The 56,102-nt window shown below is 70.8% G+C and carries 53 protein-coding genes (2 of these 53 cut by a window edge); 27 read left to right on the top strand and 26 right to left on the bottom strand.

Annotated elements, in window-relative coordinates; translation table 11 throughout:
- Positions 1–148, bottom strand: the 5' end (the start) of a protein-coding gene (locus GXW71_RS01145) for a carboxymuconolactone decarboxylase family protein (RefSeq protein WP_211850539.1). The gene continues 230 nt to the left of window position 1, outside the view; 148 of the gene's 378 nt are visible here — the first part of the coding sequence; its start codon is at positions 146–148; the stop codon falls past the left edge of the window.
- Between the two features lie 112 nt (positions 149–260).
- Here GXW71_RS01145 and GXW71_RS01140 point away from each other — a divergent pair, with 112 nt between their 5' ends.
- The 5 genes from GXW71_RS01140 to GXW71_RS01120 are packed head-to-tail and all read left to right on the top strand — an operon-like array spanning position 261 to position 4,758.
- On the top strand, positions 261–1,277 hold the full coding sequence (locus GXW71_RS01140) for a Bug family tripartite tricarboxylate transporter substrate binding protein (RefSeq protein ID WP_211850538.1): 1,017 nt from the start codon (positions 261–263) through the stop codon (positions 1,275–1,277).
- Positions 1,278–1,285: 8 nt separating this feature from the next.
- Positions 1,286–2,173, top strand: coding sequence for an amidohydrolase family protein (locus tag GXW71_RS01135; RefSeq protein ID WP_211850537.1), 888 nt, complete (start codon positions 1,286–1,288; stop codon positions 2,171–2,173).
- Entirely contained in the window at positions 2,170–3,042 is an 873-nt protein-coding gene (locus GXW71_RS35370; protein ID WP_211850536.1) for an NAD(P)-dependent oxidoreductase, read from the top strand. The genes GXW71_RS01135 and GXW71_RS35370 overlap by 4 nt, the downstream gene beginning before the upstream one ends.
- Positions 3,039–4,007: a Gfo/Idh/MocA family protein gene (locus tag GXW71_RS01125; protein ID WP_211850535.1), complete on the top strand. Its 969-nt coding sequence runs from the start codon at positions 3,039–3,041 to the stop codon at positions 4,005–4,007. Before GXW71_RS35370 ends, GXW71_RS01125 begins: the two co-directional genes overlap by 4 nt.
- Positions 3,997–4,758 carry a GntR family transcriptional regulator gene (locus tag GXW71_RS01120; RefSeq protein WP_211850534.1) on the top strand — a complete coding sequence of 254 codons (762 nt, stop codon included), beginning with the start codon at positions 3,997–3,999 and terminating at the stop codon, positions 4,756–4,758. Before GXW71_RS01125 ends, GXW71_RS01120 begins: the two co-directional genes overlap by 11 nt.
- 21 nt (positions 4,759–4,779) lie before the next feature.
- Here GXW71_RS01120 and GXW71_RS01115 read toward each other — a convergent pair whose 3' ends face one another.
- The 9 genes from GXW71_RS01115 to GXW71_RS01075 are packed head-to-tail and all read right to left on the bottom strand — an operon-like array spanning position 4,780 to position 17,280.
- On the bottom strand, positions 4,780–6,111 hold the full coding sequence (locus GXW71_RS01115; protein WP_211850533.1) for an NAD(P)/FAD-dependent oxidoreductase: 1,332 nt from the start codon (positions 6,109–6,111) through the stop codon (positions 4,780–4,782).
- 21 nt (positions 6,112–6,132) lie between these two features.
- Positions 6,133–6,996, bottom strand: a complete 864-nt coding sequence (locus tag GXW71_RS01110) for an N-formylglutamate amidohydrolase (protein ID WP_211850532.1) — start codon at positions 6,994–6,996, stop codon at positions 6,133–6,135.
- Between the two features lie 17 nt (positions 6,997–7,013).
- Entirely contained in the window at positions 7,014–8,183 is a 1,170-nt protein-coding gene (locus tag GXW71_RS01105; RefSeq protein ID WP_211850531.1) for a mandelate racemase/muconate lactonizing enzyme family protein, read from the bottom strand.
- Positions 8,184–8,205: 22 nt separating this feature from the next.
- Complete coding sequence (locus tag GXW71_RS01100; protein ID WP_211850530.1) at positions 8,206–9,186, bottom strand: ABC transporter ATP-binding protein; 981 nt, start codon at positions 9,184–9,186, stop codon at positions 8,206–8,208.
- A complete protein-coding gene (locus GXW71_RS01095) occupies positions 9,183–11,036 on the bottom strand; it encodes a dipeptide/oligopeptide/nickel ABC transporter permease/ATP-binding protein (RefSeq protein WP_211850529.1) in 1,854 nt (617 codons plus the stop codon). Before GXW71_RS01095 ends, GXW71_RS01100 begins: the two co-directional genes overlap by 4 nt.
- Positions 11,036–11,989: an ABC transporter permease gene (locus GXW71_RS01090; RefSeq protein ID WP_246526175.1), complete on the bottom strand. Its 954-nt coding sequence runs from the start codon at positions 11,987–11,989 to the stop codon at positions 11,036–11,038. Before GXW71_RS01090 ends, GXW71_RS01095 begins: the two co-directional genes overlap by 1 nt.
- 4 nt (positions 11,990–11,993) lie before the next feature.
- Positions 11,994–13,523, bottom strand: a complete 1,530-nt coding sequence (locus tag GXW71_RS01085; RefSeq protein ID WP_211850528.1) for an ABC transporter substrate-binding protein — start codon at positions 13,521–13,523, stop codon at positions 11,994–11,996.
- Positions 13,524–13,561: 38 nt separating this feature from the next.
- On the bottom strand, positions 13,562–15,214 hold the full coding sequence (locus tag GXW71_RS01080; RefSeq protein WP_211850527.1) for a hydantoinase B/oxoprolinase family protein: 1,653 nt from the start codon (positions 15,212–15,214) through the stop codon (positions 13,562–13,564).
- Positions 15,211–17,280 carry a hydantoinase/oxoprolinase family protein gene (locus GXW71_RS01075; RefSeq protein WP_211850526.1) on the bottom strand — a complete coding sequence of 690 codons (2,070 nt, stop codon included), beginning with the start codon at positions 17,278–17,280 and terminating at the stop codon, positions 15,211–15,213. The genes GXW71_RS01080 and GXW71_RS01075 overlap by 4 nt, the downstream gene beginning before the upstream one ends.
- 135 nt (positions 17,281–17,415) lie before the next feature.
- On the opposite strand from GXW71_RS01075, the gene GXW71_RS01070 reads away from it, so the two are divergent.
- A complete protein-coding gene (locus tag GXW71_RS01070; protein ID WP_246526174.1) occupies positions 17,416–18,264 on the top strand; it encodes an IclR family transcriptional regulator in 849 nt (282 codons plus the stop codon).
- A 12-nt stretch (positions 18,265–18,276) separates the two neighbouring features.
- On the opposite strand, the gene GXW71_RS01065 is transcribed toward GXW71_RS01070, so the two are convergent.
- The 3 genes from GXW71_RS01065 to GXW71_RS01055 form a co-directional block, all read right to left on the bottom strand.
- Complete coding sequence (locus GXW71_RS01065) at positions 18,277–18,522, bottom strand: hypothetical protein (RefSeq protein ID WP_211850523.1); 246 nt, start codon at positions 18,520–18,522, stop codon at positions 18,277–18,279.
- Between the two features lie 74 nt (positions 18,523–18,596).
- Positions 18,597–19,067 carry a YrhA family protein gene (locus GXW71_RS01060; protein ID WP_211850521.1) on the bottom strand — a complete coding sequence of 157 codons (471 nt, stop codon included), beginning with the start codon at positions 19,065–19,067 and terminating at the stop codon, positions 18,597–18,599.
- Positions 19,068–19,070: 3 nt separating this feature from the next.
- Positions 19,071–19,859: an HNH endonuclease gene (locus tag GXW71_RS01055; protein WP_211850519.1), complete on the bottom strand. Its 789-nt coding sequence runs from the start codon at positions 19,857–19,859 to the stop codon at positions 19,071–19,073.
- A 253-nt stretch (positions 19,860–20,112) separates the two neighbouring features.
- Here GXW71_RS01055 and GXW71_RS01050 point away from each other — a divergent pair, with 253 nt between their 5' ends.
- Positions 20,113–20,928, top strand: a complete 816-nt coding sequence (locus GXW71_RS01050; protein WP_211850512.1) for a tetratricopeptide repeat protein — start codon at positions 20,113–20,115, stop codon at positions 20,926–20,928.
- Here GXW71_RS01050 and GXW71_RS01045 read toward each other — a convergent pair.
- The 8 genes from GXW71_RS01045 to GXW71_RS01010 all read right to left on the bottom strand — a co-directional run bounded on the left by GXW71_RS01045 (position 20,867) and on the right by GXW71_RS01010 (position 27,114).
- Positions 20,867–21,571, bottom strand: a complete 705-nt coding sequence (locus GXW71_RS01045; RefSeq protein ID WP_211850510.1) for a hypothetical protein — start codon at positions 21,569–21,571, stop codon at positions 20,867–20,869. The two genes, GXW71_RS01050 and GXW71_RS01045, sit on opposite strands and share 62 nt — an antisense overlap.
- Positions 21,571–22,863, bottom strand: coding sequence for a type II and III secretion system protein family protein (locus GXW71_RS01040; RefSeq protein ID WP_211850508.1), 1,293 nt, complete (start codon positions 22,861–22,863; stop codon positions 21,571–21,573). The genes GXW71_RS01045 and GXW71_RS01040 overlap by 1 nt, the downstream gene beginning before the upstream one ends.
- On the bottom strand, positions 22,863–24,941 hold the full coding sequence (gene sctV, locus GXW71_RS01035; protein ID WP_211850506.1) for a type III secretion system export apparatus subunit SctV: 2,079 nt from the start codon (positions 24,939–24,941) through the stop codon (positions 22,863–22,865). Before sctV ends, GXW71_RS01040 begins: the two co-directional genes overlap by 1 nt.
- Positions 24,941–25,261: a hypothetical protein gene (locus tag GXW71_RS01030; RefSeq protein ID WP_211850504.1), complete on the bottom strand. Its 321-nt coding sequence runs from the start codon at positions 25,259–25,261 to the stop codon at positions 24,941–24,943. The genes sctV and GXW71_RS01030 overlap by 1 nt, the downstream gene beginning before the upstream one ends.
- A gap of 6 nt (positions 25,262–25,267) precedes the next feature.
- Complete coding sequence (locus GXW71_RS01025) at positions 25,268–25,723, bottom strand: hypothetical protein (RefSeq protein ID WP_211850502.1); 456 nt, start codon at positions 25,721–25,723, stop codon at positions 25,268–25,270.
- Positions 25,724–25,739: 16 nt separating this feature from the next.
- The gene (locus GXW71_RS01020) at positions 25,740–26,621 is read right to left on the bottom strand and encodes a SctD/MshK family protein (RefSeq protein ID WP_211850500.1); all 882 of its coding nucleotides are present in this window, start codon (positions 26,619–26,621) and stop codon (positions 25,740–25,742) included.
- Between the two features lie 94 nt (positions 26,622–26,715).
- A complete protein-coding gene (locus tag GXW71_RS01015) occupies positions 26,716–26,895 on the bottom strand; it encodes a hypothetical protein (protein WP_211850498.1) in 180 nt (59 codons plus the stop codon).
- Between the two features lie 3 nt (positions 26,896–26,898).
- Positions 26,899–27,114, bottom strand: coding sequence for a hypothetical protein (locus tag GXW71_RS01010; protein WP_211850483.1), 216 nt, complete (start codon positions 27,112–27,114; stop codon positions 26,899–26,901).
- A 196-nt stretch (positions 27,115–27,310) separates the two neighbouring features.
- Here GXW71_RS01010 and GXW71_RS01005 point away from each other — a divergent pair, with 196 nt between their 5' ends.
- From GXW71_RS01005 to GXW71_RS00925, 17 genes are all read left to right on the top strand, one after another.
- Entirely contained in the window at positions 27,311–28,072 is a 762-nt protein-coding gene (locus GXW71_RS01005) for a hypothetical protein (protein WP_211850481.1), read from the top strand.
- Positions 28,069–28,503, top strand: coding sequence for a tetratricopeptide repeat protein (locus GXW71_RS01000; protein WP_211850479.1), 435 nt, complete (start codon positions 28,069–28,071; stop codon positions 28,501–28,503). Before GXW71_RS01005 ends, GXW71_RS01000 begins: the two co-directional genes overlap by 4 nt.
- Before the next feature lie 49 nt (positions 28,504–28,552).
- Positions 28,553–28,750 (top strand): hypothetical protein, encoded by a 198-nt coding sequence (locus tag GXW71_RS00995; RefSeq protein ID WP_211850477.1) that lies wholly within the window; start codon positions 28,553–28,555, stop codon positions 28,748–28,750.
- Positions 28,751–28,813: 63 nt separating this feature from the next.
- The gene (locus GXW71_RS00990) at positions 28,814–30,367 is read left to right on the top strand and encodes a hypothetical protein (protein WP_211850475.1); all 1,554 of its coding nucleotides are present in this window, start codon (positions 28,814–28,816) and stop codon (positions 30,365–30,367) included.
- Positions 30,368–30,393: 26 nt separating this feature from the next.
- The gene (locus GXW71_RS00985; protein ID WP_211850473.1) at positions 30,394–30,618 is read left to right on the top strand and encodes a hypothetical protein; all 225 of its coding nucleotides are present in this window, start codon (positions 30,394–30,396) and stop codon (positions 30,616–30,618) included.
- Between the two features lie 185 nt (positions 30,619–30,803).
- Entirely contained in the window at positions 30,804–31,196 is a 393-nt protein-coding gene (locus GXW71_RS00980) for a hypothetical protein (RefSeq protein ID WP_211850465.1), read from the top strand.
- Between the two features lie 5 nt (positions 31,197–31,201).
- The gene (sctJ, locus tag GXW71_RS00975) at positions 31,202–31,987 is read left to right on the top strand and encodes a type III secretion system inner membrane ring lipoprotein SctJ (protein WP_211850463.1); all 786 of its coding nucleotides are present in this window, start codon (positions 31,202–31,204) and stop codon (positions 31,985–31,987) included.
- Positions 31,987–32,517, top strand: coding sequence for a hypothetical protein (locus GXW71_RS00970; RefSeq protein WP_211850455.1), 531 nt, complete (start codon positions 31,987–31,989; stop codon positions 32,515–32,517). The genes sctJ and GXW71_RS00970 overlap by 1 nt, the downstream gene beginning before the upstream one ends.
- The gene (locus GXW71_RS00965; protein ID WP_211850447.1) at positions 32,514–33,050 is read left to right on the top strand and encodes a FliH/SctL family protein; all 537 of its coding nucleotides are present in this window, start codon (positions 32,514–32,516) and stop codon (positions 33,048–33,050) included. The genes GXW71_RS00970 and GXW71_RS00965 overlap by 4 nt, the downstream gene beginning before the upstream one ends.
- Entirely contained in the window at positions 33,047–34,342 is a 1,296-nt protein-coding gene (locus GXW71_RS00960; protein ID WP_211850440.1) for a FliI/YscN family ATPase, read from the top strand. Before GXW71_RS00965 ends, GXW71_RS00960 begins: the two co-directional genes overlap by 4 nt.
- Entirely contained in the window at positions 34,339–34,824 is a 486-nt protein-coding gene (locus GXW71_RS00955) for a hypothetical protein (RefSeq protein WP_211850438.1), read from the top strand. The genes GXW71_RS00960 and GXW71_RS00955 overlap by 4 nt, the downstream gene beginning before the upstream one ends.
- On the top strand, positions 34,812–35,792 hold the full coding sequence (gene sctQ / locus GXW71_RS00950; RefSeq protein WP_211850437.1) for a type III secretion system cytoplasmic ring protein SctQ: 981 nt from the start codon (positions 34,812–34,814) through the stop codon (positions 35,790–35,792). The genes GXW71_RS00955 and sctQ overlap by 13 nt, the downstream gene beginning before the upstream one ends.
- Positions 35,793–35,798: 6 nt before the next feature.
- On the top strand, positions 35,799–36,455 hold the full coding sequence (gene sctR, locus GXW71_RS00945; protein WP_211850436.1) for a type III secretion system export apparatus subunit SctR: 657 nt from the start codon (positions 35,799–35,801) through the stop codon (positions 36,453–36,455).
- Positions 36,456–36,459: 4 nt separating this feature from the next.
- Positions 36,460–36,729 carry a type III secretion system export apparatus subunit SctS gene (sctS, locus tag GXW71_RS00940; RefSeq protein ID WP_211850434.1) on the top strand — a complete coding sequence of 90 codons (270 nt, stop codon included), beginning with the start codon at positions 36,460–36,462 and terminating at the stop codon, positions 36,727–36,729.
- 6 nt (positions 36,730–36,735) lie between these two features.
- A complete protein-coding gene (gene sctT, locus GXW71_RS00935; protein WP_211850432.1) occupies positions 36,736–37,542 on the top strand; it encodes a type III secretion system export apparatus subunit SctT in 807 nt (268 codons plus the stop codon).
- A gap of 124 nt (positions 37,543–37,666) precedes the next feature.
- Entirely contained in the window at positions 37,667–38,719 is a 1,053-nt protein-coding gene (locus GXW71_RS00930) for an EscU/YscU/HrcU family type III secretion system export apparatus switch protein (RefSeq protein WP_211850430.1), read from the top strand.
- Positions 38,720–38,731: 12 nt separating this feature from the next.
- Positions 38,732–42,544 (top strand): hypothetical protein, encoded by a 3,813-nt coding sequence (locus tag GXW71_RS00925; RefSeq protein WP_211850428.1) that lies wholly within the window; start codon positions 38,732–38,734, stop codon positions 42,542–42,544.
- Positions 42,545–42,605: 61 nt separating this feature from the next.
- On the opposite strand, the gene GXW71_RS00920 is transcribed toward GXW71_RS00925, so the two are convergent.
- The 5 genes from GXW71_RS00920 to GXW71_RS00900 form a co-directional block, all read right to left on the bottom strand.
- On the bottom strand, positions 42,606–42,962 hold the full coding sequence (locus tag GXW71_RS00920; protein ID WP_211850426.1) for a hypothetical protein: 357 nt from the start codon (positions 42,960–42,962) through the stop codon (positions 42,606–42,608).
- A 4-nt stretch (positions 42,963–42,966) separates the two neighbouring features.
- Positions 42,967–46,179, bottom strand: coding sequence for a LysM peptidoglycan-binding domain-containing protein (locus tag GXW71_RS00915; RefSeq protein ID WP_211850424.1), 3,213 nt, complete (start codon positions 46,177–46,179; stop codon positions 42,967–42,969).
- Positions 46,180–46,372: 193 nt separating this feature from the next.
- Positions 46,373–47,182 carry a hypothetical protein gene (locus GXW71_RS00910; RefSeq protein ID WP_211850417.1) on the bottom strand — a complete coding sequence of 270 codons (810 nt, stop codon included), beginning with the start codon at positions 47,180–47,182 and terminating at the stop codon, positions 46,373–46,375.
- Positions 47,179–47,751 (bottom strand): transglycosylase SLT domain-containing protein, encoded by a 573-nt coding sequence (locus GXW71_RS00905; RefSeq protein WP_211850415.1) that lies wholly within the window; start codon positions 47,749–47,751, stop codon positions 47,179–47,181. Before GXW71_RS00905 ends, GXW71_RS00910 begins: the two co-directional genes overlap by 4 nt.
- A gap of 84 nt (positions 47,752–47,835) precedes the next feature.
- On the bottom strand, positions 47,836–48,498 hold the full coding sequence (locus GXW71_RS00900; protein WP_211850413.1) for an RNA polymerase sigma factor: 663 nt from the start codon (positions 48,496–48,498) through the stop codon (positions 47,836–47,838).
- Positions 48,499–48,700: 202 nt separating this feature from the next.
- On the opposite strand from GXW71_RS00900, the gene GXW71_RS00895 reads away from it, so the two are divergent.
- The 3 genes in view from GXW71_RS00895 to glgB are tightly spaced (each overlapping or abutting the next) and all read left to right on the top strand, a layout consistent with a single transcriptional unit that may run on beyond the window.
- On the top strand, positions 48,701–51,895 hold the full coding sequence (locus GXW71_RS00895; RefSeq protein ID WP_211850411.1) for a maltotransferase domain-containing protein: 3,195 nt from the start codon (positions 48,701–48,703) through the stop codon (positions 51,893–51,895).
- The gene (gene treS, locus GXW71_RS00890) at positions 51,892–55,197 is read left to right on the top strand and encodes a maltose alpha-D-glucosyltransferase (protein ID WP_211850409.1); all 3,306 of its coding nucleotides are present in this window, start codon (positions 51,892–51,894) and stop codon (positions 55,195–55,197) included. The genes GXW71_RS00895 and treS overlap by 4 nt, the downstream gene beginning before the upstream one ends.
- Positions 55,194–56,102: the beginning of a 1,4-alpha-glucan branching protein GlgB gene (gene glgB / locus GXW71_RS00885; protein ID WP_211850397.1), read on the top strand. 1,254 nt of this gene lie beyond the right edge of the window; 909 of the gene's 2,163 nt are visible here — the first part of the coding sequence; its start codon is at positions 55,194–55,196; its stop codon lies off the right edge, out of view. The genes treS and glgB overlap by 4 nt, the downstream gene beginning before the upstream one ends.

Below are 56,102 nucleotides of genomic sequence, written 5' to 3'. Positions count from 1 at the left end.
AAACATCGCCGTAGACATAAGCGTTGATGATATCCTGCAAGGGCGCGCCGAAATCACCGGCGGCCTGCATGCGGCCTTCGACCGCCGCTTCCCCGAACATCGCCTTGCGCAACGCCAGGCCGCGCTCGCGCAACTCGCTGACATCCATGGCTGGCAATCTCCCCTGGCCGGAACTGAGGTCCGGTCATTTATCTCGTTACTCAGGAATGGTGTGCGTTTCGTCGGCATTGCGCAATTCTCAAATGTCCGGATAATTGCGAATGAGGGTCGCGCTCGAACCGATCCCGCCACAGGGGAGATACGCCATGCGCTGGTTCGGCATCCGCGCCTTGCCATGCCTGTTGTCGTTGCTGCTGCTCGGCGCAGTGCTCCCAGCCGCGGCGCAGGATTATCCGACCCGCCCGCTGCGGATGATCGTGCCCTTCCCGGCCGGCGCCGGCCCCGACCAGGTGGCGCGCTTCATCGCCGAGTATTTCAAGGACGCCCTGGGTCAGCCGATCGTGGTGGAGAACCGGCCCGGCGCACTCGGCAGCATCGGTGCGCTCGAGATCGCGCGGGCGGCGCCGGACGGCTACACCATCGGCATCATCACCAACAGCACCCACGCCTCGAACGTCTCGATGTTCCGGCGCCTGGCCTATGATCCGGTGGCCGATTTCACACCGATCGGCCGCATCATCACCACCGCCATGGTGCTGCTGGTGCGGCCGGATTTCCCGGCCCGGGATCTCGCCGGCTTCCTGGACTATGCGCGCCGCCATCCCGGCCAGCTCTCCGCCGGCTATGGCTCCGGCGCATCGCAGATGTCGCTGGCGCGGCTCCGCAGCCTCGGCGGTGTGGAGGCGGTGCCGGTGCCCTATCGCGGCGTACCCATCGCGCTCACCGACGTCATCTCCGGCAACCTCGCCTTCTCGCTCGGTGACTACGCTGTGTCGCTCGCGCAGATGCAGGGCGGCACGCTCCGTGGCCTCGCCGTCACCGCTGCGGAGCGGAGCGACCTGATGCCCGACCTGCCGGCGATCGCGGAGGTACTGCCGGGTTTCGACGTGACCATCTGGTATGGGCTGACGGCGCCGGCGCGCACGCCCCGCCCGATTATCGACCGGCTCGCTGTGCTGACCGCCGAATTCCTCACCCGTCCCGCCACGCGCTCCCGCCTCAGCGAAATGGGTCTCAACCCGGCGCCGCAGCCCCCAGATGTCTTCGGCGACTTCATCCGCAGCGAGATCGTGAAGTGGACCGCCGCCGCCCGCGAGGCCGGCATCGAGCCGCAATAGGCAGCGCGATGGATCAGCCGATCATCGATGCGCACCATCATCTCTGGCGCCTGGATGCGGTGCCGTGGCTCTCCGGCCCGCCGGTGCCGCGCATCTTCGGCGACTACGGTCCGTTGCGGCGCGACCACGGGCCGGAGGAATTCATCACCACCTGCCGCGCCGAAGGCGTGATGCGCTCCGTCTACATCCAGATCAACGTCGCCCCGGCCGCGGAGGTGGCCGAGGTCGCCTGGGCGCAGTCGGTCGCCGATCGGCACGGCTTCCCGCATGGCATCGTGGGCTTCGCCGACCTCGCCGCGCCGGGGCTCGCAGCCGTGCTCGACGGCGAAGGCGCGCATGCCGGGTTGCGCGGTATCCGCCAGCAGCTCCATTGGCATGAGACGCCGCTCTATCGCTTCGCCGCACGCCCGGACGTGATGCGCGATCCGGCCTGGCGCCGCGGCCTGGCGGAGCTGGGCCGCCGCGGCCTTGCCTTCGAGCTGCAGGTCTTCGCGGGGCAGATGGCGGATGCGGCCGAGCTGGCGCGCGCGCATCCGGAGGTGACCTTCATCCTGCAGCACGCGGGCATGCTGGAGGATCGCAGCGCCGCCGGCTGGGCCGCCTGGCGCCAGGGCATGCGCGGGCTCGCCGCCTGCCCGAATGTGGTGTCGAAGCTCTCCGGCCTCGGCACCTTCACGCATATCTGCTCGGTGGAAGCTTGGCGCCCGGTGGTGCTGGGGACGCTCGACCTCTTCGGCCCCTCACGCTGCCTGTTCGGCAGCAACTGGCCGATCGAAACCCTCTGGACCAGCTATCCCGAGATCATCCGGGTCATGCGCGAATGCCTGATCGGGTTGACGCCGGCCGAGCGCGCCGCAGTGCTGCATGACACCGCCTTGCGGGTCTATCGGCTGTGACCACGGGCATCATCGGCCTGGGGCTGATGGGCATGGCGCTGGCCGAGCGGCTGCTCGACGCCGGCCAGCGCGTGGTCGGCCTCGATGTCGATCCGGCACGGGGCGCCGTGCTGGCGGCGAAGGGCGGCGCGATCGCCGACGACCTCGATATGGTCACGCGCAGCTGCGCGACGGTGCTGGTCGCTGTCTACGACGCGGGGCAGACGGAGCAGGTCCTACTCGGCCATGGCGGCATCGCCGACGCCAGGCGTTCGATCGACATCATCTGCATCACCACCTGCCCGCCGGACCAGATGGCGGACTTCGCTGCCCGCCTGACGGCAGCCGGCCATGGGCTTGTGGAATTCCCGATCTCCGGCACCAGCGCGCAGCTTCGCCGCGGCGAAGCCATCGGGCTGGTCGCCGGGGATGCCACGGCGCGGAAACGGACCGCGCCGCTGCTCGCGCTCCTCTGTCCAGAGCGCCTGGAATTCGGCCCGGCCGGCGACGCCGCACGCACCAAGCTCGCCATCAACCTGGTCCTGCAGTTGAACCGCGCGGCGCTGGCCGAAGGTCTGGCTTATGCGACTGCGCTCGGGCTCGATGCGGGCGCGTTCCTCGCCGCCCTCCAGCGGAGCGCCGCCGCCTCCCAGGTCATGGCGGGCAAGGGACCGAAGATGATCGCCCGCGACTACGCACCCGAATCCCACCTCGCCCAGACATTGAAGGATGCCGAGATGATCCTCCAGACGGCCCTCGTTGCCGGCCAGGCGCTGCCGCTGATGCTGGTGCAGCGCGCGCTGCTGCGGGATGCGATCACCACGGTTGGCGAAGCTGCCGATAGCGCCGCGATCATCGAGGCGATCCGTCCCTGTCAGGGGATGCCATGATCGAGGCCGCGATCTTCGGCCTCGGCCGTTGGGGCCGCAGCCTGGTCGAGGCCGCCGGGGGTGCGCTGCGCTTCACCCACGCGGTCGAACCCGATACCGCGGGCGCGCGAGGCTTCGCGGCGCGGCACGGGCTGGCGCTGCATGCGGGGGCTGAGGCGGTGCTGGCCGACCCGGCGATCCGCGCCGTGGTGCTGGCGACCCCGCATTCGCTGCACCATCAGCAGGTGCTGGCCGCCGCCGCGGCCGGCAAGGCGGTGTTCTGCGAGAAGCCACTCGCGCTGACTGCCGCCGATGCAAGGGCCATGCTGACCGCCTGCCGTGCCGCCGGTGTGCCGATGGCGGTCGGTCACAACCGGCGCTTCTGGCCGGCCATGCGCGCGCTGCGCGCGCTGATCGCCGATGGCGCGCTTGGCCAGCTCCTGCATGTCGAAGCGCATAACAGCAACCTCAATTCAGACGCGGTGACCGGCGGCTGGCGGCTGGCGCCCGGCGAATCGCCCGCTGGCGGCATGACCGGGGCGGGGCTGCACGCACTCGATGCCTGCATCGGGCTGTTCGGGCCGGTGCGGCGCGTCACGGCGCGCCTGCTCACGCATCCGCCGGCCCCGGCGCCGCGCGATTCGGTCTCCGTGCTGCTGGAATTCGCGAACGGCACCAGCGGGCTGATGGCGACCATCCGCGCCACGCCGCTGTTCCTGCGCGTGCACGCCTTCGGCACCCTCGCCTCCGCCGAGGTACTGGGCGAGACGGAGCTGGTGCTGCGGCGGGCCAGCGCGCCACCCGAGACACGCCGCTTCGCGCCCGAGGACGCGTTGCGGGCCGAGCTCGACGCCTTCGCCGCCCAGGTCGAGACGGGCGCGCCGCCCGCGATCGCAGAGCGCGACATCCTCGCGACCGTCCTTGGCTTCGAGGCCGTGGTAAGGTCGGTCGAGACCGGAACCACGATCGACTGCGATGCCCCGTGAGACGACCAAGCCCAGGACGAAGCCGGCGCCGCTCTATCGCGCGATGGCGGCCGCGCTGACCGAGGAGATCCGGCGCGGCGTGCATCCGCCCGGCCAGCTCCTACCGACCGAGGTCGAGCTCGGCCTGCGCTTCGCCGCCGGCCGCCACACGGTGCGGGAGGCGCTGCGCATCGTGACCGAGCAGGGCCTGATCATCCGCCGCGCCGGCCTCGGCTCGCTCGTCGTGGCGAGCGAGCCGCCGGCGCTGTTCACGCACAGCGTCACCTCCCTGTCGGAATGGCTCCGCTACCCGACCGAGACCTGGCGCGAGACCCAGCACAGCGAGGAGATCACCGCTGACCGCACCCTCGCCGCTCTGCTGAAATGCGAAGTGGGGCGGCGCTGGTTCCGCATCTCCTCCATCCGCCGCGGCAGCGGCGTCACGACGCCCCTCGCCTGGACCGAGATCTACGTGCTGCCGAAGTATGCCGCGGTGGCGAAGCGCCGCGACCACGGCCGCACGCCGGTGCACCAGCAGGTCGCGAAGATGTTCGGTGAGGCGATCGAGCAGGCGGAGCTCGACATCTTCGCGAGCCGCATCCCCGCCGCATTGGCCGAGAGCCTGGAAGCCGAGGCCGGGTCGCCGGCGCTGACCGTGGTGCGACGCTACTACGGCGCCCGCAACGGCTTGTTCGAGATCACCGTCACGACCCATCCCGAAGGCCGTTACACCTACAGCATGCAGATGAGCCGGGCTTCGCATCCGGCTTGAGCACGACGCGGAAGCGGCCTGCTACATCGGCCCCACCGGTCCCAGATCCGACCCGTCCACCAGCCGTGCATAGCGGAAGGGATGCGGGTCGACGAGTGGCGCGGCGCCGGTGACGAGATCGGCCGCCAGCCGGCCGGCCGCCGGGCCGATGCCGAAGCCATGCCCGCTGAAACCGGTGGCCAGGAAGAAGCCGGGCAGCGCCTCGACCGGGGAGATCACCGGGATCGCGTCCGGCGTGCAGTCGATCCAGCCGCCCCAGCTCTCCGCCGCCTGGATGCCGGCGAGTTGGGGATAGGCCTGGACCAGGCCCCGCAGCCCCTCCCGCACGACGCCCATGTCGGGTTCGGGGTCCAGAACACGCATCTTCTCGAAGGGCGAAACGCCGTCCATGGACCAGTTCCCTAGGGCTTCCGGTCCCGCGAAGAAGGACCGGCCCATGCGGATGGTCAGGCCGGCGGAGCGGCGCTTCATGAACATCGGCCAGAATTCGCGCGCGTAGCGCAGCCCCTGCGGCGTCAGCTCCAGCCGGCCGCGGCCGCGGATGGCGACGGTATAGCCGCCATCGACGCGGCGGCGGATGACGGCGCCGGGCATGGAAAGGCCGCCATCCGTCACCTCGGCCGCCGGCGTCGTGTAGAAAGCGGTCGAGCGTACGCCCGCCTGCGGCAGCTTGATGCCGTGGTGGCGGCAGAACATCGACGCCCAGGCGCCGCCGGCGCAGAGCACCGCCCCGGCGCGGATACGCCCCTTCTCGGTCACCACGGCGGAGACGGCCCCGCTGGTCGTCTCCAGCCCGCGCGCGGCGCAGGCCTGGTGGATGGTGGCGCCCGCCCGGCGCGCCGCTTCGGCCAATGCCGGTGCCGCCTTGGCGGGTTCGGCACGGCCATCACTCGGCGAATGCACGCCGCCGATCCATCGTCCGGTGGCGCCCGGCGTCATCGCCTGCGCCTCCTCCGCTGTGAGCAGGCGGCTGTGCACCTGATGGCCGCGCGCCATGTTGACCCAGGCCTCCCAGCCGGCGAGCTCGGCCGGATTCTCGGTGACATAGAGCAGACCGTTGCGGCGGAAGCCGAGATCGGCGCCGATCTCCGCATCCAGCGTCCCCCACATCTCGAGGCTGTGGCGGACCAGCGGCAATTCCCGCTCGTCGCGGTTCTGCTGCCGGCACCAGCCCCAATTGCGGCTCGATTGCTCGCAGGCGATGTGGCCCTTCTCGACCAGCGCCACCGAATGGCCTTGTCGCGCGAGATTGTAGGCGGCGGCGACACCGATAATGCCGCCGCCGATGACGACGACATCGGCTGTGGCGGGAAGCGTGGGATCGCTGGCGATGCGATCGACGGGCGGCGACATGCTTGCTTGGGTCCTTCCTGATCAGCCCCGCGCTGCCGCGCGATCGCGCGCGAAGCCGACGACCCGCTCCGCCAGCGTCGCCAGATGCGCCTGCACCTGCGGGAAATCCGGCCGCCGGATGCGCGTCGCGTCATCCATGTAGAGGCTGCGGTTCATCTCGATCTGCAGACTGTGGATGCCCTTGGCCGGATCGCCATGTTTGCGCACCGATTCCGCGCCGATGAAGTAGGTGTTGCGCGTGACCCTGTAGCCGAAGCCGCTCAGCACCTCCGCCACGAGATCGGTCAGAGCGGTGTCGCAGGTGGTGCCATTGCGATCGCCGAGATCGAAATCCGACCGGTGCTGCCCCGCATCGGGCCCGCTGGCGATGAGCGAGGTCATGCTGTGGCAGCTCAGGTGCCAAGCCGCGCCATGCGCGTCCCGGAAGTCCTTCAACAGCCGCGCGACCTCGTTGTGATACGGCCAGTAGTAGTGATCGAGCCGATGGCGGATTTCGGCCACTGTCGGCTTCGCGTCATAGATCGGCTTGGTGCCGGCGCAGACCGTGGGGATCAGGCCGACGCCTGTCTTGGTCTTGGGGGAAGGCTGCAGCGGCTCCGGCCAGGTCCCGTCCAGGCTGTCGGGATCGATGTCCAGCTCATGCCGGTTGGCGTCGATATAGGCGTTGGGGAAGAAGGCGTAGAGCCAGGTCGCGCCGGCGCCGACCACACCGGCGTAGGCCGCTTCGACATGGCTCGAGACGGAGCGCTGCAGGTCGGTCAGCGTAGCGATGCTGCGGAAGTCGCAGGGGTATTCGGTGCCGCTGCGCGGGATCTCGAACAGCACCGGCGCGGGGTCGGCGGGATCGCGTCGCGCGAAGACGCCGGGAAGGATGTCCATCTGCATGGTGGGCGGGATCCTGTTCAGGGGGTGTGGTGGATATCGGCGCGCAGGAAGGGCGCGACCCGCGCCTCCACCAGCTCGACGCCGAGGCCCGGGCGGTCGGGGACGGCGAGGCGGCCGTTCCGCACCTGCGGCTCCAGCGGCGCATCGACCAGGTCGAAGTGGTCCGGCACCCGGAACGGGTAGAGCTCCTGGATCAGGAAGTTCGGGATGCAGGCATCGAGCTGCAGCGCCGCCGCGGTCGCGACCGGACCCGCGCAGAGATGTGGCTGCACCCGCATGTTGTACATCTCGGCGATCGCCGCGATCTTCTTGGTCTCCATGATGCCGCCGACCGTGCCGATGTCCGGCTGCACGATGGCCGCCGCCCGCAGCTCGAACAGGCGACGGAAGCCGTAGCGGGTATAGAGCCGCTCGCCGGCTGCGATCGGCACATGGAGACCGTCGGCGACCAGCTTCATGGCGTCGGTGTCGAAAGGATCGACCGGCTCCTCCAGGAACATCAGGTCGAATTCCTGCAGCCGGCGGCCGAGGCGGAGGATCGCGTCGGTGGTCAGCTCCGCGCTCATGTCCACCATGATGTCGACCTTGGGACCGACCGCATCGCGCACCGCGCGCACGCGTTCGACGGCCAGATCCTCGAAGTCGCGATCGAACTCGCGGCGCGAGACATGGGCGAAGACGCCGTTCGGATGGTTCCGGATCGGTGTCGCCAGGGGATAGAACTTGATCGCGTCATAGCCGGCCTTGAGCGGGATCTCCGCCGCGCGCGCCGTCTCGGCCGGCGTCACCGCGCGGAAGGACCAGCCATTGGCGTAGCACCGCACATCGCGGCGATAGGCGCCGCCGAGGAGCTGGTAGACCGGCACGCCGAGTGCACGGCCCTTGATGTCCCAGAGCGCGGTCTCGATGGCGCTGATCGCGGCGTAGATGATCGGGCCGCCGCCCTTGGCCCAGAAGCTGTGGTCGTAGAGGTCGCTCCAGATCGGCTCGATCGCCGAGGCGTCGCGCCCGAGCACGAGCTTCTGCAGCATCTCCTCCAGCAGCGCCGCGGCGCCGGTCGCGCCGATGCCATAGGCGAGCGCGGCCTCGCCCAGCCCCGAGATCCCGTCATCGGTCCAGAGCCTGAGGATCAGCGGGCGGCGGCCATCCACCTCCGCCAGGTAGATCTGCGCACGGGTGATGTTCACGGCGTCTCCTCCCCCACCATTGTCATCCGAGCTCGGCAGCGCGCCGGCAGGCCAGGCGCCGGCCCGGCGCGCCCGGCATAGGCTCGAGCGGCGGCACCGCCTCCGCGCAGGCAGGCTGCGCGAGGCCGCAGCGGGTGCGGAAAACGCAGCCGGACGGTGGGTTGGCGATGCTCGGCACCTCGCCCGCCAGCGGCGCCACCGGGTTGCCGCGCCGACGCAGCGAGGGCGAAGCGGCGAGCAGCGCGCGAGTATAGGGGTGCAGGGGGGCATGGAAGACCTCAGAGGCCCTCCCCTCCTCCATCACCCGACCGAGATACATCACGACCACCCGGTCGCAGAGATGGCGCACCACATGCAGATCGTGGCTGATGAAGAGCAGCGCGAGACCGAGCTCCGCCCTGAGATCGGCCAGCAGATTGACCACCTGCGCCTGAATCGAAACGTCGAGCGCCGAGACCGGCTCATCCGCCACAATGAAATCCGGCCGCGTCGCCAGCGCCCGCGCGACTGCCAGGCGCTGGCGCTGGCCGCCGGAGAATTCATGCGGCAGCCGCCGCGCGTGATCCGGATCGAGCCCGACCTGATGCAGCAGCGCGGTGACGCGTTCTCCCGCCTCGGCTTTGCCGGCCAGGCCGTGGATCAGGATCCCGTCGGCGATCTGGGCGCCGACCGAACGCCGCGGATCGAGGCTGCCATAGGGATCCTGGAAGACCATCTGCATGCGCCGGCGGAGCGCCCGCAGCCGCGCTGCCGGCAACGCCGCCAGATCCTCGCCCTCGAAGATCACGCGGCCCGCGCTCGGCGGCATCAGGCGCAGCAGGATGCGGCCGAGCGTGCTCTTGCCGCAGCCGCTTTCACCGACGACACCGACCGCCTCGCCACCATGCACGGCGATATCGACGCCGCGCAGCGCCATCACCGGTGCGCCACGGCGGAACAGCCCGCCGCGGCGATGGAAGGCGCGGGTCAGGCCTTCACCGCGCAGGAGTGGCGCGGCGCTCATGCCAGTTCCTTCCAGCGCAGGCAGCGCGTCCTGCGGCCCGGCGCCGGCGCGACCAGCGCGGGGGGCGCGGTCCGGCAGGCCTCGATCGCGAAATCGCAGCGCGGGGCGAAGCGGCAGCCGGCGGGCATGGCCCAGGGCTGCGGCACCGCGCCGGGAATGGCGGAGAGGCGCTCGGCCTCGCCTTCCGGCATGCTGGCCATCAGCGCGGCGGTATAGGGGTGGCGCGGCGCGGCGAAGACCTCGGTGACCGGCCCTTCCTCCACCACCTCCCCGGCATACATCACCACCAGCCGGTCGGCGATCTCGGCCACCACGGCGAGGTTGTGGGTGACGAAGACCATGCCCATCGCACCCCCTGCCCGCTTCAGCGCGGCGAGCAGCGCCAGGATCTGCGCCTGCACCGTCACGTCGAGCGCAGTGGTCGGCTCGTCGGCCAGCAGCAGGCGCGGCTGGTTGGCCACCGCCGCCGCGATCATCACGCGCTGCCGCTGGCCGCCGGAAAGCTCGTGCGGATAGGCCCGGGCCGCGCGTTCCGGATCGGGCAACCCGACCTCGCGCAGCAGCGCGACGACCCGCGCTTGCACATCCTCCGTCGCGCCATGCGCATGCAGGCTCTCTGCCACCTGCACGCCGACACGGAGCAGTGGGTTGAGGCTGGCCGAGGGATCCTGGAAGACCATGGCAAGATCGTTGCCGCGCAGCCGGCGCAGCGCCTGCTCCGGCAGGCGCAGCAGATCGCGTGCGCGGCCGTCGTCATCGGTGAGCAGGATGCGGCCGGAGACGACGCGGAGCTCACCCGGCAGCAGGCCCATGATCGCAAGCGCGGTCATGGTCTTGCCGGAGCCGCTCTCGCCGACGATGGCCAGCGTTTCCCCGGGCGCCAGGGTGAAGCCGACATCGCGCACCAGCGGCGCCCCAGCGGGGCCGGGCAAGGCGACGGTCAGGCCCTCGACAGCCAGCAATCCGGGCACGGCGGATGCGGGCGAGGCCGGCGTGGGCAGCGCGGCGATGCGTCGCAGGAAACCCGGCCGCCCTTGCGTCCTGCCCCGCGGGTCCAGCACGTCCCGCAGACGGTCGCAGAACAGGTTCAGCACCAGCACGACACCGCTGAGCGCCAGGCACGGCCAGAGCAGCAACAGCGGCGCCTGTTCCATCGTCGCACGTGCGCCCCGGATCATCAGCCCCCAGGAGGGAGAGGGCGGCACCACGCCGAGGCCGAGGAAGGACAGCCCGCTCTCCAGCAGCAGCGCCGCGGCGATGGTCAACGAGAACTGCACGATCAGCGGCGGCGCGATATTGGGCAGCAGCGTGCGGATTAGGATGCGGCCGCTGCGCGCCCCCAGCGCCTGCTGCGCGGTGACGTAGTCGAGCGCGCGGGCCGAGAGCGTCTCGGCATAGGCCACGCGGGCGAAGCCGGGCGCGAAGAGGATGGCGAGCGAGAGGATCAGGGTCGTCGCCCCCGGCCCCAGCAGCGTGACCACCAGCAGCGCGAGCAGCAAGGGTGGGAAGCAGAGCACCACCTCTGCCACCCGCACCGTCAGCAGCTCCACCACGCCACGGAAGTAGCCGCCGAGGATACCGAGCAGCGTGCCGGCGACGGCGGCCAGCAAGGAGGCGGCGAAGGCGACGCTGAGCGACACCCTGGCCCCCCAGAGGATGCGCGACAGCACGTCCCGCCCATACTCGTCCTGTCCGAGCCAATGCGCGGCGGCGGGCGCGGCGAGCCGGCCCGCGATATCCTGCCGCACCGGATCCGGCAGCGGCAGCCATGGCGTGATCAGCGCAAGCAGCAGGATCCCTGCCAGCAGGCCGCCCGGCAGTGCCAGGCGCCGGAGCCCACCGTGCCCCATCAGCCGTGCCGCACCCGCGGGTCGATCACCGCATAGAGCAGGTCGACCACGAAATTCAGCAGCACGAACAACGCCGAGATGACGACGACGATGCCGAGCACCTCCGGGTAGTCCCGCGCCTCGACCGACCGCACCAGGTAACCGGAGAGGCCCGGCCAGTTGAACACGAACTCCACCAGCACCGTGCCGCCGAGCAGGGTGCCGAGATGGAGCGCGATCACCGTCACCACCGGCGTCAGCGCATTGCGCACCACATGCCGGCGGATGATCGCGGCGGGTGGCGTGCCGCGCGCCTGCGCGGCGCGGACATGCTCGCGCTGCAGCACCTCCAGCACCGAGGAGCGGGTGACGCGGAACACCACGGCGCTGAGCCCAACCGCGATGGTGCCGGCCGGCATCAGCAGCAGCCCGAGATGCCGCAGCGGGTCCTGGGCCAGCGGCACATAGCCGCCGGCCGGCACCAGCTTGAGCTGCTGGGCGAGCACCAGCACCGCCAGCGTGCCGACGACGAAGACAGGAACGGAGAGCGCCAGGGCGGCAACGGCCGAGAGCATCCGGTCCAGCAGCCCGCCCGCGCGTAGGGCCGCCACGGTGCCGAGCGGCAGGCCGAGCAGCACCGCGATCAGCCCCGCCGCCCCCACCAGCTCCAGCGTGCGCGGCAGGCGGAGCGCGATCTCCTCGGCGATCGGGTGCTCGTCCTGCAGGGAATAGCCGAAATCCCCCTGCAGCAGCCCGCCGAGATAGGTGGCGTATTGCTGCCAGAGTGGCTGGTTGAGGCCGAGCCGTTCCCGCAGCTCCTCCACCGCCGCAGGATCCGGCGCAATGCCGCCCTGGGAGAGCAACAGCTCCGCGGGGTCACCCGGGATCAGGTGGATCACCAGGAAGACGAGCGAGGCCACCAGCCAGACGAGGCCGATCGAGACCAGCAGGCGGCGGGCGGCGAAACCCAGCATCCGGTCAGGCGACCTCGGTCGTCTCAAAGGTCAGGCCGGAATAGAAGGTCAGGGCGCCCGGCAGGTTGCGGAAGCCCGTGACCTGGCGGCGCATGGCATAGCCCTGGCTGCGCCAGGTCAGGCCGACCAGCGGCACCTGCTCGATCGCGACCTGCTCCATCTCGCGATAGATGTCGCGGCGCTTGCCTTCGTCGAGCTCGGCGCGGCCGGCGGCCAGCAACTCGGTGATGCGGTCGATCTTGAGGCCGTGGCTGCGCACGTAGGAAGGGGCCAGGGAGCCGTCGATGAAATTGGCGATGCCGTCGGGGTCGTTGCTGTCGGCGGCCGTGCCCTGCACCGCGATATCGTACTGGCCGCGATTGCCCGCGGTCACCCGCGTCGCCCAGTCCGGCAGGTTGAGCTCGGCACGGATGCCGACGGCGGCGAGGTGCTGCTGCACCACCTCTGCCGTGTCCTTGTGCATGCCGTATTGCGCGGTCGACAGCAGCGAGCAGGAGAAGCCGTTCGGGTGCCCCGCCTCAGTCAGCAACCGCTTGGCCAGATCGGCGTCGTAGCGCCAGCCATCGTGGAATTCCCGGTTGTAGAAGGGGCTGGTTTCGGGAATGGGAAGCTGCATCAGCGGCGATCCGCGGCCGAAGAAGGCGGCCCGGACCAGCTCGTCCCGCTTGATCGCATGCGCCACCGCCTTGCGCACCCGCGCATCGTTGAAGGGCGGTCGGGTCGCATTGAAGAGCAGGAACATGAAGGCGCCGTCGACCGTCTCGAGCTTCAATGCAGCATCGGCCGCGATCGCGTCCATCGCCTGCCAGGGGACGTATTCGATCAGATCGACATCGCCGGCGCGCAGCGCCGCGACCCGTAGATTCTCATCGGCATAGGCGACGGCCCGGATGCCGCGCAGCTTGGGCAGGCCGGGGCGGTGGTAGCCGGCGAAGGGCTCCAGCTCCAGCGAGACGCCGCGTTCCTGCCGCTTCAGGATGAAGGGACCGGCGCCGATGGAGCTGCCGCGCGGCGAGTTCCGCGAGATGATCGGCATATGGTAGCTCGCCATCCAGATCGGCAGCGTCGCCACCGGCTGGCGGGTGTAGATGCGCACCGTGCGCTCATCGGGCGTATCCACCCGCGCGACACCCTGCATCTCCGCGCGGAAATAGGCCGTCGAGCGCTCGGCGGCGATCTGCTCGATGGTCCATTTCACATCCGCGGCGGTGACCTTCTCGCCGTTCTGGAAATTCGCGTCGCGCAGCCTGAACTCCCAGCCCTCGGTGCCGAGCCGGCTCCAGGATTCCGCGAGCTCGCCGCGCAGCGCGCCGTCCGGCCCGTAGGAGGTCAGGCCGCGATAGATCATCAGCTTGACGGTCGCCGCCGCGGTGCCGCTGTTCGCCCAGGGCTGAATGGTGGGCGGGAAGCTCGACAGCGCGAAGGTCAGCATGCCCGGCGTTGCCGCGCGGGCCCCCGGGGCACGCAAGAAGGGAAGCATCGCCGTAGCGGCGGTGCCGGCCAGGACGGCACGGCGGGAAATGGGCGGCCCCATGCGATCTTCTCCTGTTCTCGATCCCGGACGAGCGGCGGTCAGGCAGTGTGGCGGTAGACCTCTTTGGCGGTGGCGGCGTCGATCACGCCCTCGGCCAGGTCGCGGGCAATGGCGGCCGGATCGCGCTGTTCCGGCGGACCGTAGCCCCCGGCACCGGGGCTGACCACGGCGAACCACTGGCCCGCCTTCAGGACCGCGTTGTCGCGGTCGAACACCACCCCCGGGCCGCATTCGACCGCGCCATGCCCGCCGGCCCCGCCGCCGAGCAGCCCCCAGGAGCGGGAGGAGAGGCGCGAGACATCGACCCGCACCCGGCAATCCTCATCGGCGCGATAGACCCGGCGCAGCCCCATGCCGCCACGCCAGGTGCCGACCCCGCCCGAGCCTTCGACCAGCTCATAGCGCAGCAGGGTCAGGGGATATTCGATCTCCAGCGCCTCGACCGGCAGGTTGGAGGTGTTGGTGACATGCACATGCACGCCGTCCAGCCCATCCTTGGTCGCACGCGCGCCGCCACCGCCGCCCATGGTCTCGAGGTAGACCCAGATGGCGCCATCCTTCTTGCCCTCGCCGATGAAGGTCGCGACCGTGCAGACGGAGTTGGAGCAGGCGGTGACGCGGTCCGGCACCGCCTGGGCCAAGGCGCCGAGAATGAGGTCGGAGACGCGCTGGCAGGTCTGTACCCGGCCATTCACCGCCGCCGGATGCCGGCAGCGCAGCACCGTGCCTTCGCGTGCGGTGATGGTCAGCGGCCGCGCCAGCCCGGCATTGGGCAGGATGGTCGGGTCCACCACGGACTTCACCACGTAGTAGGCGGTGGCGAGCAGCGCGGTGTAGGTCATGTTCAGGCCGGCGCGGAGCTGGTCCGGCGATTCGAAATGCAGCGCCATGCTGTCGCCCTTGACCGTCACCGCGACGGACAAAGGCAGGGGCGTCGTCACCTCGGTGCTCTCGAACACATCCTCGAAGTGCCAGGTGCCGTCGGGAATGGCGGCAATGCCGGCACGCATCTTGCGCTCGGCATAGTCGAGCAGCGCAGCGCCGGCGGCGAGTACCGTCCCGGTCCCGTATTTGGCGCAGAGCGCCTGGAAGCGCTGCACGCCGACGCGGTTCGCCGCCATCTGCGCGCGCAGGTCGGACAGGCGTTCGCGCGGGACCTGGCAGTTCAGCAGGATGAGGTCGAGCACATCCTTCTGCAGCTCGCCGGCGCGATAGAGCCTGACCGGCGGGATGCGCAGCCCTTCCTGGTAAATATGGGCATGCCCGCGATCGGCGAAGTCCGAGTGATGCGCCAGGTTCACCGTCCAGGCGACGATGCGGCCATCGACGAAGATCGGCTCGGCGAGGACGATGTCGGGCAGGTGGGTACCGCCGCCCTCATAGGCGTCATTGCCGACGAAGACGTCGCCGGGCTGCATATCCTCCACCCGATGCAGGCGCAGCACATGCGGGACGATGCCGATGAAGCTGCCGAGATGGATCGGGATGTGCTCGGCCTGGCAGAGCGTATTGCCTGCGATGTCGAACAGCGCAGTCGAGCAGTCCCGCCGTTCCTTGATGTTGGTCGAGTAGGAGGCGCGGATCAGCGCTTCCCCGGTCTCCTCGACGATGGAGGAAAGGGCGGCACCGATCACCTCGACGGTGATCGGGTCGAGTACCGGCGCCTGCTGCGGCTTCGCGGCCTGGCTCATGCCGACACCTCCAGGATCAGGTTGAGCCAGGGATCGACACGGGCGGTCATGCCCGGCGGCACCACCGTGGTGGTGTCCATCTGTTCGACGATCGCCGGGCCGGCGAAGCGGTTGCCGGGCTGCAGCCCGTCACGGCTGTAGATCGGGGTCTGGACGAAGGCGCCGGCTTCGGGGAACCAGACATCGCGCTCGCCCATGATGGCGGCGGAGGCGTCCGGTCCGGCATCCGGGTAGGATCTGAGCTCCGCCTTGCGCACCAGCCCGGTCGCCTCCAGGCGGAGCGTGACGATCTGCACCGGCTCTTCCTCGGCGATGAAGCCGTAGCGCTGGCGATGCGCCTCGGCGAAGCCTTCGGCGAGCGTGGCGATGGTGGCTTCGGTCACCGGGCCTTCCGGCAGCGGCACCGGCAATTCGTAGTTCTGGCCGGCGTAGCGCATGTCGGCGGTGCGGGTCAGGCGGCGATCGGCGTCGGAGATGCCCTCGTGCACGAACCATTCCTCGGCCCGTAACGCCAGGCCGTCGAAGCTGGCGGCGACCTCGTCGACCGACGCGACTGTCGCCGGCAGCAGCCTGGTGGCCGCGAAATCGGCGCGCAGATCGGTCAGCAGCAGCCCCATGGCGCAGAGGATGCCGGGATTGCGCGGCACCAGCACCCGCGTCATGTCGAGTTCCTTGGCGAGGCGCGCCGCATGCAGCGGGCCGGCGCCGCCGAAGGCCATCAGCGTGTAGTCGCGTGGGTCATAGCCACGCTGCACAGAGATGACACGGATCGCGCGGGCCATATTGGCGGTGACGACGGAGAGGATCCCCTGCGCCGTCTCCATCAGCCCGAGACCGAGCTGGTCCGCCAGCCGGCCGATCGCCTGCTTCGCCAGATCCTGGCGCACGCGCATGCGTCCGCCGAGCAGGTATTCCGGGTTCAGCGTCTGCAACACCACATTGGCATCGGTGGTGGCAGGTTCGGTGTTGCCGCGATCGTAGCAGACCGGCCCGGGGTCGGCGCCGCAGCTCCGGGGGCCGACCTTCAGCAGCCCGCCGCTGTCGATATGGGCGATCGAGCCGCCGCCGGCGCCGACGGTGTGGATATCGAGCATCGGCGCCTTGATCGGATAGCCATGCACGATGGCTTCCGAGGTCAGCTTGCAGACCCCGCCATTCAGCAGCGCGACATCGGTCGAGGTGCCGCCCATGTCGAAGGTGATGAGGTCCGGAAAGCCCGCCAGGTTGCCGACCGCCTGCGCACCCACCACGCCGGTCGAAGGGCCGGAGAGCACGGCACGGACCGGCATCTCGGCCGCCGTGCCGAAGCCGATGACGCCACCATTGGACTGCGTCAGATGCGGCGTCGCACGCATGCCGATCGCCTGCAGCCGCGGTGTCAGGCGCTCGATGTAGTTGCGCATGATCGGGCCGAGATAGGCGTTCAGCACCACGGTCGAGAGCCGCTCGAACTCGCGGAATTCCGGCGCGATTTCGTGCCCCGCGCTGATGAAGGCGTCGGGCATCGCCTCGCGCAGGATGGCGACGGCGCGCTGCTCATGTTCGGGGCGGATGAAGCCGTAGAGGAAGGAGACGGCGATCGCCTTCACCCCTGCCGCCTTCAGGGCCTCCGCGGCGGCGCGCATCCGCGCCTCGTCCAGCGGGGTGTCGATCTCCCCGGTGTGGCGCACGCGCTCCGGCACTTCCATGCGCAGGTCGCGCGGCACCAGGGTGGGCGGCTTGTCCGCCTGCATGTCATAGAGGTCGGGGCGCTTCTGGCGGCCGATCTCCAGCAGGTCACGGAAGCCGTCGGTGGTGACGAGGCCGGTGCGCACGCCGCGATGCTGGATCAGCGCATTGGTCGCGACCGTGGTGCCATGGCCGAAATAGGCGACCGACGCCCCTGGCTCCGCCGCATCCGGCGCAACGCGGCGCATGCCTTCCTCGACCCCCTGGGCAATGCCGCGCGACGGATCATCCGGCGTGGATGGCACCTTCCAGACGTCGACCCGGCCTGCCTCTTCATCGAAGAGGCAGACATCGGTGAAGGTTCCACCCGAGTCCACGCCGACACGCCAACGCGCCATGCCGCTTCACTCCATTGGGATCGCCTGGGAGCATGGTTTGCCGAGCGGTACAGGCGAGCAAGCCCAAATTTCTCTATACGAGCATAATTCCGTAAGAATATCGTATATCGATAATATGCTGATCAGAAGGCGTACATGAGTGAGGAAAACGGACATGAAGGTCGCGCGAACGAGATGACCGAAGCGCCTGGCGTCCTGCATCGCGCGGCCTGTCTGCTGCGCATTCTCGCGGAGGGCGGTGTTTCCGGCATGCGCCTGACCGAGCTGGCCGAAGCCATCGCCCTGCCGCGACCGAGCGTGCATCGCGTGCTGCGCAGCATGGTCGAGGAAAGGCTGCTCGACTTCGATGCGCGCAGCAAACGCTACACCCTGGCCTTGGCCCTGTTCGAGCTGGCCGCCCGCGCCGGCAATCGGATGGGGTTGCGGCAGATCTGCCGCCCAGTGCTGCTGCGCCTGACTGAATCCCTCGGCGAGACGCTCTTCCTCTTGGTGCGCGATGGCTATGAGGCGGTCTGCATCGACCGCAGCACCGGCCCCTTCGCCATCCGCTCCTTCACCGGCGATATCGGCGGGCGCGTGCCGCTCGGCATCGGCCAGGGCGCCATGGTGATGCTCGCCTTTCTCCCGCAGGAGGAACAGGACGAGGTGATCCGCCATAACCTGCCGCGGCTGCGCGAACTCGACGGCACCGACGAGGCGACGCTGCGCGCTGAGCTGGCCCAGGTCCGGCGTGCCGGCCATTGCGGGCGGGCCTTCGGCATCATCCCCGGCCAGACCGGGCTCGCCGTGCCGATCCTCGACCGCGAAGGCCGGGCGGTCGCGGCGCTGAGCATCGGCAGCACGATCGAGCATCTGACGGCCGAACGCAGCGGCATCATCGCCACCCTGATGAAGGCGGAGGCCGCGGCGGTCGCGGCCCAAATCAACCCCTTCGATCCGGTGCTGCGGCGCGCCAGCGCGGCGATGGAGATCGCCGCCGGCTGAAGGACGCGGCCTTTAACGGCAACGCAATTCCCTGAGACGCGGCATGATGTGCTCGGCAAAGCGACGCATCTCCGGCTCGAAGGGTTGGAATTGCAGGAGCAGGGTCTCGATGCCCGCTTCATGGAACCGCGCGATGCGCTCCGCGACCTGGTCGTAGCTGCCGACGAGGCCGGCTGCGGTGCCGCCATTGGTGCCGACGCGCTCGGACTTCGCCATGGTCTTGCGCATCACCACGGCGGGATCCGTGTTCTCCTTCACATAGGCCTTGATGTCTACGGGATGGCGGAGGCGCAGGAATATCGGAAGGCGGGATGCAGCCCGTGGTCGCCCTCTCAGCTCTCGAAGGCGCGCTTCAAGACCCGAGTCAGCAGCGCATCGAAACCCGTGAAGCGCTCCGCTTCCGACAGCGAGCCCCGATCGAGAATCGCGAAGCTGCCATCCCGAGTATCGAGCGCAAAAAGCTCGTCGCCGCTCTCGCCGAGCAGCAGATGATGGCGCGGGCTATCCGCGCGGAAGATATGGTTCTGTTCCGGCAGGCCCAGCATGGTCACCCCACCACCCAAATTCCGCTGCCGCGTGGCGTAGAGGGTGGTGCCGTTGAAATCGAGGCCGTCGCAGACGCGAAGGAATGCGACGTAGCCTTCGGGCAGTGGCGCCCCAAGCGAACGAAGCGAGAAATCGGCGACCGTGGCGATCGCCTCCTCGGCGGCGGGCGGCGCGACATGCTCGCCCACCTCGCGCTGCTCCGCGTGAATGCGCTCCAACCACTCGGCCGCCTCGCGGTCCATCTCCAGCGCCTCCATGGCCTATTGACCATCCAGGGGCACGGCACCGCCACCCGGCCTGTCAGGCCATACAGTAGTCGGCTGCGACGGCATCGGCCACTCCACCTGGCGGGTATCGCCGGGCTCCATCCCCCGCGTCACCGCGTTCTGATGGTTGGTGACCAGCATATGGTCGGGATCGTTCCTGATCAGCACAAGATTGTCGAAGGCATTGGTGCCGCCATCGTCCAGCGGCTTGAGGTGATGCACCTGGTAGCCCTGCGGCACCCGGCCGCCCGCGACCCGCGTGATCTGCGCATCGGTCATCCCGGCGGCCCGCAGGTCGTCGGCATTGCGGGTCCCGAGATCCTGCAGGAAGTCCTTGCGGATGCCGCCGTCGAAGGCCTGGCGCAGCGCCGCGGTCTCCTCCGGCGCGCGCTTCGTATAGGAGAGCGGCTGCATCTCCCACCCCGGCAGTCGATAGCTGGTGCCACGGAGCGTCAGGGTCTCCGCCTCGGCGCCGCGCCCGGCCGCCCGGGCGCCGTCCACGGCCTCATCCGCATGGCGCGCGGCATCGGTGGCGCGATTCGCCGTGCGCCCAGTGTCGGCGATGGCATCGGCGGCCTCAACGCCGCGTTTGGCCCATTTGGCGCCGGTCGCGAGATTGCCGGCGACCGGGATCATGCTGGCGGCGGAGAGTGCCGCATTCGCCGCATCGCCTTCCGCCGCATACCAGAGGGCATTGGCGCCATCCGCCACCTCACCGACGACCGGCACCATGCCGGCGGCATCGAGCACCGTGTGCCCGATATCGGAGATCGACCATCCCATTGCGCAGGCCCTCCTCGATCGCGGGCGCAGTGTCGCGTCGTCGGATGGCGGCGATAAATGCCATCGGCATTGCAGTATGATGACGGCACGCAGCACGCTGCATCGGCAGCGAGCAAAGCAAGGACTATGCTGGTGTCCGGCCGATCGGCCGCCCGGTCACGTTCACTCGATGATGCGCCGTCGCGCGCGTTGCCCGGCCGATCATCCACCGCGACGCGTTCCGCTGCGCGCGGTTTGCGGCTAACACACGCGCATGCTGGCGATACGCATCACCCTCATCCCCTTCCTCCTCCTCGTCGGCTGTGCCGGCCAGCAGCAGGGCGGCTCCACCGACGCGGCGGCGATGCTGCGTCTCGGTGACCGCATGCGCTCGGGCGGCGACGAGGCCAGCGCCGCCGCTTTCTATGCCGGCGCCGCCGAGCAGAATCCGCGCAGCGCCGAGGCGCGCTTCCGCCTGGCCGCGACGCAGGCTGCGGTCGGCGCGCTCTCCGAGGCCGAAGCCTCCTACCGTGCCGGGCTTGCGCTGACGCCCGACAGCATCGATGGCCGCACCGGCCTCGCGGCGGTGCTGCTCCGGCGCGGTGACGCGGCTGGCGCGGAAGCCCTCCTCGCACCGCTCGCTGCCGGTTCCCAGGATCTACGGCTGCTGCGCGTCCATGGGGTTGCGCTCGACCGGCTCGGCCGGCCCGCGGAAGCAGCGGCTGCCTATCGGCGCGGCCTGGCGGTGGCGCCGCAGGATGCGGATCTGCGCGGCAATCTCGCGCTCTCGCTCGCGCTGGCGAATGATCCGGCGGCCATCGCGGAAGTGCGGCGCGTGCCGAGCTCGCCCGCCAATGAGGCGCGCCACCGGCGGCTGCTCGCCCTGGTGCTGCTGCTCGCCGGCGATCCGGCAGGCCCCGCCGAGGCGCAGCGCCTGCCGCCGCAGGAGCGGGAGGAGATCCTGCAGCGCGTCGCCGCCGCGCGGGCCGAGAGCGACCCGGCGCGGCGTGCCGCCGCCGTCGGGCTGGTCAGCGGAACAACCCTGCCGGCGCAGTCGGGTTCGGTGCCGGCGCGGGTGCCGCCGGGTTAGGCCCACCCTCCTCGTTCGGCTGGGCGGGCTCCCGCTCGTTCTCGCCGGTGCGGGCTTGCGGCGTGCGCGGTTGGCCGGGGCGCGGCTGGGCATCGCTCCGCGCCAGCCAGCGTTCGGCGGCGCGCGCGATCGGGCCGGCGGCGGTCGGCGCATGGGCGCGCCCCTGGATCAGGTCGTCGGGATTCTCCGCCTGCTGCAGCATCGCCGTGTCGAGCGCGCAGCCGGCCGGCAGCAGGTCGTCCCGCTCACGCCCCCCGGCGGCGCGGAACGTGTAGGGGACGGAGGCGTGGCGGCCGGGTTCCGCGGTGCCGAGGCAGGCATCCGCGATGCGCATCCGGCGCCGCAGCACCACCATAGCCTCGTCGCGCCCGAGCGCACCTTCCGCGTCGGCTCGCCAGGGCGCCTGCGGGCGGCCGGTCGCGGCGCGCAGGCTGACGGCGCGGCTCTCGGCGAGCGGGCCGGGCGGTACGATGAAGGCGACTTGACCGCGCAGCTGCGGCTCCGTCACCAGCGTCGCGCTGTCGCGCACGAAGGTGATGGTCTCCCGGTACTCGATGGTGCGATCGGAGAAGCCGCGGGCGCGGTCGTTCTCCGGATAATAGGTGCAGGCCGCGATGAGCGGCAGCAGGAGGAGGGTGCGCATCAGTCCACCACGAAGCCGACCAGCCCCTGCTCCCGGCGGAGTGCCGCACGCGCCGGCGCGATCGGGGTCGGGATCGCCGTGGGGTCGCGCACGGCCTGGGACAGGATCGGGGTGATCAGGATCACGAGTTCGGTCTCCGAACGCTGGAACCGGGTGGAGCGGAACAGGGCGCCAAGGATCGGGAGGCTGCCGATGCCGGGCAGGCGGTCCGTATTGTCCGACATGCGGCGCTGGAACAGGCCGGCGATCGCCAATGTCTGGCCGGAGCCGAGCTCCACCGTCGTCTCGGCGAAGCGCGTCGTGAAGGACGGCACGCGATAGCCCTGGATGGTGAGGCTGCCGGTATCGACCATCTCCGACACCTCCGGCCGCACCCTGAGGCCGATTCGGCCTTCGGGCAGGATGGTCGGGGTGAAATCCAGCATCACGCCGAAGCGCTTGTATTCGATGCCGACAATGCCTTCGCGCACCGGCACCGGGATCGGCACCTCGCCGCCCGCCAGGAAACGCGCCCGCTCGCCGCTGAAGGCGGTGAGCGTCGGCTCGGCCAACAGGCTCAGCACGCCCTCGCGCCGCAGCGCATCGACTAGCAGATCGACGCTGTTGCTGCCGTCGTTGAAGCCGCCGCCGATGCTGCCGAAGGCCTCGGCCGGGTTGAAGCCCTGCATGAAGCCGCCGGTCACCACGCGGAAGGCGAAGTTGCCGGGGTTAAGCAGCGCCTGCCAGTTCACGCCGAGGCGTTCGAGGTCGTTGCGCGACACCTCCGCGAAGCGCACGCGCAGCGCCACGTGCTGGCTGCCACCGAGCCTGGTGCGGTCGAGTGGCACCTGGCCTTCCGGCGAATAGGCACGGGCCGTCGCCTCCACCTCCATCGCCTCGCCGACGCTGCCGACCCGACCTTGCGTCATCAGCCGGTCGCCGACGAATTCCATGTCGACACCCGAGCGTCGGGTGGGAAGCGCGTTGCGGGCGGCGGCGGCGCTGCGCTCCACCCGCACCTGGAATTGCGCGACGACGCCCGAGCTGCCGTCGACGGCATGCAGAGAGGTCTGCCCGATGCGGCGGCCATAGACATAGACCACGCGGGGCGAGACGATCTGCACATCGGCCACCGCCTGGTCGGCGATGAAGACTTGGGTGATGTCGCGCGGCATGCGCAGGATGGTGCCTTCGCCGACACCGACATTGGTGGACCCACCGCTGACCGCGGCGCCCGTGCTGCCCTGGGCCAGGGCCGCTTCGGCTGAGAGCAGCATCGCCACCATGGCGATCGCGTGCAGCAGGCCGCGCATCAGGCGACCGCCCGTTCGGGCTGCGGGCCGCGGGCGCGGGCCGCCATGCCACCGGGGAGGTGGATCGTGCCGAGCGGCTGCACGGTGAAATCCGGCGACAGGTCCTGGTAGGAGATCACGGCGACGTCCGCTCCGTTGTTGGCCAGCAGGGTTCTCACGTGCCGCCGGATATCGAGCGAGCACAGCATCACCGGCGCCGGCCCGCGCGAGGCGGCGAGCTCCATGCGCAGGCGTTCGGCGAGCGCCGCGGTGACACCCTCCGGCAGGGCGAGGAAGGTGCCCGCCGGTGTGGTGCGCACCGCCGAGCGGATCGTCTCCTCGGCGTCCGCGTCCATCATGAAGGCGGCGATGATGCGGTTGTGGTCGGCATGGCGATGGCAGATCTGGCGCCGCAGCCCGGCCCGCACCGCTTCCGACAGGGCGGCGACATCCTGCTCGCGCTCGCCATGTTCCAGCAGGCTCTCGAGCAGGCCGCGCAGGTTGCGCACGGCGATGCCTTCCTCCAGCAGGCGGCGCAGCACCTCGGCGATGCGCTGCAGCGGCACCACGCGCAGCGTCTCGCGGATCAGGTCGCCATATTCGCTTTCCAGCCGCGCCAGCAGGGCGCGGGTCTCCTGGATGCCGACGAACTGCGCCGCCTGGGCGCGCAGCACGGCGGCGACACACATGGCCAGCGCCTGCTCGGGCACGGCGTGGCCGACACCGGATGCCGCGAGGCGCGAAGCGTCGGCGCGCGACGCCCAGAACCCCTGCTGGCCTGGCAGCGGCTCCGCCCGGATCAGCGCCACGCCCGCGAGCTCCGCATGTTCAGGGTCGTCCCGCAGCAGCACCGCATCCGGTGGCAACACGCCCTCCGCTACCGGCACGCCATCGATCTCAAGGCGGAAGCGCTCCCCCTCGAGCGCGTTGGACGCTATTGGCAGTACCGTCGGAACTGATACGCCGAGCGCGTCCGCGGCTTCGTTCACCGCTGCCGCCAGCGCGTCGCGCAGGCGCTCCCGCGGCAGCGCCGCGGCGAGGCCCGGCGAGAGCAGCAGGCGGATGCGCGACACCTCCGGCGTCACGATCGCGAGCGCCTCCTGCTCCGCCTTGGCGAGTGCGATCGCCGGCGCGCGCCCGGCGCGGCGCGCCAGCAGGGCGAAGCCTGCGGCCAGCGCGAGGAACAGCACCACCGGGAAGCCCGGCACCAGGCCGAGCAGCGCGGCCGCGGCGGCGGCGAGCCACAACGCGCGGGCGTCACCCATCACCTGGCCGACGATCTCGGCCCCCAGGCTATCCGTGCCATCGGCCTCGGCGGTGGCGACGCGGGTGACGACGATGCCGGCGGTGATCGCGACGAAAAGTGCCGGGATCTGCGCGACCAGGCCGTCGCCCACCGTCAGCACGGCGTAGGTCCTGCCCGCCGCGCCGATCGACATGCCGTGCTGCATGACCCCGACCGCCAGGCCCCCGATCAGGTTGACGACGATGATGACCAGGCCGGCTATGGCGTCGCCCTTCACGAACTTCATGGCACCGTCCATGGCGCCATAGAGCTGGCTTTCCCGCTCGAGCCCGCGGCGGCGGCGGCGCGCCTCCTGCTGGTCGATGTCGCCGGAGCGGAGATCGGCGTCGATCGCCATCTGCTTGCCGGGCAGCGCATCCAGGGTGAAGCGGGCCGCCACCTCGGCGACGCGCTCGGCGCCCTTGGTGATGACGACGAACTGCACCACGGTGATGATCAGGAAGATCACCAGCCCGACCACGACATTGCCGCCGACCACGAATTCACCGAAGGTCCGGACGATGTCGCCGGCATCGGCCTGCAGCAGCACGAGCCGCGTGGTCGCGATCGACAGCGCCAGGCGGAAGACCGTCATCACCAGGATGACCGCGGGCAGGGTCGAGAATTCGACCGGCGTCCGCAAATAGAAGGCGACCATCAGCAGCAGCACGGCGCCGCTGATCGAGATCGTCAGCAGCGCATCCACCGCGATGGTCGGCAGCGGCACCACCATCATCGCCACGGTGGCGAGCAGCAAAGCGGCGACGGCGAGGTCGGATCGGAAGGGCAGCCTGGCGAGGGTGCGGCCGAGCATCACGCCGCGTCCCGGACGGCGCGGAAGGCGGCCCGCGCCTCCTCGCGCCGGCCCAGCGCCAGCAGGGCGCGGGCGCGCAGGACTCGGTTGAGCGGCAGCGCGGCACCGGCCGGGTCCAGCGCCTCGGCGCGGTCCAGCACCTGCGTCGCCTGCTCTCCGAGGCCGCAGCCGATCAGCGCCAGCGCCAGGGTGCGCAGCAGCGGCGCGGAGGCGTGATCGCGCGCAGCCAGCATCAGCAGCACGGCGGCGCGGCGAAGCTGCCCCTGGCGCAGATAGACATAGCCCAGGCAGTGCAGCAGCTCGGCGATTTCGGTCCGCACGGCGGCTCAGCTCTCGACCATGGTGCCGCGCCGCTCGGCCAGATCGCGATGGCGATCGAGCTCGTGGCGCAGCGCCTCGGCCCCGAGGGCGGCCAGGACGTCGTCTTCCGATGCCGCCTCCAGCGTGCCGGCGGCGAGTTCCAGCAGGGTGACGATGCGGCCCGGAGTGAGCCGCCCGAGCGAGGCGGCGGTGGGTGCCACGTGGTCGAGCAGCGCGGCGGCAAGGCCGGAGGAATTGCGCGGCGTCCGTCCCGCACCCTCGCCGCCGGTGAGGAAGGCAAGCTCGGCGATCGCATCGGTGCCGATCCCGCCGGCATCACCGGCGGCATCCGCCGGCGGTTGGCGGGACCGCAGCGCGGCGATGCGCGCGGCGGCCGCGGGGATGGCGCCCTCGGCTGGCTCGCCGGCGACGCCGGCCGGCTGGGCCGGCGCCACCGCCTCGCCGCTGCCCGGCGTCCGCATGACTGGCGGCATCGCGTCAGAGGCCCGTCGTCACGGTGCGGTCCCCGCGCCGGAAGACCAGATGTTCAGCGGTGATGCCGTCGAGCACCCAGCCGCCGGGCAGCACCGCGCCTTCGCCGTAACGCTCGCCATCGGCGGCGATGACGAAGGGGATCGGCGCCAGGGAAACCGCGCGGACCGCGAGGCGGGGCAATTCCGCCGGGACCGCGGCGCCGAGGCGCACGAGCAGCGCGGGGCCGGCGCCATGCGCCCCGTCATACCAGGCGCGCAGCGCGGCCCAGCGGCGATCCTCGCCGGTCGGCAGTGCGCCCGCGACCAGTACCGCGCCGCCTTCGGCGCGCGCCGTGAGCGGCAGGCCCGCTTCGTCGAGCTTCGCCTGCAGCGCGGCGGCGGCAGCCATTGGGTCGGGCACCGCCGCGCGTGGCGCAGCCGCCGCGGGCGGTCCGGCGACGGCAGCCGACGGGCCGGGCTGCAACCAGGCGAAGCCAGCGATCAACGCCGCGATCGCACCGCCCGCCATCGCGGTCACGGGCCGGAGCCAAGTTCGCGACCGCACCGCGCGCGGCGGCCCCGCCACACGCAGCCGCGTGGCGCCGAGCACAATCTCTGCGCCCGCGGCGAGGCGCCGTTCGGCGCCCGCGGCGATGCGGCGCCCGGCGGCCATGATCTCCGCTCCCGCGGCCAGCCGCGCCTCGCCGTCGTGGCCAAGGGTCAGCAGCGCATGGCCAGGTCGCGCGCCGGGATCGGCGAACACCAGGTCGTCCTCCGGCGCGCCACCCAGCCGGAATGCGCCGGCCGGCAATGGCAGAACCGCACCAGCGTGCGGGCCGGACAGAATCTCGATGCGCCAGGGCGCCTTGTCGCCGGACGCGGTGTCAGGGGGGGCGTGTTCGCGCATGGATCGGATCCTCGCCGCGCCCGCCGGAAGGCCCTGTGGAAGGGGCCGGCGGGCGGGGCGAGAGGGGCCGGCGTGAAGCCGGCCCCGTCCCGGTTCAGTTCTGCGGACGCTGCTTGGCGGCGTCGAGTTCCGCCTTCTTCACCGTGGTGATCGCGGTGATCTCGGCGGCCTTGGCGATGGCCTGATCGAAGGCGGCCTGCATGTCGCCGATGGCGCCGGAGGCGTCGCCGCCACCGATGGCAGGGGCGGACGGGGCTGCGCTGATGCCAGACATGGGTCAAATGCTCCGTTTTGGTGGTTCGGCCAGGATGGGCGAAAGATCGAGGGCGGCGCGCCACGCGCCTAACAGCCGGCCGAGCCGCACCTGGTCCTCCGCGTCGGTCGCGGCTTCGAACAGCACGCGGCAGCGGGCTTCGCCCGCCGCCAGACGCGGCACGTGTCGGGCGGGATTGCCCTGCGTCGCCTGCGCGCTGTTCTGACCCCGACCGTGCATGGACAAGACCCGTCTCCACCGACCAACGCCGCGACGCCTCGTCACCGCGGGTGCCAATTTATTCGCGGCAGAATGGACCGGCGGTCAACCGCGACTGGGCAATATCAAGCTCACTCATTCGCCATCATGAAAGTGACATTTCTATTTAATATGCGTGTGCTTGGCGGGTCTGGACTTCTTTTCTACGGTGGCAAGCATGAATACGCTCACGCAACCTGCCGACCCCCGCGGCAACCGTGAGGCGAGCCAGAATATTCCGATCACGTTAACGCGATTACTTTCAGTATTTATCTTTGTGATTTTGCTGCCTGTTCCGACTCGGGCCGAGGAGCCCGCTCCGCCGGAACCCGCCGCGACGGAGGAGGCACTGCCGCCAGCGCTGCCCGAGAGCACCGCCAGCGCCGGCACCGAGCTCGAGTTCACCATCTCGGCGCCGGTCCCGCGCCCCGCCGTGCCATGGGAAGGGCGGCGCTTCGACTATGCCGTCGTCGACCAGGACCTGCGCGAGGTGCTGACCGAGTTCGGGCGCCGGGTCGGGCTTTCGGTCGCGATCAGCGACGCGGTGCGCGGCCGGGTGCGCGGCCGCCTGCCCGCGCTGCCGGCGCGCGGGCTGCTTGAGCAGCTCGCGGCGATGCACGGTTTCGACTGGTTCAGTGACGGCGCGACGCTGCACATCTCCGCCTCCTCGGAAGCCGTGTCGCGACTCGTCGAGCTCGGCCGCGTCAGCCCCCGCGCGCTCGGCGCGGCGCTCGGCAGCCTCGGCATCGTCGATGAGCGCTGGCCGATCCGCATCGCATCCGGTGGCCTCGGCCTCGCCATCCTGGCAGGCCCGCCGCGCTATGTCGCACTCATCGAGCAGACCCTCGCTGCCCTGGCACGGCGCGAGACACCGGCCGCGACCGTGGCGCCGGCCGGCTCCATTCGCATCTTCCGCGGCCGCACGGAGCGAGGCACATGAACCACATCCTTCCGCCGAACCGCGACCGCACCGTGCTGCTCTCGAGGAGCGATGCGCGGATGCTGGCCGAGATCGCGCTCGCCGCCGTGCAGCAGGGCCACGGCGAGCAGGCGCTGCCGATCCTCGACGCGCTCGACCACGAGACGCCCGATCACCCGATCGCCGCCGTCGGCCGCGCGCTGATGGCGTTGCATGCCGGCCGCGCCGACGACGCGGTGCGCATCCTCGAGCGAGAGGCGCTCGGTAAGCGCCATGGCCGCGTTCCCGTGCAGGGGCTGCTGCTGATGGCGCTCGCCGCAGGCGGCCGATACGCGGAAGCGGCACGGCAGCTCGACATCATCCTGGCAGGCCCCGACGGCGCATCGCGGCGGCTGGCCATGACCATAGGCACGGCGATCCGGCAGCGCGCCGGACAGCCGGTCCGCCCCTGAACGAGAGAGCAGGGGTCTTCGAGAGAGCAACGGAGAGGAGAGAGACACCATGGATCTCGGTTCGATCGCGGGAGCCGTCCTTGGCGGCGGTGGCGGCGGCGGCGGCATCGCCGGTTCGCTGTTCGAGGGCGTGCTGGGCGACCAGATGCTGCAGGGCATGACGCAGGTCGGCGGCTTCGTCATGCAGACCATCGCGCAGCCGATCCTGCAGGACATGCTGAGCGAGTTGGGGGCCGAGGACGAGTAAGGCGGCCTTCCCCACACCCTGAGAGAGCAGGGTTCTTCGAGAGAGAGCGCAAGGAGAGAGACGATGAATCTTGGTACCATCGCGGGCGGCCTGTTCGGCGGCCCGGTCGGGGCCGCCATCGGCGGTGCCCTGTTCGAGGGCCTGACCAAGCCGAATGCCAGCAGCTTCGATCTGCCCGCCTCCGCGTTCCGCGGACGGGATGGCGGCGACGTGACCATCAATGGGGACGTCAACATCAATGGCGGTGCCTGCGGCTGCGGCGAGGCGGGCGGCAATGAGAGCCCGGTGGAGCTCGCGACCAGCCTGCTGGAGATGGCGCAGCACGCGGAAGACCCGAAGCAGAAGGCCGACCTGATCAAGGCGGCGATCGAGCTGCTGGGCGGCGAGACCGGCGCCGAAGGCCCAGGCGGCGGCGAGGCGCCGTCGAGTGGCGGCTCTTGCGGCGGCAGCGACGCCGCGCATGGCGACGGCGATACCCAGGTGACCTCCTATGAAGGCGAGTCGCTGAAGAACCTGCTGAAGGCCTCGGGCGGCAAGGGCAGCATCGGCGAGGAAGACGGTGGCTATGGCGTCGCCGGCGGCAAGGCCGGCGCCGAGATCGATCCGGGCGAGCGCCTCACCTTCACGCCGCCGGCCGGTGCCGGTGAAGCGCAGGGCGCCACCGTGCTGCTCGGCGACATCTACAATGGCGGCCCCGACAAGGGCCGGCAGGAGACCGGGCGCATCATCGCCAAGGATGCGGACGGCAATGTCGTCGGCGTCTATGACGTGCAGGGCCAAGGCCCGAATCAGCCGGGCGAGCTCTCGGTCCGCATCGACAAGCCCTTCGCGACGCTGGAATTCGAGTCGGGCGGCAAGGGTTCCGACTTCACCGTGAAGGCGGTGCATGTCGATCACGCCGGCGACGGCGCCGCCACCCCGGCGCCATCAGCGCCGGATTGCGAGCCGCCGGCGGCGCCGGCCGATGGTTCCGGCGCACCGAAGACCTTCTCCGGCGACGACCTCCGCGAATGGCTCTCCGCCGAGGGCGGCACCGTCGAGGAAGGCAAGAACGGCTACTCGGTCGAGAATGGCGCTGATGGCACCGATGTCGTCAGCGGCGAGATCGACCGCGGCCAGAGCCTCACCTTCACCGTCCCGCCGGGACAGTCGGCCAATGGCGGTGGCGAGGTGACGCTCAACAACCTGTATCGCAATGGCCCGGATGGCGGGCATGTCGAGCAGGCCAAGGTCACCTTCTATGACGAGGACGGCCGTGTCGTGGACGAGAAGATCGTCCAGGGCACGCCGGATGGCTCGGTTTCGGTCGGCACCGACAAGCAATTCGCCCGCGTCGAGGTGCAGCCGATCGACGACGGCGCCGGCAATTCCTCCGACAACTCCGACTTCACGCTGGGGTCGGTGACGATGAACCCGGCCTCCGGCGGCGCTGAGCCGGCGGGCGGCAGCACCGGTGGGTCCGAAGGGCCGGATCAGGAGCTGCTGAGCCTGCTCGGCAAGATGCCGGGCATGATCATGGAGACCGTCGAGGATCCGGAGCAGCAGTCGCGTCTGCTCGACCTGGTGGCCAGCCTGACCCAGTCGCTGGCCGGCGGCAGCACCGCGCAGGCGGCCTGAACCGTCGACAGGGCGAGGCACGGCACATGACCCCCGATCTGGACCAGCTCTGGGAGGGCCCGGCCACGGCGTGGCTCGACCTGGCCGCGTCCAGCGGGCTGGTGGGTGCCGTGCTCGCCACCCTGGACCCGCCGGCCGTCGCCGCGCGTCCGCGCTTCCTCGCCTTCCCCACTCCGATGGCGCGGCTGCCGCGCCATCGGGCGGGGTTCGCGGGCGGCGGGGCGGGCGGCGGCGGGCCGGGCTGCCGCTGACGGCCGGGATCGCTCCCGGCCGTCCGCCAGGCCGTGCCGCCTCCCGCGTGGGGCCGGTGCGACTGCGGCAGGCTCCGGGGTCTCTCTCCTCTCTCCCTCTCCCCCGGGGTCCGCGCCGCGCGCATCGGTCGGCGAGGGAGAGCGGGGCAGCCGGCTGGCGACGCCCCTGAACGGAGATACGCGTGATGCAGATCCCACCCGCTTCCCTGCCCCCCATTGACACCGCCGCGCTGCAGCCGGCGCAGCCCGCGATGCCGACGCCGTCGGCGGGCAATGTCTTCGACCAGAGCCTGGCGGCCGCCCGCGCCTCCGATCCCGCGGCGCTAAGCGCCCGTGTGGGCGAGGTGCTGCGCGGCTTCTCGGCGCGCGCCAATGCGCTGCGCGACGACATGCAGCAGGCGATGCAGGCGCAGCCGGCACAGCCCGCCGTCGCCGCGCCGGCGGTGCCGAGCGGCGACATGTCGCATATGTACCAGGCGGTGGTGCGCACCTTCGACTTCGCCATGGAGACGCATCTGGTCGCCAAGGCGGCGACGCAGTTCACCGGCTCGCTCAACACGCTGCTGCGCGGACAGTGACGCCCATGCGCCCGCGCCTCCTGATCCTGATCCTGATCCCGCTGCTGCTGGCGCTGACGGCCTGCAAGGTGGAGCTGAACCGCGGGCTGAGCGAGCGCGAGGCGAATGAGGTGGTGGCCGCGCTGCTGCGCCAGGGCATCCCCGCCGAGCGCCACACCGATCCCGCCGCGCGCGACACCAGCGGGCGCAACGTCATCGTGCAGGTGCCGCAATCGCGCTTCGCCGAAGCGGTCGAGGCCCTGCGCGCGCAGGGCCTGCCCCGCCAGTCCTTCGTCTCCATGGGCGAGGTGTTCCGCGGCGACGGACTGGTGAACTCGCCAACCGAGGAGCGCGCCAGACTGATCTGGGCCATGGGGCAGGAGCTGTCGCGCACGGTCGCCGAGATCGACGGCGTTCTGGCGGCGCGGGTGCATCTCGTGCTGCCGGAGAATGACGCGCTGCGCCGCGAAGCGACGCCATCTTCCGCCGCCGTCTTCATCCGCCACGTGCCGGATGCCCCGGTCGCGGCGCTGGTGCCGCAGATCAAATTGATGGTCGCGAGCGCCGTCGCGGGTCTCTCCTATGATCGGGTGACCGTCACGCTGGTGCCCGCCGCCGTCGCCGCCCCGGTCGCGGCCCCGCCGCCGATGGAGCAGGTGCTGGGCCTCTGGGTTTCGGCCGACAGCGCCGGGCCGCTGCGCATGGCGCTCGCCGCCGGCGCCGCCCTGCTGGTGCTGCTGCTGGGCCTTCTCGGCTGGTCGCGGGCGCGGCCCAGGACCACGACCGGCCTGCCGGCCAGGACCGGACGCTGATGCAGCCCGGGCGCGCAGCCCCGCTGCTCGGCGGCGTCACGACGGCGACCGCCGCGCGGCTGCTGGCCTCCCCGCGCTTCGGTGCCCGCACCATCGCCCTGGTCGCCGCGCGGCTTGGCACACCGGAAGCGGCCCTGGCCGGCTTGCCGGCCGCGGAGGCGATGCTGGCTGGGGCACCGGCCGCAACGCTCGGGCGTGCCGCGATCCTGGCCGGCGCGGTCTGGCACGCGGCGCAGATCCGGTCCCTGCTGCGCGGCGCCGATGTCGCCGCCTTCGTCGCGGAGCATGGCGAGGCCGCGCGGCGCGTAGCGCTGGCCCATGCAGCGCTGGCGCCGGCCGACCCCGGCAAGGGCGGCATCGCGGCGGATGGCGCCGCGCTGCTCGCCGCCTGGCGCCAAGCACTGCCCGCGCCGCTGCCCGACTGGATCGCGATCCGGCTGGCGCCCGAGCTCGACGTCGAGCCCGGCGAGCCGCACCGCACCCATGCGGGTGCGATCCTCGCTGCCATCGCGCCGGAGGCGCTGGCATGACCGCCCCACGTCCCCTCGGCCGCGTCATCCCTGCCGCCGAACTCGGCATCCGCCTGGAAGCCAATGCGGTTCTGGAGGCGGCACGGAGCGAAGCCGCCGCGATCCGCGCCGCCGCGCGGCAGGAAGGGCTGGAGCGGGGACGCAGCGACGGTGCGGCTGCGGTGACCCGCCTGCTCGCCGAAACCGCGATGCGGGTGCGGGCGGAGGCCGAGGGGCTGGAGGCTGCGCTGGCCGATGCGATCGTCGCCGGCGTCGCGCGGGTGATCGGTGCCATGCCGCCCGCCGAACGGGTCGCCGCGGCGGCGGCGGTCGCGATCTCCGAACTCGGTGCGCGGTCGCGCGTGACGCTCCGCGTGCACCCGGTCGCGGTGGAGCGGGTGCGGACGGAGATCGCGCCGGCGGTCGAGACGCTGGTGCTGCTGGCGGATGCGTCGCTCGCCGAGGATGACTGCGTGGTGGAGAGCGCGGCGGGCAGCGTCGCCGCCGGCATCGCGCCGCAGATCGCCGCCTTGCGCGCGGCGCTGACGCCATGAGGCCGGCACTGGACCGGCTGCGGGCACGGATCGCGACCGCCCAGACCCGTGCCCGCTTCGGCCGCGTCGAACGCGTGCTCGGCACGGCCCTGGAAGTACGCCTCGGCGGGTTGCGCCTGGGCGAGCTCTGCCGGGTCGGCGACGGGCTGGCGGCGGAGGTCGTGTCGGTCGCCGAGGGCCGCGCGGTGCTGACCCCGGTCGGCGAGGTCGCGGGCCTGGCCGCCGGCATGCTGGTGACGCCGACCGGGCGCGGCTTCGAGGCGCCGGCGGGTGAAGCCTTGTTCGGCCGGGTGCTGGACGGTCTCGGCCGACCGATCGATGGCCGCGGCCCGCTGCCGCCCGGCCCGCGCGTGCCGGTCGATGCCGCGGCGCCGACACCGCTGTCGCGCAGCCTGGTGTCGCGGCCGCTGCCGCTCGGCGTCCGGGCCCTAGACGGGTTGCTGACCGCGGCCGAGGGGCAGCGCGTCGGGCTCTTCGGGCCGCCCGGCGCCGGCAAATCGACCCTCGTCGCGCGCATCGTACAGGGCGCGCGGGCGGACGCCTTCGTGGTGGCACTGGTCGGCGAGCGCGGGCGTGAAGTGCGTGAGTTCCTGGAGCGGCATCTGCCGGAGGCGGCGCGGCGGCGGGCGGTCGTCGTCGCCGCCACCTCCGACCGGCCGGCGCTGGAGCGGATGAAGGCGGCGCAGGTGGCGACCGCCATCGCGGAGTGGTTCCGCGACCAGGGCATGCGCGTGGTGCTGCTGGTGGACAGCGTGACGCGGCTGGCCCGAGCCCTGCGCGAGGTCGGTCTCGCCGCCGGCGAGCCGCCGACACGGCGCGGCTTCCCACCCTCCGTCTTCGCTGCCCTGCCCCGCCTGCTGGAGCGCGCGGGGCCGGCGGCGACCGGCTCCATCACGGCCTTCTACACCGTGCTGCTGGAAGGCGAGCTCGCCTCCGACCCGGTCGCGGAGGAGGTGAAGTCGATCCTCGACGGGCATGTGATCCTGTCGCCGGCGTTGGCGGCGGCCGAGCACCATCCGGCGATCGACATCCTCGCCAGCCGGTCCCGGGTGATGGAGGCGGCGGTGACGCCGCAGCATCGGGCCGCGGCGGGGGCCCTGCGCCGCCTCCTGGCGCGTTATGCGGAGATCGAGCTGCTGGTCCGGGTCGGCGAGTATCGCGCCGGCACCGATCCCCTGGCCGACGAGGCAATCCGCAAGATCGAGGCGATCCGAGCCTTCCTCCGCCAACCGGAGGAGGCGCCGACGGCATTCGCCGAGACGGTCCGGCGCCTCGGCGAGCTCGCCGCGTGACGGCCGAGGATCTCGCCACGCTGCGGGCGCTCAAGGCCTTGCGCGAACGGCGCGAGGCGGCGGCGCTGGCGGCGGCCCGCGCCAAGGCGGAAGCCGCGCGGCAGGATGCCGAGCGGGCGGCATTGATGGCGCGATCCTTCGGCGCCTTGCGTCAGGCACGCGGCGGCATCCTGGCGCGCCGCCTGCTCGCGGCGCCGCAAGGGCCGGCGCCGCTGGCGATCGCCCAGGCCGAGCTGCTGGATCTCGCCGCCCGCGCCGGTCGGCTCACGGAACGCGCGCGCGTGGCGGGTGCCGAAGCCGCTTCGCTGATCCGCCTTGGCAATCGCGCGGAGGAGCGTCACGCGCTGGCGGCCCGGCGGCTGGCAGCCTGGGACGCACTCGGCGCCGAGCTCGCGACGCAACAGGACGCGGCGGCGGAGCGCGAAGCCGAGGCGGTGAACGAGGAGACCGCGGAGACGCGGGCGACGCGATGGACGGGTTGACCCCGCCGCCCGTGAGCCGCTGGCGCGCGCCCGCCCTTACCCCGGATGCGATGCGCGCCGCCAACCGGCTGGCGCGGCGCCGCGCGCCGGTCATGCTGCCGGGCGGCCTGTCGCTTCGCCCTGCGGCGCCCGGCGCTGCGTCCGGTGCGGTGCTGACGCTCGACAGCGCCGAAGGTCCGTTGCGGATCCAGGCGCCGGATGCGGCCTGGGACGCACTGCTGGCGACGCTCGATCCCGCCGCGGTGGCTGCACGCGGCGCGCTCGGGGCGTTGTTCGCGGAAGCGGCGCTCGAACTGGTGCTGGTCCCCCTCGAATCCGGCCTCGGCCCGCTCGCCGCGCGCGATTTCGGCGCCGGCAAGGCACGGCCCGATCTCGGCTTCGCGCTGGCGGATGGCAGCCGGGTGGCGCTCGAGCTGCCGGCACCGCTGCTGGCGGCCGCCATCGAATTGCTCGGCGCCCTGCCGGCCGAACCGGCGCTGCCGCCGGTGCCGATCCCGGTCTCGCTGCGCATCGCAATGGCGGATCTGCCGCGCGCTGCGCTCGCCACGCTCCGCCCCGGCGACGCCATCCTCCCATCGGCGCTGCGACCGCGCCGCCACGAGGCCGTGGCGGTGGCGGCGGAGAGCCTCGCCTGGCCGGTGCGCCTGGATGAGCGCGCCCGCGCCGCCGGCCCGCGTCGCCGCGCCGCCGCCCTCGGCCTTCAGGAGTGGACCATGTCCGAACAACAGCCGGCCGACGAGTTGCCGCTCGACGAGATCCCGATCCGCCTCGCCTTCGAGGTCGGCCGGGCGGAGATGTCACTGGCGGAGCTCGGCGCGGTCGGCGAGGGCCACATCTTCCCGCTCGGCCGCGACCCGCTGGCCGGGCCCGTCGACATCCTCGCCAATGGCCGCCGCATCGGGCAGGGCGAGCTGGTCGAGGTCGGCGGCACGCTCGCGGTGCGCGTGCTGTCGCTGCTGCGCGGCTGATCGCGGATGGAACTGCGCCCCGACCTTTTCACGATCATCGCTGGCGTCGCCGCGGTCGGGCTGGTGCCCTTCGCGGTGGTGACGCTGACCGCCTTCCTGAAGATCTCCGTGGTGCTCTTCCTGCTGCGCAATGCGCTCGGCACCCAACAGACGCCGCCGAACCTGGTGCTCTATGCGATCGCGATCATCCTGACGCTCTATGTCTCGGCGCCGCTGACCGCCGCGATCTACGCCGCCGTCGCCGGGCAGCAGGGCAATCTCGCCTCGGCCGAGGGCATTCTCGGCATCGCCCAGGCCGCGGCGGAGCCGCTGCGCGCCTTCCTCGAGCGCTTCGCCGATCCGCGCGAGCGCGAATTCCTGGTGCAGGCGGCGCAGCGCCTCTGGCCGCCGGACACCGCGGCGCAGCTCACCTCCGACAATCTCATCGTACTGGTGCCGGCGTTTGCGATCAGCGAGCTGACCCGCGCCTTCGAGATCGGCTTCCTGCTGTACCTGCCCTTCATCGCGATCGACCTCATCGTCTCCAACGTGCTGATGGCGATGGGCATGGTGATGGTCTCGCCGCTGGTGATCAGCGTGCCCTTCAAGCTCTTCGTCTTCGTGCTGGTGGATGGCTGGTCGCGGCTGACCCACGGGTTGCTGCTATCCTATGCGGGGAGTTGACGCGATGGATCACGGCGCCTTCGTCTCCCACCTGCAGCAGACATTGACGCTGGTGCTCTGGCTCTCGCTGCCGGTGCTCGGCGTCGCGGCGGCGGTCGGGCTGGTCGTCGGGCTGCTGCAGGCGGTGACCCAGATCCAGGACCAGTCGCTGCCGCAGACCGCGAAGCTGATCGCCGTGCTGCTCACCATCGTCATCGCAGGGCCCCTGCTGGCCGGCCCGCTGCTGCGGCAGGCGGAGCGGGTGATGACCGATTTTCCGACCTTGTCCCGGTAGCGCGCCATGGCCGGCACCAGCTTCCTCGATCTGATGCGGGAGGCAATGGGGCCGCTGCTCGCCTGGGCCATGGCGGCGGCCAGGATGTTCGGCATCATCGCCGTCTCCCCGGTCTTCACGCGGCTCGGCCTGACCGGGCTGCTGCGGGGCGGCGCCGCGCTGGCACTCGCGTTGCCGGCAGTGCCGATGCTGCGTCCGGCGATCGAAGCGGCGCCGGCGATCGGCGGCGCCGCACTGACCTTCCTGCTGGCGAAGGAAGCGATGGTCGGGCTGCTGATCGGCACCATCCTCGCGGTGCCCTTCTGGGCGGCGGAGACGGCGGGCGAGCTGATCGACCAGCAGCGCGGCAGCGAGGCGGCGACCATCCCTGACCCGTCCCAGGCCGGGGAGGCCGGGATCATGGGCACGCTGCTGGTGCTGTCGCTGGCGGTGATCTTCTTCACCGGCGGCGGCCTCCGGCTGCTGCTGGACGCGGCCTGGGAATCCTGGCGGATCTGGCCGGCGCTCGATCCGCTGCCGCGGCTCTCGGCGGAGGCGGGGCTGCACGCCATCGGCCTGCTCGACCGCATGCTGCGCCTCGGGCTGGTGATTGCGGGGCCGGTACTGGTCGCACTGCTGCTGGCGGAATTCTCGCTGGCACTGATCGGCCGCTTCGCGCCGGCGCTCAATGTCTTCGACCTCGCGATGGCGGTGAAGGGCATCGTCTTCGTGCTCGCGATGCCGGTCTACGCGCTGTTCCTGGCGGGATATCTCCGCGACCTGATCGTGCCGCTCGGCGGCGGCGCGGCGCTGCTCAGGCCCTTTGCGCCATGATACCGCCGAGCTTCAATGCTGAGCTGCTGGCGATGAAGCTCGGCGGTATCGCGCGCGGGGTTGGTGGGGCGGCCGCGCGCCAAACAAGGACTCTCATACCGAGTCAGCCGAAAGGCTGGCCGGTATGAGCGGGCAGGACGACAGCGAGGAAAGGCCGCTTCCGCCCTCGAAGAAGAAGCTCGACGATGCGCGGAAGAAGGGCCAGGTCGCCAGCAGCCGCGACATGGTGAGCGGCACCGCGCTGGCCGGCGTGCTTTGCCTCCTGTTGCTCGGTGCGGCGGGCTTCGTCGCGTCCGGCACCGGCCTCTTGCGGGCGGCCGGCATCGCGCTCGACGAGCATGCCGCCGGTCATGGGCTGGTGGGGCTCGGCCATCTGCGCGCGGCGGCGCGCGATGCGGCCCTAGCGACCGTGGTGCCGGCCTTTGGCATCGCGCTCGGCCTCGCGGTGCTGAGCGCCATCGTGGTGCTGAAGGGCATCCCCTTCTCGATGCAGCCGGTGTCGCCCAACCTCAGCAAACTCAATCCGGTGGAGGGTGCCAAGCGCATCGTCTCGATGCGGTCGCTGATCGAGCTCGTGAAGGCGATGCTCAAGGCGTTGCTGATCGCGGCGGTGCTCACCGGCATCCTGATCGGCGGCCTCGGCGCGCTGGTCCAGGTGCCCGCGCATGGGATGGAGGGCGTGCGCGGCGCCGTGCAGGGGCTGTTCACGCCGATGCTGGTCGCTGCCATCGCGCTGTTCCTGGTCGCCGGCCTTGCCGATGTCGGGCTGCAGAACTGGCTGTTCCGGCGCGACATGCGGATGTCGCTCACCGAGCAGAAGCGCGAGCGCAAGGAGCAGGAGGGCGATCCGCTAGTGCGCAATGCGCGGCGCCGGCTGATGCGGAGCGCGGCGGGGGCACCGCCGGTCAGGACCGGCCTGCGTCACGCGACGCTGTTGGTGACGCAGCCGGACGGCCCGGCCATCGCGATCCGCTTCGTGCGCGGCGAGACGCCGGTGCCCGCGGTCGTCGCGCGCGGCGCGCATCTGGTCACGGAAGCCGCGCGCGCCGGCATCCCCACCGTCGAGGACGCGGCGCTGGCGGCTGCGCTGGCGCGCCGCGCGCCGCCCGGCAGCTTCGTACCGCAGGACCTGTTCCAGAAAGTCGCCGCCGCGCTGGTGCGCGTCGGTGCCCTGTGAGGGAGGAACGCAATGCCGACTGGTCCGATCAGCCTCACCGGATCCGCCGCCGCGGCGCAGGAGCCCTTCCCGGGCGGCGCGGATTGGCCGGGCGCGCGCAGCTACGTCCGGCATGACCCCGGCGCCGCGCCCGATGCGCCGGCATCGGCGCCCGTCGCGACGCCGGCGGCGGCGAAGCCCGCGGCCGCGGAAACGCCCGGGCAGCAGGGACTCATCCCAACCGTCCTGGATGTGCCGGGCGATCTCCTGAACCTGCTGCTCGGCAAGCCTGCGGCCCAGGCCCCCGGGCTTGCTGCGAAGACCCAGCCCGGCATGCCCTCCGCGGCCAATCCGAACGGTGTCGCCGGATCGGTTGCAGCCGCACTGCAGGGCCCGATGCCGGGTGGCCAGGCTCCGGCAGGGACGCGCAACTACATCGGGCGCGATGCCGCCACGGCGCCCACCGCGGCTGCGCCGCCTTCCGCCGCGGCAGGCCCCGCAGCGCCCATGACGGCGACAGCCAAGCCATCCACCGCCGCGAATCCCGGGGCGCAGGGCCTCATCCCGAAGATCCTCGAGTTGCCGGGCAATCTGATGGGCCTGGTGTCGGGGCCTCATCCGGCGCCGGTCGCCGCACCCAAGCCTGGCCCGATGAACGCGCGGGCCGAACCGGCCGCTGGGATGACGATGACTGTTTCGGCACCAATCGGTCCTGGCGCCGCGCCGCAGGGCCCGATGCCAGGTGGCGCGACTTCGACAGGGGCGCGCAATTACATCGGGCGCGATTCCACCACGCAGCCGACGGCGACGGTGCCGACTTCCTCTGCTGCGACTGGCCCGGCAGCGACTGCCAAGTCACCCGCCATGGCAAATCCCGGCTCGCAGGGCCTCGTTCAGAGAATCCTCGAAGTGCCGGGCAATTTGCTGAGCGCATTGTCGGGGCCTCAGCCGGCGCCGGGCGCCGCGCCCAGGCCTGGCCCGATGACCGCGCAGCCCGAACCCAAAACGGGGACAACGACAATGGCCACCGCACCAATCGGCCCCGCCGGGCCGCCCGCCACCTCGGTCCTGGGCAGCGAGAACTGGGCTTCGGCGCGCAACTATATCGGGCCCGATACCGGGCCTGCCGCGCCCTCCCCGGCGGCGGCGCATTCCGCAGCGCCGGCGATGCCCCCCGGTCTGCAGAAGGCGCCCGGCCAGGAAAAGCATCGGTTGCAGGACCTCGTCCCGAAGGTCCTGGAATTGCCAGGCAATCTTCTGAACCGGCTCTCCGAGCCGGAACCCATGCAGGTCCCAGGCCTGGGGCCGAAGGCCCCCCTGGGACCGGTGGCGGCGCCATCCCAGCAGGCCACCGCCAACCCGACTGCCGCATCGACCATACTGGCCGCCGCGGCTTCCGCGCAGATCGGCCCATCCGCCGGGCCACCCGCATCCGCAGAGAGGAGGAACGCGATGACGACTGACCCGATCGGCGTCACCGGGCCCGCCGCCACGCCGCAACCGCTCGCGCCGGGCAGCCAGGACTGGGCGACGGCGCGGAACTACATCGGCCCCGATCCCGGCTACGCGGGACCGGCACACCCCCACGCCGCCGCCCACGCATCGGCGCCGGCGACGCCCCCCGGCCTGGACAAGGCCCCCGGCCAGCAGAAGCACAAGCCGCAGGATCTCGTTCCGGAGGTCCTGGAACTGCCGGGCGACCTGCTGAACCTCCTGTTCGGCACCCAGCCCGCACAGAGCCTCGGCATGTCGCAGACGGCCTATGCCGCCCTGGCCGCCGAACGGCCATGGCAGGTCGCATCGAGGCTGCTCGGCGCGCCGGGCGCGCTGGACGCCGCCGCCTTCGCGCAGATCGAGGCCATGCCCGGCCCGCTCGCCGGGCTGCTGCGCGCCGGCGCCGAGCCGCGCGCCGCACTCGCCGTGCAGGAGCGCTGGGTGGCGCTGAACAGCAAGGTCGAGGAACAGTCCGGGCTGACCTTGCTGCCGAGCCATCAGGCATCCGGCTGGGCCAGCACCGCCGGCGATGCCCGCACGATCCTCGGCACCGCGCCGCGCGCGATGCCACTGCAAGGCACTGATCTGGCGATCATGGCCCTCGGCGGCACGCGGGTGACGCCGCTTACCAGCGAGACCACGCCGGCCGGCGAATCGCGGCCCGCCCCGCTGCCTGCCAATGCGACCGCGGTCGCGGCGCTGCCGGACCGGACCCCGGTCGCGATATCGCGCGAGATCGCGGACCAGATCGCGTTGCCGGCGCCGACGCCGCTCGGCGCCGGGCTGACGCTGCAGCACGATCCCGGCACCGGTGCCGTGATCGTCGGCTTCGAGGCGGCCGGCGCCAGCCAGGTGCTGGGCCCGCTGGCGCCCCAGGTCGCGGCAGCCCTCGCCCCCGCTTTGGCGGAGGCCCTGGCCGGGGTGCAGGGGGCGCCGCGCAGCATCGACATCTCGGTCAGCATGACCCTCGGTGCCGACGGCATGCCGTCGGCACTCACGGTGTCGGGCAAGCTGGCGCTAGCGGATGGGACAGTGAAGACCTTCGGCACGGCGCCGACACTCGCTGCGCCGCAAGGCGGGCCGACCGCGACCCCGCAGGAGATGCCGGCGAGCGCGGTGCTGCACCTCTCGGGTGGCGCCGATGCAGGCGCCGACAGCCTGGCCGGGCTGCTCGGCCCCTATATCGAGTACATGCGGCCGACGCCGGTGCCGCTCGATCTTGCAACCGGCCCGGGCGCCGAGGCGCTGCCGGACGACACGCGGCTCTGGCGCATGGACGATACGCGCATCTTCGTCGCCCTCGGCACCGCAGGCGCCACCGAGGCGATGCTGGAAGCGGCGCGGCTGCATCGCGCCGCTGTCGCCGGCACCCTGACGCTCGACGAGATGCCGCCCGGAAGCGGCTTCGAGACCTGGGATGGCTCGCTGCTCTCGTTGGGCCTCGCCGGCATCCGCAAGACCTCGGTCGCGGCGGCGGAGGAGATGCCGCCGCGCGTGCGGGCGCTGCATCTCGACAACGATACCTGGCGCGCCAGCCGCGGCCCACGCGACGTGTCCGCGACGGCGGCCGGCGAGGATCTGCGCCTGTTCCTGGCCTATGGCCTCGATCCCGCGCATGCCGCCGGCAAGGGTCCGCAGGGCGGGCTCGCCGAGCAGGCGCGGACCGGCTTCGCCGATGCGCTGCTGCAGATGGAGCGGGTGCGCCTCGCCTGGTGGCTGCCGCCGGGCGAGGTGGCGCGCCGCCAGGAGGCCTGGGCCGGCGTCGCCCGCGAATGGGCGACGACGCTCGCCGGCCTCGATGCCGCAGGCCCGCCGGTGCTGCAGCCGGGCGTGCCGCCGGCCGAGGCGCTGCTCGGGATCGCGGCGCGGCAGGGCAGCGCCGCCGCCTGGGCGACCTTCCAGGCGTCCGGCTTCGATCTCGGCGCGCTCCTGGACGCGGCGGGCGATCATCGCGCAGCGCTGTCGGAAGCGCTGACCGGGGGCGCACTGCTCGCCGCCGGACGGCTCGGCGTGCCGGCGGATCGCGCGACCGCCGGTGGCACGGAGCCTGCCGAGCTGGCACTCGCGGCGGCGCGCGAAGCCTTCCTGCATGCCGTGGTGGAGACCGAACGCGGCACGTTGCCGCGGGAGGCGCTGGAGGCGGCGCTGGATGCCTATGGCCAGGCCGCGCTCGTGCATCTCACCGAAGGTGCGCCGCTGGTGCATGGCGATCAGGGCGCGCTCGCCGCGCGTCTGGGCCATGCGGCGCAGACCGATGTGGAGCGCGGCTATCTGGCGCCGTATCTCCGCCTCGGCCGCATGAACGACACGGCGCCGGAGGATGGCGACCAGGCGCAGCGACGGACGGGCTGATGAACGCGATCGCCGCATGGGCGCGTGCCCGTGCGGCGATTGGTGCTTCGGCGGAGGTGTTTCAGCCGCGCGTGACGCGCGCGCCGGTGAGCCGACCTTCGCCGTCGTATTCGATTACCAGGGTCTCGTTGTCGATGCCGTAGCGGTGTGGGCCCATGTCGTACTGGTCCGCCTGGCTGCTGCGGCGCTCCGGCTCACCGAGGATGGCGAGGATCTCGTCGCGGCCGCGGCCCGGGCGCAGCACATCCTCCTGGACGGCGCGCAGCATCTCGCGCCGGGGATTGTCCTGCGGGCTGGCGTTGCGATGCGCGCGCCAGGTTTCGGCGTCGAAGCCGGTCGTGGTGGTGCTCATGTATCCTCCATAGCCGGCGACGGCGATGATGAGCGCCGCCGCCGCGATCCACACACTCTTCCTCACCCGGTCAGCTCTCGGAGGCGTCGCCAGCCGGGACGTTCATGCCGCCCGGGCGATCGCCCCCGGCCGGTGCCCGCCCATGTTCGCCGACCGGCACCTGATCGCTCCAGGCGAGGTTGCCATGCGAATCCACGACAAGCATCTCGCCGCGCTCGATTGACTGCTGCACCAAGGTCGCGAGCTCCCCATCCGAGGCATCCGGGTTCTCCGCCTGGATACGTCGGCCGACCTCGTTGTTGTAGAGGTCCATGGTCTCGCGCGTCTGGTTGACCTTGTCCGCCGGCAGCGCCTCATGCGCCGTCGCATATTGCTCGGCGAAGTCGGCGCCCTGGTGTTTCGCCATGGTCGCGTTCCAGTAGGCATGGCGGAAGGCGTCCTGGTGGCCGTCATTGTAGACCCAGCTCTGGCGGTTCTCCTCGCCGATGCCGGGCGGGGTCGGGTGGCCGTCGCCGGAATAGACCTCGGCCGCCTTCTCCCGCGCGCCGTCCACCACGCCCTTGAAGTCGTTCAGCTCCAGCGGCCCGAGATTGCCGAGCAGGCGCGATTCGGTCGGGGTGATGCCCTCGACCGAGCCGCCGGGCACGGAGATGCCGAGGATCTTCGCCTGGAAATCGACCAGCTCATTGCCGTCCGACGCGACACGGTACTGGTTCTCGATGCCGGCGATGTCCGGCCGGCCGGCGGTGTTGGCCGGCTGACCCTCCGTCGGATTGGTCGGCACGGGTTGGCTGCCAGAAGAGCTGCTCGGGTCGGAGGGCGGCGGCGTCGGCTGACCGCCCGTGGAGCTGCTCGGATCAGACGGCTGGCTGTCCGTCGGATTGGTCGGCGCGGGTTGGCTGCCAGAGGAGCTGCTCGGATCGGACGGCGCGGGTTGGCTGCCAGAGGAGCTGCTCGGATCGGACGGCGCCGGCTGACTGCCCGAGGAGCCGCTCGGATCGGACGGCGCCGGCTGGCTATCCGAGGAACCGCTCGGATCCTGGACAGGCGGTGCGGGCGGCTCTGCCGGCGGCTCGGCCACCGGCGGCCGACCAGTGCCCGGGACATAGACCGTGTCGCCCTCGAAGATCATGTTCGGGTCGATCAGGTGGTCCTGGTTGAGCGCCACTGTCTCCTGGAAATCGGCGCCTTCGCGCTTTGCGATATCCCAGACGGTGTCGCCTTCCGCCACCTTCACCTCGCGATAGCCAGCCGCCTCCAGCTCCGGATTCATGCGGCCGGTCGCGTCCATTGCACCCTGGGGATGCGCCTGGGTGTATTCCTGCGCCACCCAGCCGGTGACCGGACGATCATTGGTGTCGGTCGAGGTCACCTCGATCCAGGGGCGCCCCTCCACATCCGTCGCCGTCTGACCGGTCGGCTGCGCGAAGGTGCCATGCGAGAGGACGCCGTTGCGCGCGGCATCGGCGCCAGGCTCGGCGCGCACATTCAGCCCGTCATGCGGCACCACCACGACCTGCTCAGGCTGTGCCGGCTGCGAGGGATCAGTGGGATCCGCCGGATCAGTGGGGGTCGTCGGATCGGCGGGCGGCGGGGTCGAGCGGGTGGCGCGGGACACCACATCGTCATTGCCGAGCTCGAGGATCAGGGAGCCCTTGGCCTCGCCAATGCCATCCACCTTCACGCCGATTTCGGTCTGGGTCTGGCTGCCGTCACGACGCACGATCTCCGCGGTCTGGCTCGCCTCCACATCCTGCGACAGGCCGTTCAGGGCACCGCGGATGTCGCCGCGCATCCCGCCCTTGATCAGCTCCATCGCGTGATGATCGGGGTTGTCGAGGCTGATCGTGCTCTCGCCGCGCACCAGATCGGTGCGCGAGGGATCGAGCGGGTTCTGGATCGTCCCTTCGGCGGTGGTGGAGAGCGAGACGCGGTCCGGATGCAGCGCCTCATTCCCCAGCACATCGGCATCGGGGAAGGGCTGGCCACCGCCGGCGAAGGCGCTGTCCGGCAAATCCCAGGAGAGCGTCAGCCGGTTGTTCACCTGGCCGATATCGACGACGTTGTTCGCGACGACCCCGAGCTCACCGTTGTTGTGGAAGATTTGGCCGGTGAAGAGGCCGTCGGTGAGATCGACCTTCTCCTTCGCAGTCAGCTCGACGCCGTTCTCGATCGAATAGGAGAGCGTGCCGGGTTGGCCGTCCTGCGGCAGCGTCACCTCGCGCATCACTCTCGTATTGCCGTCGAGCCGGCCTTCGAGACCGAACTGGCCGAACTTGGCTTCCGCCCGCACCCGCAACTGACCGCTGACTTCCTGGCCATAGCCGGTCACATGGTCCTGCAGGAATTGCTGATCGGCCGCCGAAGGTGCGACCTGGTCGGCGAAGTTGCGCAGATGCGTCGCCGGGTTGAGATCGCCGCCCGGCGCATAGCTGTCCTGGGCGTTGGTGTTGTTGTCGCTGCTTTCCGAGCCGTTCAGCGGATTGCCGGCCGGGTTGCTCAGCGACGGATCGGTCAGCCGGGCCGCGTCGCGTGCCGTCTCGGCGAGCGCGGTGCGCTCCAGAAGCTGGACGGCGCGGGCCGCATCCTCCGGGTTGTCGAATTGCATGCGCACGCGATCGGCGGTGCCGAAATTGAGCTCGGCACCGACCCTGGTGCCCTCCGGCGTCATGCCCTTGCCGGTCTCGATCTGCGGCCCTGCCAGCAGGCGCTTGTCGAAGGTGACGTCGTAGCTCGGCGGCTGGCCAGTCTCTCCTGTGCGCTCGACACCGATATTGTAGCCGTACTGGCCCTTGCCGCCGACCTGCACGACGCCGCGGGGCGTCGGGACCGGCACCAGCACCTTGCCTTCGGCGGTTGCGTTGAACTGCGCGGTGTCGCCGGTGCTGTCGAGGCGCTGGATCGCCTCCAGCGGATCGGTGCCGTTGCGGACCGTGCCGTTGACGGCATCGCCGACGCCGCTCGCGCTGGGGTCTTGCGGTTCGGAGGTGGTCTGGCTCGCGGACGGGTCGGTCGGCGCTGTTCCGGCGGGCGGCTGACCGACCGAGGATGAGGCGGAGGGGTCCGCTGGTGCCGGCGCGCCAGGCTGGCTGGCCGGCGCCGGCGCAGCGGGCTGGCCGGAGGATGCGGATGGGTCGGCTGGCGGCGGGTTCGACGCCCGCGCTTCCGAGGCTGCGGCATCGAAGGCAGTGCTGTCCGGTGCCGTATCGGGCGGCGGCGCACCACCGGTGCTTTCGCTGGGGTCGGGCTTGTTCGTCTGCGACGTGGCGTCGAGAGGCGGCATCCTGCGCTCCTCCTGTTGGCGATTCTCGACGCATCGCTTCGCAAGCTGCAGCAATCCGCTCCATCTCAGCTTCGGTACAGCTCCATGACCACGCCGGCGTGAGGTGACCGAAGCCGGAATGTTCTAACCAGAAGGCGCGGTGATAGCTGCACTGGCACGCATGACACTGCTGCGGCTGCTCGCGCGATTGTTGTCAGGGATTGAAGCTGCGCAGCGCCCCGCTCATGCCGGAGATAATACCGAGCTGTTCCCCGATTCGCGGCAGCGGCGGCGTGACCACGCGGCCGAACTCCGAAAGGGGGCGGCCGGCTGCGGCGGCGGCTTCCAGCGCGCGCGCGAGCAGCGGCACCTCCTGCGGCTGCCGGACACTTTGCCGGGCCTGTCGCGTCGCGGCATCCCGCTCCGCCGCCGTCGCCGCCTGCCATGCGCGATCGAGCTGCGCGAGACGGAAGCTCGCGACTGCGAAGCCGCGCTGGCGCGTGAGCGGCCATGCCGGAAATTCGCGCGCCAGTTCCATCGTCAGCGCCTGCCGATCCACCGGCGGCGGTGTGATTCCGGCGACCTCGCCGGCGCGGGCATTGGCCGCAAGCAATGCCGAGAGCTCCTGCTCGGTCACCACCAGGCGGCTGCGCGACGCGACAGCGATGACCGGGTCGAGCGCGAAGGCTGTCCGCCTGGCGACGCCGCCATCGGCATTGTTCCACTCGAACCACAGGGTCCCGCGCGCGTGGATGCGCAGGCGCGCGCGTTCGATCGCGTCCGCCCCGCGGAGCTGTTCCAGGAAGGCCAGTCTCTCACGCCGCGCGCGGGCCTGCGCCACGGGGTCACGATGCTGTGCAGCAAGCGCCGCCTCGGCGATCGCCACGCGCGCGGTGCCGTCCGGGGTCTGACCGCCGACGAGCTCGACCAAAGCGAGGATATCGTCGGACCCGTCATCCTGAGCCTGCGCACCGGCGGCGCAGGCCGGTACGGCGAAGGTCAGCAATGCGCGGCGACGCATCATTGCCCGACGCGGACCACGCGCATCGTCACCTGCCGCGGCTCCGCCGGACGCGGTGGCGCCTGGCGTACCGCGACGCGAGGCCGCGGTTGCTGGCCAAAGGCCGCGGCGACGCGGCGCCGATACTGGTCGCCGCGCCAGGCGGTGCGCGAATGGTACTGCGCCACCGCCCGCCCCCAGTCCCCATCCCCGTTCTCGAGGAACAGCGACATCAGAAAGCGCGCGGCGTAATCGGCATTCCCGTCGGGATCGAAGGCGGCCTCAAGGTTCGGAAAGGCGCCGCGATGGTAGCCGAGACTGATCTGCATGCAGCCGACATCGAGCGGCAGAATCCCACGGGCCAGCAATGCCCCCGCATCAGCGAGCGCCGCTTCCCGGCTCGCATAGCGGCGCGCTTCGCCGGCGGTGTTGAGCACCCAGGGATACCCGCCACTCTCGACCTCCGCGATCGCGATCAGCAGGCCGGGTGGGATCTGATGCCGCAGCTCAGCGCTCTGCACGGCAGCGCGGCAGGCATGCGCCGTCATCGGCACGGTCAGGAGGGCTACGAACAGCAGGACAGAGGCACGCATCGCCACCCGCGATGGCGCCGATCCGTGCGGACGTCATGTGAAGAATTCGAGGCGACGGGCGGGGCTTTTGGTTCCGAGGCGATCTCACGCCATGCCGGAACCGTTCCACTTCTTGCCTCCGTTCACCACCCTGAGCTCGGCTGCCGGCGACTGTCGCGGCGAGGGCAAAGGCTTCACGACCGGGGCTTGCTTCACGCGTCCGACCAGAGGAGCGCTCGCCGCCGCCATGCGGGCGGTGGTCGGTGCGATGCGCAGCGTGGCAGCGGGAAGCCGGTCGCCGCCGCGCATCGAGGCGATCTCCCGCACAGCACGCTCGGCCATTGTCTTCACTTGGCGAAGTGGGATCTTAAGTGCCTTCGCGATCCCGCTGAAACCCATTCGGTTGAATATCCGAAGAACGAAGACCCGCCGCAGGTTGGGATCGATCCGGTCCAGGGCTTCCAGGTTGAGCTGAAGTTCCTGATGAGCAAGACGGGTTCCCTCCAGATACTCGCTCGAGGCACTGCGCTGCGGGGCGTGACCGGCCGCCAGGCATCGGATGCCGATACCCCGGCGCAGCACCTCCCCGATGTCGTCAAGCGACATGTCCGGAGGCGCTCCGGTCAGCGCTTCGAGGGCAGCATCCCGAACCAGTGACGGCGCATCCTCCTCGGAGCAACCGAGACCTCGCGCATAGGCGATCAGTCGCGGAAGGAGTTGCAGCACATCGCAGATGCGGTCCTGGGGAGACGAGGTCTGGACGCTCATGGACAGCCTGCTCATCGTGACGGCCATAATAACCAGTTGCTGACCCGAAAGTTTCACGGGGGCCTAACGTCCTGCACGGCCTCACTTGGGGCGTCCCCACGCCCCTTCGCAGCAGAACGTCGCGAAACCGATCGTGCGACGCATCGTTGACTACCCCATGACGCAAGCCTCGCCACCGGCCCTTCGCCCGAATCTCCAAAGCATGACCCAGGGCGTCGACCGCGGACCGTCGGCCAGGCCCCGACGCATCTACGCGCTGAATCTGATCCGCTCCTGGCATGAGGCGCCATCCGATCTTGCCGCCTCGATCGCGGAGCTCGGTTTCGACACGCTGCTCCTGGCCCTGCCGCGGCATCTCGGCAGCGCCGATGTCGACACGCTGCCGCCAATCGTCGAGGCAGCGGCTGCGGCTGGCCTTCAGGTGCAACTCGATCTCGCGCTCCATATCGCGGGCGAAGCCGCTGCCCTCCGGCAGCGCCATCCGGACTGGTATCGCGCGCCGGACAGGCGCTTCGCCGATCCGCGCCAAATCCAGCCGCCGCCGGGGCTGCGGCAACTCGATCTTCAAGCCGCGGATGGCGATGCCCTCGCCGAATACTGGATCCCTGTGCTGCGGCGTTGGGGCGACCGCGGCGTCAACGGCTACCGATGCAAGGCGATCGGCATGGCGCCACCCGCCGTGTGGCAAGCCTTGGCGGCGGCGCTGCCAGGGCGGTCCTTCTCGGCCTGGACGCCGGGCGAAGCTGCGGAAACGGTCAGCCGGCTGCCGCGAGGCTGCTTCGATGTCACCTACAGCAGCCTGGCCTGGTGGGATTTCGGCGCCGCCTGGCTGCGGCAGGAGCTGATGCGCCTCCAGCCGGTTGCCCCGGTCGCCCATGCGGTCGGGCTGCAGCCCGCCCCAGCACCTGGCCCGGCGATGCAATGCGCGGCGGAGCGGCTTCTCGGCGTCGCCACCGTCAATGGCCATGGTCTGCTGCTGCCGATGGGCTTCGAGTTCGGCCTGCCCTCCGACCTGGCCCATCCCGAGTTCGGCGCCGACGACTGGCAGCGCCTGCGCAGTCATGCGCAGCTCGACCTTACCGCGGCCGTGCGGCAGGCGAACCGCCGTCTCTCGGCGCGCCCGGCACCCACAGCATCGACATTCGACATCCTGAGCGGCGAGGACGCGGCCGTGGCGGTGCTGTTCGAGGCGCCCGGCCAACTCACCCTCGCCAACCGCCATCTCGACAGGCCCGCCAGCTTCGATCCATCCAGCATCCTGCCGATGCTGGATGGACGCCTGGCCGGCTTCAGCGACGCGGAGGGTACAGAACTCGGCCACACCCCTATCCTGTTGCCGCCGGGCGGCATACGCGTCTTTGTCGGATCACCCTGCAGCCCCATCGTGACAGCCGCGCCGCGCGAGCCGAAGCGGAAGCGTGATCCCAGCACGGCGCGTCTCGCTGCTGCGGCCGCTGCCCCCCGCGTCGCCATCGAAGCCGTCACGCCCGCGGTCGATGGCGGGCGCTTCGCCGCGAAGCGCGTGGTCGGCGAGCGTGTTAGGGTGGAAGCCGATATCGTCGCCGACGGGCATGGCAAGATCGCCGCTGCCCTGCAGTGGCGTGCCCGGGACGAGGCCGCGTGGCGCGAGGCCCCGATGCGCCACATCGGAAACGACCGTTGGTCCGGCGAATTCCTGCCGGAGCGCGTCGGTCCGCATCTGTTCCGGGTCCTGGGCTGGCCGGACCGCTTCGCGACCTATCGCGACGAACTCACCAAGAAGCGTGCCGCGGGCCTCGACGTAACATTGGAGATCGAAGAAGGACGGCTGCTGGTCGAGGCCATGGCGGAGGTGGCAGCGGGTACACTCGACGCGCTTCTCACGAGGCTGAATGCCGGCAGCGCCGCCGAGCGGATCACCCTGCTGACCGACGATGCGACGGCCACGCTGATCACCCGGGCCGACCAGCGCCCGGGTCAGGCGGCCAGCGAGGAGATGCCGGTCGACGCAGATCGGCGCGCGGCGCAATTCGCATCCTGGTACGAGCTCTTTCCGCGAAGCCAGAGCGGCGATCCCGCTCGCCACGGCACCTTCCGGGACGTGATGCAGCGGCTGCCCGCGATCCGCGACATGGGCTTCGATGTCCTCTACTTCCCGCCGATCCATCCGATCGGCCGCATCAACCGCAAGGGTCGCAACAATACGCTGACGCCGGCCGAGGATGATCCGGGCAGCCCCTACGCGATCGGCGCTGCCGAGGGCGGCCACGACGCGATCCACCCGGACCTCGGCACGCTCGACGACTTCCGCGCGCTGCGCGATGCCGCCGCGGCGCATGGGCTGGAGCTGGCACTGGATTTCGCCATCCAGTGCAGCCCCGACCATCCCTGGCTGCGCGACCATCCCGAGTGGTTCGACTGGCGGCCCGATGGCGGCCTCCGCTACGCGGAGAACCCGCCGAAGAAATACGAGGACATCGTCAATGTCGATTTCTACCGGCCGGGTGCGATCCCGGGCCTGTGGTTGGCGCTGCGGGACGTGGTCGCCTTCTGGGCGAAGGAAGGCGTGCGCATCTTCCGTGTCGACAACCCGCACACCAAGCCCTTACCCTTCTGGGAATGGCTGATCGCCGACATCCGCGCCGGGTATCCCGACGCGCTGTTCCTGAGCGAGGCCTTCACACGGCCGAAAGTGATGCAGCGGCTGGCGAAGCTCGGCTTCTCGCAATCCTACACCTACTTCACCTGGCGGAACGAAAAGCAGGAGATCGAGGCCTATCTGCGGGAACTGACCGCGAGCACGCCCGGCTCCAACCTGGTCGACTTCTTCCGGCCGAACTTCTTCGTCAACACGCCGGATATCAACCCGATCTTCCTGCAACGCTCGGGGCGCGCTGGCTTCCTGATCCGCGCCGCATTGGCGACCACGCTCTCCGGTCTTTGGGGAATGCTGCAGGGGTATGAGTTCTGCGAGGCGGAGCCGATGCCGGGCAAGGAAGAGTACAAGGACAGCGACAAGTACCAAATTCGCGCCCGCCCGGCACGCGCGGCGGGCGATATCGTCGAAGAGATCACCCGACTGAACGTGATCCGCCGCGCCAACCCGGCACTGCAATGGCATCGCGGGCTCGCCTTCCACACAGCCGCGAATGATCGCGTGCTCTGGTATCGCAAGGCGAATGTGGACCGCAGCAATGTCGTGCTGGTCGCGGTCAGCCTCGATCCATTCGCGCCGCAATCCGCCGCCGTCGAAGTGCCCTTGTGGGAATGGGGGCTCGGTGACGATGCCGTGCTGCTTGTGGACGACTTGATGCATGGCGGTACCGCGACCTGGCACGGCAAGCACCGGACCATTACCCTCAACCCCGGCATGCTTCCCTTCGGCATATGGCGTGCGCGGCCGGAGGCAGCCCGATGAACCGCACCACCCGGCTTTCACGCGCCTCGGCCACCGCATCCCTGACGCATCCGACGGCGGTCGATGGCGATCCCGAATGGTATCGGGACGCCGTTATCTACCAACTGCATGTGAAGAGCTTCTTCGACAGCAATGATGACGGGATCGGCGATTTTCCCGGGCTGCTGCAGAAGTTGGACTACATCGTGGAGCTCGGCGTCAACACGGTCTGGCTGCTGCCCTTTTACCCGAGCCCGCGCCGCGACGACGGCTATGATATCAGCGAGTATCGCGGCATCCATCAGGATTATGGGACACTGCGCGACGCCAAACGCTTCGTGCAGGAGGCGCATGCGCGCGGGCTGCGCGTCATCACGGAGCTGGTGATCAATCACACCAGCGACGAGCATCCCTGGTTCCAACGGGCGCGGCTGGCCAAGCCCGGCTCCTCCGCGCGTGACTTCTACGTCTGGTCGGAGACCGATCAGCGCTACCTCGATACGCGGATCATCTTTCTCGATACCGAGAAGTCGAACTGGACCTGGGATCCGGTCGCCCAGGCCTATTTCTGGCACCGCTTCTACAGCCACCAGCCGGACCTGAATTTCGACAACCCCCGCGTGCTCGAAGCCGTGTTCAGCGTGATGAAATTCTGGCTGGACATCGGTGTGGATGGGCTGCGCCTGGACGCCGTGCCTTATCTGATCGAACGCGATGGCACCAACAACGAGAACCTGCCGGAGACGCATGCGGTCCTGCGCCGGATCCGTGCACGGCTGGATCAGGATTATCCCGCCCGCATGCTGCTCGCCGAAGCCAATCAATGGCCGGAGGACACGCAGCAGTATTTCGGCGATGGCGATGAATGCCACATGGCCTTCCACTTCCCGCTGATGCCGCGCATGTACATGGCGATCGCGCAGGAGGATCGCTTTCCGATCACCGACATCCTGCGCCAGACGCCCGATATCCCGGCGGCCTGCCAATGGGCCATCTTCCTACGCAACCATGACGAGCTGACGCTCGAGATGGTGACCGACCAGGAGCGCGACTACCTCTGGTCCACCTATGCCGCCGATCGGCGCGCGCGCATCAACCTCGGCATCCGGCGGCGGTTGGCGCCGCTGCTGCAGCGCGACCGGCGGCGGATCGAGTTGATGAATGGCCTGCTGCTGTCGATGCCGGGAACCCCGGTCATCTACTACGGCGACGAGATCGGCATGGGGGACAACATCTTCCTGCGCGACCGCGACGGTGTTCGTACGCCGATGCAATGGGCCCCGGACCGCAATGGCGGCTTCAGCCGCGCCGATCCGGCGAGCCTGGTGCTGCCGCCGCTGCAGGATCCGCTCTACGGCTTCCAGGCAGTGAATGTGGAGGCGCAGATCCGCGATCCGCATTCGCTGCTGCATTGGATGCGGCGCATCCTTGCCGTCCGCAGCCGCAGCAGCGTCTTCGGGCGCGGCAGCATGCGGCTGCTCTATCCCGGCAACCGCAAGGTCTTGGCCTATCTGCGCGAGCTTGACGGCAGCACCGCGCTCTGCGTCTTCAACCTCTCACGCTCGGCCCAGGCCGTGGAACTCGACCTGTCGGGCTGCGCAGGCCGCGTGCCGGTGGAGATGCTCGGCGGCAGCATCTTCCCGCCGATCGGGCAACTCCCCTATCTGCTGACCTTGCCGCCTTACGGCTTCTACTGGTTCGCACTGCCGAACGAGGGCGCGCTGCCGGCTTGGCACACGCCGGCCCCGGAGCCGATGCCGGAGCTTCGGACCCGGGTCTTCAAGGCGCCGCTCGCCGAGATGCTAGAGGGCCCGCTGCGCGCCGACCTGGAGCAGAACGAGCTCAAGGAATACCTCATGAAGCGCCGCTGGTTCTCGGCCAAGGACCGGGCGGTGAGCTCTGCGCGCTTCGCTGGCATCGCGGCAATACCCGGCACCGGCGGACGCGTCGCGATGGCCGAGGTCGATGTGGACGTCGGCGGAGGCACCGAGCGCTTCTGCCTGCCACTCGCGATGGTGGAGGAGGCCGAGGCGATCTCCCCGCTACCGTCCCAGCTTGCGCTCGGTCGCTTCCGCCTCGGCCGACGGGTCGGCTTTATCACCGATGCCTTCGCCTCCGATGCCTTCGCGCCGGCAGTCGTCGCAGCGCTTCGCGCCGGCGCCTCGATCCCCGGCAGCGACGGGGAGCTGCGCTTCCAGCCGACCTCGCTGCTGTCGCGGACATCGCTGCCCGAGAATGCCGAGATCCGCCGCCTCTCGGCGGAGCAGTCGAATTCGAGCCTGGTGATCGGCGATGCGATGGTCATGAAGATCATCCGCCGCACCGCGCCCGGCATCCACCCCGAGGTGGAGATGACCCGGTTCCTGACCGAAGCCGGTGTCGAAGGCGTGGCACCGCTGCTCGGTCACGCGGAACGCGCGGGCACCGACGGCGTGCCGAGCACGCTGCTGATCATGCAAGCCTTCGTGCGCAACCAGGGCGACGGCTGGGGCTGGACGCTCGATTGGCTGCGCCGAGCCATGAACGAGGCGGAGGCGGATCACGCCGAGGCTGGCGATCCCTTTGCAGGCTATATCGGCTTCGCCTCTGCCATCGGCCGGCGTCTTGCAGAAATGCACGCGGCACTTGCCAGGCCGAACGAGGATGCGGCCTTCGCGCCGGAGGCCGCGACATCGCAGGATGCCACCCGTTGGGTGGCCGCCACCGCTTCTTCGCTGGAGGCGGCATTCGAGGCCCTCGCACGCCGCGACCCCTGGGACGACAAGGAGACCGCCGCGCTGGCGCAATCCCTAATCGAGCGCCGGCAGCCCCTGCTCGACGCCCTGCACCGGTTGCGGCTGACGGATGGCGCTGCCCTGAAGACGCGCGTGCATGGTGACTTCCATCTCGGCCAGGTGCTGGTCGTGCAGGGCGACGCTGTCATCGTCGACTTCGAGGGAGAACCGGCGCGTAGCCTTGACGAGCGTCGCGCCAAGACCTCACCCATGAAGGATGTGGCGGGCCTGCTGCGCAGTTTCGACTACGCCGCCGCGATGCTGCCGATGGAAAGCGCGATGGCGGACATGCCGGCACCGGAGCGGCGCCAGGCCGCGCTCGATGCCTGGCAGCAGGCGGCGACGGCCGCCTTCCTCAACGCCTACCGCGCTGTGGCCGAGGGACAACCGCATCCCTGGCTGCGCGCTTCCGGGGAGCAGGACATCATGAGCATCTTCCTTCTGGAGAAGGTCGCCTACGAGATCGGCTATGAGATCGCCAATCGGCCGGCTTGGCTTCCCGTGCCGTTGCGCGGCCTGGACCGGCTGGCACGGCGGCTGCTGGCATGAACGCCTTGGACGATGCGACGATCGAGGCACTGGTGCAGGGGCGTCACGGCGACCCCTTCGCGATCCTTGGCCGCCATGCGGGCGGGCTGCGCTGCCTCGCCCCCGGTGCCGAAGCGGTCGAGGTCATCACCTCCGGAGGGGCCGCGCCGATACGGCTTGAGCGGCGACATCCGGCGGGCTTCTTCCAGGGACCGATCCCGGCGGAGGAGCGCTATCGCCTTCGCATCCTGTGGCCCGACGGTGTGGAGGAGACAGAAGACCCCTACGCCTTCGGCCCGCAGCTCGGTGCCATCGATCTGCACCTCTTCTCCGAAGGGCGGCATTTCGAGCTGGCGCGCGTACTCGGTGCGCAATGCGTCTCGGTTGATGGCGTCGCTGGGGTGCGCTTCGCGGTTTGGGCGCCGAATGCCAGCCGCGTCTCGGTGGTCGGCGACTTCAATCGCTGGGATGGCCGCCGGCATCCGATGCGCCGCCGCGTGGAGGCCGGATTGTGGGAGATCTTCATCCCGCGTGTCGGTCCGGGCACCCTCTACAAATACGAGCTGCTCGATGCCCAAGGCAGGTTGCTGCCCTTGAAGGCCGACCCGCTCGCTCTGCAGACCGAGCTGCCGCCGGGCACCGCCTCACGCGTCGCGCATCCCCTTCCCCACGCCTGGGAGGACGCGGTCTGGATGCAGTCGCGGCCGGCGCGCCAGGACGTGCGGGCGCCGATCGCCATCTACGAGGTCCATACGGGATCCTGGTGGCACGATGCCGAGGGGCGCCCCTTGTCTTGGGACGCCCTGGCGGACCGTCTGCTGCCCTATGTCGTGGATCTTGGCTTCACCCATGTCGAGCTGCTGCCGATCGGCGAACATCCTTTCGGCGGATCCTGGGGTTATCAGCCGCTGGGTCTCTTCGCGCCG

Origin of the sequence: Plastoroseomonas hellenica (assembly GCF_018129085.1) — a bacterium.
GTDB lineage: Bacteria > Pseudomonadota > Alphaproteobacteria > Acetobacterales > Acetobacteraceae > Plastoroseomonas > Plastoroseomonas hellenica.
Note: the sequence above shows the minus strand (reverse complement) of the source record. Positions and strands in the feature narration are given on the sequence as shown.

Coding starts and splice junctions, on each gene's coding strand:
- GXW71_RS01140 (WP_211850538.1), top strand. CDS start 261: ATGAGGGTCGCGCTCGAACCGATCCCGCCACAGGGGAGATACGCCATG.
- GXW71_RS01135 (WP_211850537.1), top strand. CDS start 1,286: ATGGATCAGCCGATCATCGATGCGCACCATCATCTCTGGCGCCTGGAT.
- GXW71_RS01125 (WP_211850535.1), top strand. CDS start 3,039: ATGATCGAGGCCGCGATCTTCGGCCTCGGCCGTTGGGGCCGCAGCCTG.
- GXW71_RS01120 (WP_211850534.1), top strand. CDS start 3,997: ATGCCCCGTGAGACGACCAAGCCCAGGACGAAGCCGGCGCCGCTCTAT.
- GXW71_RS01115 (WP_211850533.1), bottom strand. CDS start 6,111: ATGTCGCCGCCCGTCGATCGCATCGCCAGCGATCCCACGCTTCCCGCC.
- GXW71_RS01110 (WP_211850532.1), bottom strand. CDS start 6,996: ATGCAGATGGACATCCTTCCCGGCGTCTTCGCGCGACGCGATCCCGCC.
- GXW71_RS01100 (WP_211850530.1), bottom strand. CDS start 9,186: ATGAGCGCCGCGCCACTCCTGCGCGGTGAAGGCCTGACCCGCGCCTTC.
- GXW71_RS01095 (WP_211850529.1), bottom strand. CDS start 11,036: ATGGGGCACGGTGGGCTCCGGCGCCTGGCACTGCCGGGCGGCCTGCTG.
- GXW71_RS01090 (WP_246526175.1), bottom strand. CDS start 11,989: ATGCTGGGTTTCGCCGCCCGCCGCCTGCTGGTCTCGATCGGCCTCGTC.
- GXW71_RS01085 (WP_211850528.1), bottom strand. CDS start 13,523: ATGGGGCCGCCCATTTCCCGCCGTGCCGTCCTGGCCGGCACCGCCGCT.
- GXW71_RS01080 (WP_211850527.1), bottom strand. CDS start 15,214: ATGAGCCAGGCCGCGAAGCCGCAGCAGGCGCCGGTACTCGACCCGATC.
- GXW71_RS01075 (WP_211850526.1), bottom strand. CDS start 17,280: ATGGCGCGTTGGCGTGTCGGCGTGGACTCGGGTGGAACCTTCACCGAT.
- GXW71_RS01070 (WP_246526174.1), top strand. CDS start 17,416: ATGAGTGAGGAAAACGGACATGAAGGTCGCGCGAACGAGATGACCGAA.
- GXW71_RS01060 (WP_211850521.1), bottom strand. CDS start 19,067: ATGGAGGCGCTGGAGATGGACCGCGAGGCGGCCGAGTGGTTGGAGCGC.
- GXW71_RS01055 (WP_211850519.1), bottom strand. CDS start 19,859: ATGGGATGGTCGATCTCCGATATCGGGCACACGGTGCTCGATGCCGCC.
- GXW71_RS01050 (WP_211850512.1), top strand. CDS start 20,113: ATGCTGGCGATACGCATCACCCTCATCCCCTTCCTCCTCCTCGTCGGC.
- GXW71_RS01045 (WP_211850510.1), bottom strand. CDS start 21,571: ATGCGCACCCTCCTCCTGCTGCCGCTCATCGCGGCCTGCACCTATTAT.
- GXW71_RS01040 (WP_211850508.1), bottom strand. CDS start 22,863: ATGCGCGGCCTGCTGCACGCGATCGCCATGGTGGCGATGCTGCTCTCA.
- sctV (WP_211850506.1), bottom strand. CDS start 24,941: ATGCTCGGCCGCACCCTCGCCAGGCTGCCCTTCCGATCCGACCTCGCC.
- GXW71_RS01025 (WP_211850502.1), bottom strand. CDS start 25,723: ATGCGGACGCCGGGCAGCGGCGAGGCGGTGGCGCCGGCCCAGCCGGCC.
- GXW71_RS01020 (WP_211850500.1), bottom strand. CDS start 26,621: ATGCGCGAACACGCCCCCCCTGACACCGCGTCCGGCGACAAGGCGCCC.
- GXW71_RS01015 (WP_211850498.1), bottom strand. CDS start 26,895: ATGTCTGGCATCAGCGCAGCCCCGTCCGCCCCTGCCATCGGTGGCGGC.
- GXW71_RS01010 (WP_211850483.1), bottom strand. CDS start 27,114: ATGCACGGTCGGGGTCAGAACAGCGCGCAGGCGACGCAGGGCAATCCC.
- GXW71_RS01005 (WP_211850481.1), top strand. CDS start 27,311: ATGAATACGCTCACGCAACCTGCCGACCCCCGCGGCAACCGTGAGGCG.
- GXW71_RS01000 (WP_211850479.1), top strand. CDS start 28,069: ATGAACCACATCCTTCCGCCGAACCGCGACCGCACCGTGCTGCTCTCG.
- GXW71_RS00995 (WP_211850477.1), top strand. CDS start 28,553: ATGGATCTCGGTTCGATCGCGGGAGCCGTCCTTGGCGGCGGTGGCGGC.
- GXW71_RS00990 (WP_211850475.1), top strand. CDS start 28,814: ATGAATCTTGGTACCATCGCGGGCGGCCTGTTCGGCGGCCCGGTCGGG.
- GXW71_RS00985 (WP_211850473.1), top strand. CDS start 30,394: ATGACCCCCGATCTGGACCAGCTCTGGGAGGGCCCGGCCACGGCGTGG.
- GXW71_RS00980 (WP_211850465.1), top strand. CDS start 30,804: ATGCAGATCCCACCCGCTTCCCTGCCCCCCATTGACACCGCCGCGCTG.
- sctJ (WP_211850463.1), top strand. CDS start 31,202: ATGCGCCCGCGCCTCCTGATCCTGATCCTGATCCCGCTGCTGCTGGCG.
- GXW71_RS00970 (WP_211850455.1), top strand. CDS start 31,987: ATGCAGCCCGGGCGCGCAGCCCCGCTGCTCGGCGGCGTCACGACGGCG.
- GXW71_RS00965 (WP_211850447.1), top strand. CDS start 32,514: ATGACCGCCCCACGTCCCCTCGGCCGCGTCATCCCTGCCGCCGAACTC.
- GXW71_RS00960 (WP_211850440.1), top strand. CDS start 33,047: ATGAGGCCGGCACTGGACCGGCTGCGGGCACGGATCGCGACCGCCCAG.
- sctQ (WP_211850437.1), top strand. CDS start 34,812: ATGGACGGGTTGACCCCGCCGCCCGTGAGCCGCTGGCGCGCGCCCGCC.
- sctR (WP_211850436.1), top strand. CDS start 35,799: ATGGAACTGCGCCCCGACCTTTTCACGATCATCGCTGGCGTCGCCGCG.
- sctS (WP_211850434.1), top strand. CDS start 36,460: ATGGATCACGGCGCCTTCGTCTCCCACCTGCAGCAGACATTGACGCTG.
- sctT (WP_211850432.1), top strand. CDS start 36,736: ATGGCCGGCACCAGCTTCCTCGATCTGATGCGGGAGGCAATGGGGCCG.
- GXW71_RS00930 (WP_211850430.1), top strand. CDS start 37,667: ATGAGCGGGCAGGACGACAGCGAGGAAAGGCCGCTTCCGCCCTCGAAG.
- GXW71_RS00925 (WP_211850428.1), top strand. CDS start 38,732: ATGCCGACTGGTCCGATCAGCCTCACCGGATCCGCCGCCGCGGCGCAG.
- GXW71_RS00915 (WP_211850424.1), bottom strand. CDS start 46,179: ATGCCGCCTCTCGACGCCACGTCGCAGACGAACAAGCCCGACCCCAGC.
- GXW71_RS00910 (WP_211850417.1), bottom strand. CDS start 47,182: ATGATGCGTCGCCGCGCATTGCTGACCTTCGCCGTACCGGCCTGCGCC.
- GXW71_RS00905 (WP_211850415.1), bottom strand. CDS start 47,751: ATGCGTGCCTCTGTCCTGCTGTTCGTAGCCCTCCTGACCGTGCCGATG.
- GXW71_RS00900 (WP_211850413.1), bottom strand. CDS start 48,498: ATGAGCGTCCAGACCTCGTCTCCCCAGGACCGCATCTGCGATGTGCTG.
- GXW71_RS00895 (WP_211850411.1), top strand. CDS start 48,701: ATGACCCAGGGCGTCGACCGCGGACCGTCGGCCAGGCCCCGACGCATC.
- treS (WP_211850409.1), top strand. CDS start 51,892: ATGAACCGCACCACCCGGCTTTCACGCGCCTCGGCCACCGCATCCCTG.